The 57321-nt window shown below is 63.8% G+C and carries 52 protein-coding genes (1 of these 52 only partly in view); 35 read left to right on the top strand and 17 right to left on the bottom strand.

The window, feature by feature from the left end; genetic code table 11:
* The first annotated feature begins 373 nt into the window (after window positions 1-373).
* The 3 genes from AB4097_RS11060 to AB4097_RS11070 all read left to right on the top strand — a co-directional run bounded on the left by AB4097_RS11060 (window position 374) and on the right by AB4097_RS11070 (window position 2990).
* The gene (locus tag AB4097_RS11060) at window positions 374-1909 is read left to right on the top strand and encodes a PAS domain-containing sensor histidine kinase (protein ID WP_442039407.1); all 1536 of its coding nucleotides are present in this window, start codon (window positions 374-376) and stop codon (window positions 1907-1909) included.
* Window positions 1899-2510, top strand: coding sequence for a response regulator FixJ (gene fixJ / locus AB4097_RS11065; protein ID WP_442039409.1), 612 nt, complete (start codon window positions 1899-1901; stop codon window positions 2508-2510). Before AB4097_RS11060 ends, fixJ begins: the two co-directional genes overlap by 11 nt.
* A 123-nt stretch (window positions 2511-2633) precedes the next feature.
* Window positions 2634-2990, top strand: a complete 357-nt coding sequence (locus AB4097_RS11070) for a response regulator transcription factor (protein WP_442039411.1) — start codon at window positions 2634-2636, stop codon at window positions 2988-2990.
* 93 nt (window positions 2991-3083) lie between these two features.
* Here AB4097_RS11070 and AB4097_RS11075 read toward each other — a convergent pair whose 3' ends face one another.
* The 12 genes from AB4097_RS11075 to AB4097_RS11130 all read right to left on the bottom strand — a co-directional run bounded on the left by AB4097_RS11075 (window position 3084) and on the right by AB4097_RS11130 (window position 15335).
* Complete coding sequence (locus AB4097_RS11075; protein WP_442039413.1) at window positions 3084-3770, bottom strand: helix-turn-helix domain-containing protein; 687 nt, start codon at window positions 3768-3770, stop codon at window positions 3084-3086.
* A gap of 142 nt (window positions 3771-3912) precedes the next feature.
* Window positions 3913-5028 carry a hypothetical protein gene (locus AB4097_RS11080; RefSeq protein ID WP_442039415.1) on the bottom strand — a complete coding sequence of 372 codons (1116 nt, stop codon included), beginning with the start codon at window positions 5026-5028 and terminating at the stop codon, window positions 3913-3915.
* Window positions 5025-5174, bottom strand: a complete 150-nt coding sequence (gene ccoS, locus AB4097_RS11085) for a cbb3-type cytochrome oxidase assembly protein CcoS (RefSeq protein WP_442039417.1) — start codon at window positions 5172-5174, stop codon at window positions 5025-5027. The genes AB4097_RS11080 and ccoS overlap by 4 nt, the downstream gene beginning before the upstream one ends.
* Before the next feature lie 3 nt (window positions 5175-5177).
* On the bottom strand, window positions 5178-7415 hold the full coding sequence (locus AB4097_RS11090; RefSeq protein ID WP_442039419.1) for a heavy metal translocating P-type ATPase: 2238 nt from the start codon (window positions 7413-7415) through the stop codon (window positions 5178-5180).
* A 13-nt stretch (window positions 7416-7428) separates the two neighbouring features.
* Complete coding sequence (locus AB4097_RS11095; RefSeq protein ID WP_442039421.1) at window positions 7429-7926, bottom strand: FixH family protein; 498 nt, start codon at window positions 7924-7926, stop codon at window positions 7429-7431.
* A 10-nt stretch (window positions 7927-7936) separates the two neighbouring features.
* Window positions 7937-9406: a cytochrome c oxidase accessory protein CcoG gene (gene ccoG, locus AB4097_RS11100; RefSeq protein WP_442039423.1), complete on the bottom strand. Its 1470-nt coding sequence runs from the start codon at window positions 9404-9406 to the stop codon at window positions 7937-7939.
* 130 nt (window positions 9407-9536) lie between these two features.
* On the bottom strand, window positions 9537-10421 hold the full coding sequence (ccoP, locus tag AB4097_RS11105) for a cytochrome-c oxidase, cbb3-type subunit III (RefSeq protein ID WP_442039425.1): 885 nt from the start codon (window positions 10419-10421) through the stop codon (window positions 9537-9539).
* Window positions 10422-10425: 4 nt separating this feature from the next.
* A complete protein-coding gene (locus AB4097_RS11110) occupies window positions 10426-10581 on the bottom strand; it encodes a cbb3-type cytochrome c oxidase subunit 3 (protein ID WP_114947708.1) in 156 nt (51 codons plus the stop codon).
* Between the two features lie 12 nt (window positions 10582-10593).
* Window positions 10594-11328, bottom strand: coding sequence for a cytochrome-c oxidase, cbb3-type subunit II (gene ccoO / locus AB4097_RS11115; RefSeq protein WP_442039428.1), 735 nt, complete (start codon window positions 11326-11328; stop codon window positions 10594-10596).
* A gap of 11 nt (window positions 11329-11339) precedes the next feature.
* Window positions 11340-13004 (bottom strand): cytochrome-c oxidase, cbb3-type subunit I, encoded by a 1665-nt coding sequence (gene ccoN / locus AB4097_RS11120; RefSeq protein WP_442039430.1) that lies wholly within the window; start codon window positions 13002-13004, stop codon window positions 11340-11342.
* Window positions 13005-13123: 119 nt separating this feature from the next.
* A complete protein-coding gene (gene hemN / locus AB4097_RS11125; protein ID WP_442039432.1) occupies window positions 13124-14473 on the bottom strand; it encodes an oxygen-independent coproporphyrinogen III oxidase in 1350 nt (449 codons plus the stop codon).
* Window positions 14474-14555: 82 nt separating this feature from the next.
* Entirely contained in the window at window positions 14556-15335 is a 780-nt protein-coding gene (locus tag AB4097_RS11130) for an IclR family transcriptional regulator (RefSeq protein ID WP_442039434.1), read from the bottom strand.
* 177 nt (window positions 15336-15512) lie between these two features.
* Here AB4097_RS11130 and AB4097_RS11135 point away from each other — a divergent pair, with 177 nt between their 5' ends.
* The 16 genes from AB4097_RS11135 (at window position 15513) to AB4097_RS11210 (ending at window position 29368) form a co-directional block, all read left to right on the top strand.
* A complete protein-coding gene (locus AB4097_RS11135; RefSeq protein WP_442039436.1) occupies window positions 15513-16694 on the top strand; it encodes an ABC transporter substrate-binding protein in 1182 nt (393 codons plus the stop codon).
* Between the two features lie 86 nt (window positions 16695-16780).
* On the top strand, window positions 16781-17644 hold the full coding sequence (locus AB4097_RS11140) for a branched-chain amino acid ABC transporter permease (protein WP_442039438.1): 864 nt from the start codon (window positions 16781-16783) through the stop codon (window positions 17642-17644).
* A 10-nt stretch (window positions 17645-17654) separates the two neighbouring features.
* A complete protein-coding gene (locus tag AB4097_RS11145) occupies window positions 17655-18659 on the top strand; it encodes a branched-chain amino acid ABC transporter permease (RefSeq protein ID WP_442039540.1) in 1005 nt (334 codons plus the stop codon).
* Entirely contained in the window at window positions 18656-19420 is a 765-nt protein-coding gene (locus AB4097_RS11150) for an ABC transporter ATP-binding protein (RefSeq protein WP_442039440.1), read from the top strand. The genes AB4097_RS11145 and AB4097_RS11150 overlap by 4 nt, the downstream gene beginning before the upstream one ends.
* Window positions 19401-20117 carry an ABC transporter ATP-binding protein gene (locus AB4097_RS11155; RefSeq protein ID WP_442039442.1) on the top strand — a complete coding sequence of 239 codons (717 nt, stop codon included), beginning with the start codon at window positions 19401-19403 and terminating at the stop codon, window positions 20115-20117. Before AB4097_RS11150 ends, AB4097_RS11155 begins: the two co-directional genes overlap by 20 nt.
* 8 nt (window positions 20118-20125) lie before the next feature.
* A complete protein-coding gene (gene pcaD / locus AB4097_RS11160; RefSeq protein WP_442039444.1) occupies window positions 20126-20920 on the top strand; it encodes a 3-oxoadipate enol-lactonase in 795 nt (264 codons plus the stop codon).
* Window positions 20921-20951: 31 nt separating this feature from the next.
* Window positions 20952-21320, top strand: coding sequence for a 4-carboxymuconolactone decarboxylase (gene pcaC / locus AB4097_RS11165; protein WP_442039542.1), 369 nt, complete (start codon window positions 20952-20954; stop codon window positions 21318-21320).
* A gap of 27 nt (window positions 21321-21347) precedes the next feature.
* Window positions 21348-22073, top strand: coding sequence for a protocatechuate 3,4-dioxygenase subunit beta (gene pcaH, locus AB4097_RS11170; protein ID WP_442039446.1), 726 nt, complete (start codon window positions 21348-21350; stop codon window positions 22071-22073).
* Window positions 22073-22699 (top strand): protocatechuate 3,4-dioxygenase subunit alpha, encoded by a 627-nt coding sequence (gene pcaG, locus AB4097_RS11175; RefSeq protein ID WP_442039448.1) that lies wholly within the window; start codon window positions 22073-22075, stop codon window positions 22697-22699. Before pcaH ends, pcaG begins: the two co-directional genes overlap by 1 nt.
* Before the next feature lie 21 nt (window positions 22700-22720).
* Window positions 22721-23566: a CoA transferase subunit A gene (locus AB4097_RS11180; protein WP_442039450.1), complete on the top strand. Its 846-nt coding sequence runs from the start codon at window positions 22721-22723 to the stop codon at window positions 23564-23566.
* Window positions 23567-23568: 2 nt separating this feature from the next.
* Window positions 23569-24357, top strand: a complete 789-nt coding sequence (locus AB4097_RS11185) for a CoA-transferase subunit beta (protein ID WP_442039452.1) — start codon at window positions 23569-23571, stop codon at window positions 24355-24357.
* 2 nt (window positions 24358-24359) lie between these two features.
* Entirely contained in the window at window positions 24360-25565 is a 1206-nt protein-coding gene (gene pcaF / locus AB4097_RS11190; protein WP_442039454.1) for a 3-oxoadipyl-CoA thiolase, read from the top strand.
* Between the two features lie 13 nt (window positions 25566-25578).
* Window positions 25579-26646 (top strand): 3-carboxy-cis,cis-muconate cycloisomerase, encoded by a 1068-nt coding sequence (locus AB4097_RS11195; protein WP_442039456.1) that lies wholly within the window; start codon window positions 25579-25581, stop codon window positions 26644-26646.
* Window positions 26647-27379: 733 nt separating this feature from the next.
* Entirely contained in the window at window positions 27380-28339 is a 960-nt protein-coding gene (gene lipA / locus AB4097_RS11200) for a lipoyl synthase (protein WP_442039458.1), read from the top strand.
* 16 nt (window positions 28340-28355) lie between these two features.
* Window positions 28356-28880 (top strand): adenylate kinase, encoded by a 525-nt coding sequence (locus AB4097_RS11205; protein ID WP_442039460.1) that lies wholly within the window; start codon window positions 28356-28358, stop codon window positions 28878-28880.
* Between the two features lie 2 nt (window positions 28881-28882).
* Complete coding sequence (locus tag AB4097_RS11210) at window positions 28883-29368, top strand: type II toxin-antitoxin system RatA family toxin (protein ID WP_442039462.1); 486 nt, start codon at window positions 28883-28885, stop codon at window positions 29366-29368.
* On the opposite strand, the gene AB4097_RS11215 is transcribed toward AB4097_RS11210, so the two are convergent.
* A complete protein-coding gene (locus AB4097_RS11215; RefSeq protein ID WP_442039464.1) occupies window positions 29369-29857 on the bottom strand; it encodes a CinA family protein in 489 nt (162 codons plus the stop codon).
* A complete protein-coding gene (locus AB4097_RS11220) occupies window positions 29854-31047 on the bottom strand; it encodes a bifunctional 2-C-methyl-D-erythritol 4-phosphate cytidylyltransferase/2-C-methyl-D-erythritol 2,4-cyclodiphosphate synthase (RefSeq protein ID WP_442039466.1) in 1194 nt (397 codons plus the stop codon). Before AB4097_RS11220 ends, AB4097_RS11215 begins: the two co-directional genes overlap by 4 nt.
* Window positions 31048-31156: 109 nt before the next feature.
* On the opposite strand from AB4097_RS11220, the gene dusB reads away from it, so the two are divergent.
* The 7 genes from dusB (at window position 31157) to hflX (ending at window position 40354) form a co-directional block, all read left to right on the top strand.
* Window positions 31157-32176, top strand: a complete 1020-nt coding sequence (gene dusB / locus AB4097_RS11225) for a tRNA dihydrouridine synthase DusB (protein ID WP_442039468.1) — start codon at window positions 31157-31159, stop codon at window positions 32174-32176.
* Window positions 32177-32178: 2 nt separating this feature from the next.
* Window positions 32179-33276, top strand: coding sequence for a two-component system sensor histidine kinase NtrB (locus tag AB4097_RS11230; RefSeq protein ID WP_442039544.1), 1098 nt, complete (start codon window positions 32179-32181; stop codon window positions 33274-33276).
* A 9-nt stretch (window positions 33277-33285) separates the two neighbouring features.
* The gene (gene ntrC, locus AB4097_RS11235; protein ID WP_442039470.1) at window positions 33286-34752 is read left to right on the top strand and encodes a nitrogen regulation protein NR(I); all 1467 of its coding nucleotides are present in this window, start codon (window positions 33286-33288) and stop codon (window positions 34750-34752) included.
* 118 nt (window positions 34753-34870) lie between these two features.
* The gene (locus AB4097_RS11240) at window positions 34871-37102 is read left to right on the top strand and encodes an ATP-binding protein (RefSeq protein WP_442039472.1); all 2232 of its coding nucleotides are present in this window, start codon (window positions 34871-34873) and stop codon (window positions 37100-37102) included.
* Window positions 37099-38469 carry a nitrogen assimilation response regulator NtrX gene (gene ntrX / locus AB4097_RS11245; RefSeq protein WP_442039474.1) on the top strand — a complete coding sequence of 457 codons (1371 nt, stop codon included), beginning with the start codon at window positions 37099-37101 and terminating at the stop codon, window positions 38467-38469. Before AB4097_RS11240 ends, ntrX begins: the two co-directional genes overlap by 4 nt.
* A gap of 234 nt (window positions 38470-38703) precedes the next feature.
* The gene (hfq, locus tag AB4097_RS11250) at window positions 38704-38958 is read left to right on the top strand and encodes an RNA chaperone Hfq (protein ID WP_009491222.1); all 255 of its coding nucleotides are present in this window, start codon (window positions 38704-38706) and stop codon (window positions 38956-38958) included.
* A 1-nt stretch (window position 38959) separates the two neighbouring features.
* Complete coding sequence (hflX, locus tag AB4097_RS11255) at window positions 38960-40354, top strand: GTPase HflX (protein WP_442039476.1); 1395 nt, start codon at window positions 38960-38962, stop codon at window positions 40352-40354.
* On the opposite strand, the gene mazG is transcribed toward hflX, so the two are convergent.
* A complete protein-coding gene (gene mazG / locus AB4097_RS11260; protein WP_442039478.1) occupies window positions 40349-41194 on the bottom strand; it encodes a nucleoside triphosphate pyrophosphohydrolase in 846 nt (281 codons plus the stop codon). The genes hflX and mazG overlap by 6 nt on opposite strands.
* Before the next feature lie 134 nt (window positions 41195-41328).
* On the opposite strand from mazG, the gene AB4097_RS11265 reads away from it, so the two are divergent.
* The 4 genes from AB4097_RS11265 to AB4097_RS11280 all read left to right on the top strand — a co-directional run bounded on the left by AB4097_RS11265 (window position 41329) and on the right by AB4097_RS11280 (window position 44359).
* Window positions 41329-41772, top strand: coding sequence for an OsmC family protein (locus AB4097_RS11265; protein ID WP_442039480.1), 444 nt, complete (start codon window positions 41329-41331; stop codon window positions 41770-41772).
* Between the two features lie 26 nt (window positions 41773-41798).
* Window positions 41799-42854 carry a histone deacetylase family protein gene (locus AB4097_RS11270; protein ID WP_442039482.1) on the top strand — a complete coding sequence of 352 codons (1056 nt, stop codon included), beginning with the start codon at window positions 41799-41801 and terminating at the stop codon, window positions 42852-42854.
* Window positions 42855-43141: 287 nt separating this feature from the next.
* Window positions 43142-43627: a peptidoglycan-binding domain-containing protein gene (locus AB4097_RS11275; RefSeq protein ID WP_442039484.1), complete on the top strand. Its 486-nt coding sequence runs from the start codon at window positions 43142-43144 to the stop codon at window positions 43625-43627.
* Between the two features lie 234 nt (window positions 43628-43861).
* Window positions 43862-44359 carry an invasion associated locus B family protein gene (locus tag AB4097_RS11280; RefSeq protein WP_442039486.1) on the top strand — a complete coding sequence of 166 codons (498 nt, stop codon included), beginning with the start codon at window positions 43862-43864 and terminating at the stop codon, window positions 44357-44359.
* A gap of 94 nt (window positions 44360-44453) precedes the next feature.
* Here AB4097_RS11280 and AB4097_RS11285 read toward each other — a convergent pair whose 3' ends face one another.
* Together AB4097_RS11285 and AB4097_RS11290 are read right to left on the bottom strand one after the other, a co-directional pair.
* Entirely contained in the window at window positions 44454-44759 is a 306-nt protein-coding gene (locus AB4097_RS11285) for a hypothetical protein (protein ID WP_442039488.1), read from the bottom strand.
* 133 nt (window positions 44760-44892) lie between these two features.
* Window positions 44893-45783: a helix-turn-helix domain-containing protein gene (locus AB4097_RS11290; protein WP_442039490.1), complete on the bottom strand. Its 891-nt coding sequence runs from the start codon at window positions 45781-45783 to the stop codon at window positions 44893-44895.
* A gap of 144 nt (window positions 45784-45927) precedes the next feature.
* Here AB4097_RS11290 and pobA point away from each other — a divergent pair, with 144 nt between their 5' ends.
* From pobA to AB4097_RS11315, 5 genes are all read left to right on the top strand, one after another.
* The gene (gene pobA, locus AB4097_RS11295; protein WP_442039492.1) at window positions 45928-47097 is read left to right on the top strand and encodes a 4-hydroxybenzoate 3-monooxygenase; all 1170 of its coding nucleotides are present in this window, start codon (window positions 45928-45930) and stop codon (window positions 47095-47097) included.
* Between the two features lie 347 nt (window positions 47098-47444).
* Window positions 47445-49106 (top strand): peptidase domain-containing ABC transporter, encoded by a 1662-nt coding sequence (locus tag AB4097_RS11300; RefSeq protein ID WP_442039494.1) that lies wholly within the window; start codon window positions 47445-47447, stop codon window positions 49104-49106.
* Window positions 49103-51289, top strand: a complete 2187-nt coding sequence (locus AB4097_RS11305) for a peptidase domain-containing ABC transporter (protein WP_442039496.1) — start codon at window positions 49103-49105, stop codon at window positions 51287-51289. Before AB4097_RS11300 ends, AB4097_RS11305 begins: the two co-directional genes overlap by 4 nt.
* Entirely contained in the window at window positions 51286-52734 is a 1449-nt protein-coding gene (locus AB4097_RS11310; RefSeq protein ID WP_442039498.1) for an HlyD family type I secretion periplasmic adaptor subunit, read from the top strand. The genes AB4097_RS11305 and AB4097_RS11310 overlap by 4 nt, the downstream gene beginning before the upstream one ends.
* A 7-nt stretch (window positions 52735-52741) precedes the next feature.
* A protein-coding gene (locus AB4097_RS11315) for an Ig-like domain-containing protein (RefSeq protein ID WP_442039500.1) crosses the window boundary here: on the top strand, window positions 52742-57321 show its 5' portion. Its footprint extends 3925 nt past the window's final position; only the first 4580 of its 8505 coding nucleotides appear in the window; its start codon is at window positions 52742-52744; the stop codon falls past the right edge of the window.

Raw genomic sequence — 57321 nt, forward strand, 5'->3', positions numbered from 1 at the left:
ACCGACAGCAACCCCGTCTCCAAAGCCTGACAAGGCCCGGATCCCGGATCAACCGCCACGGTGCAGAAAACCCCCAAACAGGCCCGCTCACACGAACACGCCCCCAGGGGAGGCGCTCCTATAAACCCTCCAACACACTTTGCAAGAGAATTGTCACGGGAGCGCCGGCGGAATACGCGGCCTTGTATGTGTGACGAGATTTCTGAGGATATGACGCGATATAGTTCGATTCACAGCTGTTTCAAGTGCGCGACAACGCCGAGCTGGCACGGTGAGAACAACCCACTCTTCCGGCGTGGTATATTGTGGTGTTTAGTCACTGGTGGATCGGGGCTCACGATGGTTATGCTCTGCCCGTCACAGAGAGGTCTTCGTGTCGCAGTCAGGTTCCCCAAATGGTCAGACCGTCGTTCATGATGGCTATGCCGAGCGTCTCATCGACACTGTTACCGATACCGCATTCATTCTGCTCGATGCGGAAGGGAATGTAAGGAGTTGGAGCCGCGGCGCGGAGCTTATTCATGGCTGGAGCGCCGACGAGGTGATCGGTCGCTCCGCTTTCATTCTCTATCCGCCGGAACATGGGTCGGACGCCCTTCGTCATGATCTTCAAGCCACCCGTGAGAAGACTCACCTGCAAGCGCAGGACCTTCGTGTACGCAAGGCCGGCTCGACATTCATGGCCCAGGTCACGATGACTCTGATCGACAGCCAGAACGGCGGCCCTGCCGGTGTCGCCATGATCACGCGGGACATCACCGAATGGATCATGGCCGAGGAGGCGCTGAGAACGCGAGAGGCTCACCTGCGTTCGATCCTGGAGACCGTTCCGGATGCCATGGTGGTCATCAATGAGGAAGCGCGGATTCAGTCCTTCAGCGCGACAGCCGTGCGTCTCTTCGGCTACCAGCCGGACGAAGTGATCGGCGAGAACGTCAAGATCCTCATGCCGGCACCGTACCGCGAGCAGCATGACAATTACATGCTGCGTTACCGCACGACGGGGGAGAGGCGGATCATCGGCGTCGGGCGTGTGGTCGTCGGTCAGCGCAAGGATGGCTCGACCTTTCCCATGGAGCTGGCCGTGGGCGAGATGCATTCCGGCGGCATCCGCTACTTCACCGGATTCATTCGTGATCTGACCGAGCGTCAAAGGACGGAAACCCGCCTGCAGGAGCTTCAATCGGAGCTCGTTCACATGTCGCGTTTCACGGCCCTGGGAGAGATGGCCTCGACTCTCGCGCATGAGATCAACCAGCCGCTGACGGCCATCACCAATTATCTCAAAGGATGCCGGAGAATTCTGGAGCGCATGGAGGGCGACACGGTCCCCATGCTGCGGGACGCGGTCAATGAGGCGGGCGAGCAGGCCCTGAGGGCAGGGCAGGTGATCCGGCACTTACGCGAGTTCGTCGCCCGCGGCGAGAGCGAGCGCCATATCGAGAATCTGCCCAAACTCATCGAGGAGGCGAGCGCGCTCTCCCTCGTGGGTGCGAAGGAGCAGGGAGTCCGGGTCGTCTTCCACTTCGATCCCAACGCCCCCTTCGTGCTTGCCGACCGCATTCAGATCCAGCAGGTCCTGCTGAACCTGATCCGGAATGCCATTGAGGCCATGCAGGAGACGGAGCGTCGGGAGCTCAAGGTCGCGACCCGCTGTCTGAACGATGGCCACGTGGAATTGAGCGTGGAAGATACCGGGCCCGGCCTTGCCCCGGAGGTGGCAGCCCAGCTCTTCCAGCCCTTCGTGACCACCAAGAAGCACGGAATGGGCGTCGGCCTGTCGATCTGCCGCACGATCGTTGAAGCCCATGGCGGGAAAATCTGGGCGGATTCGAAGCGGGGTGAAGGAACCACATTTCGCTTCACATTGAGGACAATCGGACGGGAGGAGATGGCCCATGCAGAGTGACGTTGCCGTGCATGTGGTTGACGATGACGTGGCTGTGCGCAAATCGCTGGCGTTTCTGCTCGCCTCCGAAGGACTGCCGGTCCGCCTGCACGAATCCGCCTCCGCCTTTCTCGACGGCGTGCCGGGCATGGAGGCGGGCTGCATCGTGACGGATGTGCGCATGCCCGGCATCGACGGCATCGAACTGATCCGTCGTCTGAAGGCGCGCAGCATCACGCTTCCGGTCATCGTCATGACCGGACACGCGGATGTCCCGATGGCCGTCCAGGCCATGAAGGAGGGCGCGATCGATTTCCTGGAGAAGCCGTTCGGGGACGAGGTGTTTCTCGCTGCGGTCCGCTCCGCTCTCGCCCGCCAGGAAAAGAACAGCAATCAAGGATTGCAGGTCGCGGAGATCCAAGGCCGGTTCGAGGTCCTGTCGGAGCGGGAGAGGCAGGTTCTCGACGGTCTCGTGGCCGGCAAGGCCAACAAGGTGATCGCCTATGATCTCGGCATCAGCCCAAGGACAGTGGAAATCTACCGCGCGAACGTCATGGCCAAGATGCAGGCGAAGAGCCTGTCGGAACTCGTCCGTCTGGCCCTCCTGATCGAGGCGAAGTAGATCCTTAAGGAATATTCCTGAATAGGGAAGAAGCCGCGTCCGTGCATAATCCGCGAGACTGGCCGGCAGACTGACCTCCGGCCGCGCTCAAGGATCATGCAGGCTTTTCGGATGTCTCAGCCCATGGGGCCGGTTATCATCGTCGACGATGACGAAGCGGTCAGGAACTCGTTGAAGTTTGCCCTGGAGCTCGAGGGACTGACCGTGCGCCTGTTCAAGGACGGTCCCGAGCTTCTGTCCGAGCATGATCTCCCGCAGAACGGATGCTTCGTGATCGACTACAACATGCCGGGCATGACCGGGATCGAACTGGTCGACAGGTTGCGGCAGCGGCGGAGTGATTGCCGGGCGATCCTCATCGCGTCCCGGTTGAGCGACGATCTCCATCATCGCGCCGCCCAATCGGGCTTCCGGACCGTTCTCGAGAAGCCCCTGCACGACAGTGAGCTGCTCGACAGCATTCATGCGGCTCTGGCCTGAAAGACCTCGCGGCCTCCTTCGAAACACATTCAGCCCCGCTGTCGCTGTGACGGCAGGGCTGTTGATGCTCGTCCGGAGCTGGATAGGCCTCTATTATGCGTTCAGCCGCTCGAGAGCCGCCCGGTTCCTCAAGACGACATGACGGGCGGAAGGAAGCGCGATGATGCCCTGCCGCTCGAGCTGCGTGAATGAGCGGGAGACGGTTTCGATCGTCAGTCCGAGATGGTCGGCGATATCCGTGCGCGACATGGGAAGGTCCACGGCACTTTCGTCGGCGGTTCGCCCGGCCATGTCGAGCAGAAAAGTTGCAATCTTCTCCAAGGCCGATTTGCGGCCCAGGAGAAGCATGTGGTTCTGGGCCCGAACGAGAGAGCGCATCATGCCCATGGTCATGTCATGGGCGAGTTGGGCGTCATTACCGGCCAGAGAGGCGAGATGGGTGCGGCGATAGGCAACCACGACGCAATCGCCGATGGACTCGGCGCAGAACCGATGCTCGTCGCCGGCTTCAATGCCGAAGATGTCGCCGGCCAGATGGAAGGCGTCGATTTGGCGGCGCCCGTCGCTCATGAGCTTGGAGGTGCGCACCACGCCGGAGAGAACCTTGTAGACGAAAGCAGCCCTATCGCCCTCGGCGAAGATCTCCTCATCCTTGGCGAAAGACCGGACGGAGCCGACAGTCGGGGTCGCGGCATCGGCAAGCTTAGGGAGCAGACGGACATTCAGGTCCAACGGAAACAGGGCCGAAGAAGCGGCTTGGGTGAGGAGCGCAGTGTGCATCGGACCCCCGTGAACCTTTGGTATTGACGTTGCAGTTCATGGGTACAGCTGCAGAGGCTGGGCTAAAATTCAGGTCTGATACCTAAGGGGTTTTCCTTAGGTCGTCCCAATCGGGATTGGAGACGTCTCGAGGCAGCGAAATCTAGGCGAAAAGACCGGCCGCGAGCGTGCCCAGGATCGCCCCCGACAGCAGGGCTGCGTCATGGAGGCCGAGCAGCCATCGCGAAACCGGGCTGCCTTGGTGGGTCCAGAGCGTCGTTCCGAGCATGGTCAATGACCATCCGGAGCCGACCAGGGCTGCCGCCGCGGAGAAGCCGGCGACGCTCCCGGAGAGCTTGAAGGCCGCTGCTCCTGCCGCCAGCAGGAGACATCCTGACGCGGAAAGCGGGGCAGGGAGGGCCAGGCGCGGGAAGAACGCGAGGAGCAGCGACGGTGCATACATGGCCATCACATGCCACGCGACGGCACCTACGACGGCTTCCGATGGCGCGCAGCCGATAACCGCCATGGGGGTTGCGCCCATCAGGGCCGTCATGGTGAGCCATCCCATGGCGCCGAGCGCCGTCGGCAGGAGGATGGAGCGCCATCCCCGCAGGCCTTTTGCATCCGTGACCCGTTCCCGGATCCGCCGGTAGGGCAAGGATGCGGTCGCAAAGAGCGACGCCACGTGCGCGAGGGCGGCCGCGGCGGCCATGCCGGCGAAGGCCCATGGCGAGGCCAGTGACTCGGCCATGCTGGAGATCGTCGGCGCGGTCAGGCTCGCCAGGGTGGCGGCTCCGAAAACGATCAGAACGGCACCGGCTCCTTTGCCGCCGACCGGCACGGCAGCGTGGCGGTAGAACAGGCTGAAGCCGCCTGCGATCCCGAGCCAGAATGCGCCGAGCACAAGGGCGTTGAAGTGCATCGACACGAGTGCCCAGACGAGGACGAGGCCACCGGCGGCGCCGAGGCTGGCGCCCAGGGAGAAGGCCGCCCGGCGGCCGAACGAGTCGAGGAGGAGCGACGCGGGGAGGCTCGCAAGGGCCGCCCCGATGTAGAAGGCCGTATAGGGAAGGGTGGTCAGGCCCCGGCTCGGAGCGAGCGCCGATCCGGCCAGGGGCAGAATGCTGAGAGTCAGGACCTGGGCAAGCACCGAGAGGGCAAAGCCTGCCGCAAGCGGCACCGTCCCGCGATCATCCGCAGCGGTGTCGTCGAGCGCACCCGGCTCGCAGATGCATTCGAGCTGCCCGGCTCTCGGTATCGCCGTCGAGGAGGTCATTTCCGAACATCGTCATCCGACAGGACGCGCACGGCGGCGCCCTGAACATCGTCATACTGGCCGTTCTTCAACGACCACATGAAGGCTCCAAGACCGGTCAGACCGAGCAGGAGAGCCATGGGAACGAGATAGATCAGCACTTCCATCGGTCAGGCTCCTTGCGTGACGGGAACGACGTGGGATTGCGGCGCCTCGGACCGAGGCACGGATATGCGCCCGCGAGCCCGGAGGGCATTGAGCGTCACCAGGGTCGAGGAGCCCGACATGGCGAGCGCCGCGACAAGAGGCGTGACGAAGCCGAGGAACGCCAGGGGCACCGCGATCAGGTTGTAGACCAGGGCGATTCCCAGGTTCTGCCGCATGAGGCGGTGGGCCCGGCGCGCGATGTCGATCGTGTCCTGTACAGGCCTCAACCTGTCGCCGAGGAAGACGGCATCGGCATGGGCCTGGGTGAGGTCGGCCGCACTGATGGGCGACAGCGACACATGCGCGGCTGCCAGAGCAGGCGCGTCGTTCAGGCCGTCGCCCACCATCAGCACCTTGCGGCCTTCAACCTTGAGAGCATCGAGCGCTTCGATCTTGCCGGCCGGATTGCAGCCGCCGCGCCATCTATCGATGCCGAGCGTGGCCGCGATGGGAGCCACGGCTTCCGGCCGGTCGCCCGAAAGGATCCGGCAATCGAAACCTCGATCCTTGAGGCCCTGTACAACGGCGACGGCATCGGGACGCAAGGCCTGTCGCACCAGAAGGACGGTCCGCTTTTCACCCCAGGAGAAAGTAATCACGGAAGCCATCGGATCGGCCGCAGCCGCCTTGTCGGCGATGTCCTCGGCGCCGCAGAAGGCCGGACTGCCGAGGCGCATCTCGATGCCGTCCACGACGGCGTGCACACCCTGGCCGGGCTCCTCGGTCACGTCCTCGTAGGGGCGGCGATCATGCGCCATCTGCGCTACGGCGGCGGCCAGCGGATGATGGCTCGACAACGCGAGGCGGCTTGCCGCCTCCAGCAGGTCGGGCTCCATGTCGCCCCCATTGGTGACGCTCATGGTGGGCAGGGTCAGGGTCCCGGTCTTGTCGAACACGATGGTGTCCACCTTGGCCAGCCGCTCGAAGGCATCGCCCGTATTGAGGAACACGCCCGCACGGAACAGGGCTCCTGACGCGACCACCTGCACCACCGGCACCGCGAGGGCGAGGGCGCAGGGGCAGGTGATGATGAGCACCGCAATGGCGGTCAGAAGCGCATCGTGAACGGAAGCGCCGGTTGCGATCCAGGTCAGCGCCGTGACGGCAGCGGCCGTGTGCACGACCGGCGCGTAGATTTTCGCCACCCGATCGGCCAGCTGCACATAGCGGGATTTCGCCGCGGCTGCATTCTCCAGGAGGCGCTCGACCTCGTCGAGCAGAGCCCCCTTGCCCGCTGCGGTGACCCGCAGGGTGAGGGTGCCGTTGTCGTTCATGCTCCCCGCATAAACCTGAGAGGCGGCCCTGACGGAGCGATGGGCGGTCTCGCCGGTGACGAGGCTCTCGTCGACATCCGAGGCTCCCGAGAGAACGATACCGTCGACGGCGATGCGCTCGCCCGGGCGCACGAGAACCCGGTCGCCGGGCTTCACGGCGGCGGTCGGCACCAGGACGACCTCGCCCTTGTCGTCGATCCTGTGTGCGACCTCGGCCCTGAACGAGGCCAGGTTGCCTGCGACGGCCCGTGTCTTCCGGCGCATGGCCTGATCGAGGTAGCGGCCACAGAGCAGGAAGAACAGCAGCATGACCACAGAGTCGAAATAGGTATGCTCGGCGGAATTGACCGTCTCGAACACCGACACGCTCAAGGCCAGCAGGATGCCGATGACGATCGGCACGTCCATGTTGGTGCGACGGTTGCGGAGCGCGGTCATGGCGCTCTGAAAGAAGGGCTGGCCCGCATAGGCGACTGCCGGGAGGGCGATGAGGGCGGCGAGCCAATGGAAGAAGTCCCTGGTCTCGGGCGTAATGTCCGTGACGTTTCCCGACCAGACCGAGACCGCCAGCAGCATGATGTTCATGGACGCGAAGCCCGCGACCGCGAGGCATTTCAGAAGCCACTGGGCGCGGCGTGCTTCCTCCTCCTCCACCAGCATCGCGCGAAAGGGGTGAGCCCAGTATCCGAGCCGCTGAAGCTCCTCGACGACATGCGATGGGGACAGCGCCCCGTCCCGCCACTCGACGGCGAGACGATGGTTCGTGTAGTTGAGCCTGGCGTCGACGACACCGGGCAAGCGGCACAAGCCGCCTTCGATCTCGTCGATGCAGGCGGCACAGTCGATGCCCTCGACGGCAAGGTCGAGATGAGCCGTTCCGTCACCCTGGCGCGTGACATAGATGGAGAGATCAAGGGTTTCGGCCATGACGAAGAAATCCTCAGAGCACGATGCGGCTCTTGGAGCGGAAGACGGTTTCCTCATCGCGATTCAGACCGATGACGAGGTCCCATTGGCCTTCCGGCATGGGTGTGACGCTCCTGAAACGGCCCGGCGACAGCTCGACTACTTCCAAGGGCACGTCGCGCCGCTTATCGGTTGGATGGGCGAGACGGATCTCCGGCAAGAGGCCCATAAGAGCCTGCCCCTCGGCGTCGCGCGCCGTGATGACGATCCCTGGAGCGTCGCCGTGCTGCAGGGCCGCTTCGACCGTCCAATGGAGCGCATCCTGCGCATGGGCGGCCGCGACATCGTTCTTGAACGAAAGCCCCGCCTTGTAGGCGCTCTCCGTCTCGACACCGCTGAAGCTCGAGACGGCAACGCGCACCATGTAGAAATTCACGGCGAAGATGACGCCGAAGAACGACACGAAATAGAGGAGAACCGTGCGACCTGTGATGGGGCGGGGCGAGCGTCCCGCGTTTGCTTTCGTGGACATGGGTCGATCCTCAAGGAGCTCTGAAATGATCGCTGGTGCTGACGGTGTTGCCAGTGGCGGGATCGGTCAGAATGAACCGAAGTGCGGTCGAATCCTCGGTTGGGGAGGTGGTGTCGGTCACCAGTACGCGCGCTTCCAGGGTCTGATCCGGCCCCACGGTCACGATGGAGCGGCCTTGCTGGTCGACTTCGCCACCGACCACGTCGATCCTGGCCCGGCGCAGGCCTTCCACCGAGAGCGCGTAACGGCGTTCGTCCAGGTTCTTGTTGGCGACACGGATGGTAAAACCGTTGCGGATCGTGCCGTCCGAGAGACGTACGAAGAGCGGGTTCCGGTCATGCATGACGCTCAGGTACAGGCTCTGGCGCATGGCCAGCGAGGCGATCATAACGAAGCCGACAAGAACGATGATACCGGCATAGAAGAGGGTGCGTGACCGCACGATGCGACGTACCTCCGGCCGACCCTCGATCCGGGCCTGGACATTCATGTCGGTGTCGTAGGCGATCAGACCCTGGGGACGACCGATCTTGCTCATGACGGTGTCGCAGGCATCCATGCACAGGCCGCACTGAATGCAGTCGAGCTGCAGACCCTTACGGATATCGACGCCCGTCGGGCACACGGCGACGCATTGGTCACAATCGACACAGTCTCCCGCAGGTAGTCCCTGAAGCTTCAAGGCCTCGTTCTTCTTCATCGAACCGCGCGGTTCTCCCCGGTCATAACGGTAGGTGACGTTGAGCGCATACTCGTCCGTCAGCGCGGCCTGAATTCGCGGCCAGGGGCACATATAGGTGCAGACCTGCTCGCGCATGAAGCCGGCCAAGGTGTAGGTCGTGAAGGTAAGAATGCCGATCCAGAGATACGCCGCGAACGGAGCCTGGAATGTCGCCAGCTCGTAGACCAGCGTCGGAGCGTCGGCGAAATAGAGTACCCAGGCGCCGCCGGTCCACCAGGCGATCATGAGCCAGACGAAATGCTTCAGGGTCTTACGGCCAAGAACCTGGAAGGTGAGCTTTTCCCTGTCATGGCGCATCCGCTCGCGCCGGTCGCCTTCGATGAAGCGCTCCACCGCATAGAAGAGATCGGTCCAGACCGTCTGAGGGCAGAGATAGCCGCACCAGATCCGGCCCGCGACCGCATTCATGAGGAACAGCGCGAGGGCAGCCAGCACGAGCAGGCCCGTGATGTAATAGACCTCCTGCGGCCAGATTTCGATGAAGAAGAAATAGAAGCGGCTGTTGGCGAGATCGACCAGGATGGCCTGGTCGGGCGCATTCGGGCCTCGATCCCAGCGGATGAACGGCAAAAAGTAGTAGATGCCGAGCGTGACGGCGAGCACGACCCACTTGATCGTGCGATAGCGACCCTTCACCGCCTGCGGATAGATCTGCTTGCGGGGCGCATAGAGCGGCGCCTCCTCGGCTGCGGCCGAGGGAGAAGCGCTGAGAGATTGGGGGAGAGGGGCGTCGGCCATCGAATCCGTCGGTTCGTCTCAATCATGTATGACGAAGGGATATGATGGGGCCGTCCAACACGCCTTGATCCATATCAAGCGAAGGCCGGAGGTTTCCCCCCGGCCTTTCATTACGGAACTTTTGAAAACCTCAAGGCCGCTGGTCGCCACCCAGGGAGTGAACGTAGAGAGTGAGCGACTTGATGGTCGTGTCATCCAGGCGTCCATGCCATGTCGGCATGACGCCGCCGCGCCCGTTCATCAGGCCCTCCACGATGGTCGCCTTGTCCGAACCGAAGAGCCAGATCTTGTCCGTCAGGTTGGGAGCGCCGAGTTCCTGATTACCCAAGCCCTTCTCTCCATGACAGGCGGCACAATTATCGGCGAAGATCTTGGCGCCGGCGGCGAGATCGGCTCCTTTGTCCGTGGGAAGGCCCGAGAGCGAACGGACGTAATCCGCCGCCTGCAGGATCTCCTCCCGCTTGAGCATCCCGTCGCGGCCGAAAGCCGGCATGGAGCCTGAATGGCCCTGGTCGCTGGTGGAACGGGCGCCATGGCGGACGGTCTGCTCGATCCGGGCGAGCGAGCCGCCCCAGAGCCAATCGTCGTCGTTCAGGTTCGGATATCCCTTGGCACCCGCGCCGCCGGCTCCATGGCATGGGGCGCAGTTGTCGCCGAAGGCGGCCTTGCCCTGCGCCCGCGCGAAGGCGAACATTTCAGGGTTCTGCCTGATCTCTTCCAGCGAACTCTCGGCCAGTTTCGCCGTCATGCCGGAGCGCTGCTGCTTGAGAGCGTCGAGATCGGCCACCACCGCGTCCCGAGACTGCCAGCCGAGGACACCCTTGGTATAGGATGAGACCATCGGCCAAGCCGGATAGGCGATGCAGTAGGCGATGGCCCAGGCGATGCAGGCATAGAACGTCCACAGCCACCAGCGCGGGAGCGGGTTGTTGAGTTCCTGAATGTCGTCCCAGCTATGCCCGGTGGTGGTGACGCCGCTGATGGCGTCGACCTGTTCGTGCTTGTCATGGGCCATGGGATCAATCCTCCTGGAGAGGCATGCGGGCGGCCGCGTCGAAGCGGTCCTTCCGCGAGGGGGCGAGGGCATAGATCAGCATCGCCAGGAAGACGACGACGAAGTAGAGAAGCCCCCAGGTCTGGGCGAACTCGGCGAAGAATTTGTATGCGGCTGGCATGGTTTACGGTCCTCAGCGCACGTTGGCCTTGTTGTCGTAGAGCTTGAAGTCGACCTGCGTGCCCAGCAGCTGCAGATAAGCGATCAGGGCATCGGCTTCCGTGACCTTCTGCGGGTTGCCGTCGAAGGAACGCGACTGGGCGTTCGGATAGCGTTTGGCGAGGTCGAGCGCATTCGGATCGTCGGTCGCGGCCTGGATGCGGATGTCGCTCTCCGCATGCTTGACCATCTCCTCGGTATAAGGAACGCCGAGGGTCGCCTGCACTTGCAGATCCTGCGCGATGGTCGACGTGTCGAGCTCGGTCTTCTCCAGCCAGGAATAGCCCGGCATGATCGACCCGGGCACGACGGCGCGGGGGTCCTTCAGGTGATCCCGGTGCCAGTCGTCGGAATACTTGTTGCCGACCCGGGCGAGATCCGGCCCCGTGCGCTTCGAGCCCCATTGGAACGGCCGGTCGTACATGCTCTCGGCGGCCAGGGAGTAATGGCCGTAGCGCTCGACCTCGTCCCGCAGGGGACGGATCATCTGGCTATGGCAGTTGTAGCAGCCCTCGCGCACGTAGATGTTGCGGCCGGCGAGTTCGAGCGGGGTGTAGGGCCTGACGCCTTCCACCTTCTCGATGGTGCTCTTCAGGTAGAAGAGCGGCACGATCTCCACCAGGCCGCCGATGGATATGACGATCAGCACGCCGATGATGAGGATGATCGAGTTGGTCTCGAAGATCTTGTGACGGGACCAGAATGACATGATCGTTTCCTTTATTCCGCGGCGACGAGCGCGGGCTGCATGGCCGGAGTGGCTTCCTCGGCCGCCTCTCCGACCGTGATCGTCTTCCAGACGTTCCAGGCCATGATCAGGCTGCCGGCCACGAAGAACGCGCCGCCGAGCGCACGGATGACATAGAAGGGATTCATCGCCTCGACGGTCTCGATGAAGGAGTATTCGAGGAAGCCGAGGCTGGTATAGGCCCGCCACATGAGGCCCTGGAGGATGCCCGCGACCCACATCGACGAGATGTAGAGGACGATGCCGAGAGTCGAGATCCAGAAGTGCCAGGATACGGCCTTCATGGAATAGAGCGATCTCTTGTTCCAGAGCCACGGCACGAGGCAATAGATGGCCCCGAAGGAGATATAGGCGACCCAGCCGAGGGCTCCGGCATGGACATGGCCGATGGTCCAGTCGGTGTAGTGCGACAGGGAGTTCACGGCCTTCACGGACATGAGCGGGCCTTCGAAGGTCGCCATGCCGTAGAATGCGACCGACACGACCATGAGGCGCAGGACCGGATCGGTGCGGAGCTTGTCCCAGGCACCCGAGAGGGTCATGAGGCCGTTGATCATGCCGCCCCAGGAGGGCATCCACAGCATGACCGAGAACACCATGCCCAGCGTCTGCGCCCAGTCGGGCAGGGCGGTGTAGTGCAGGTGATGGGGACCTGCCCAGATATACATGAAGATCAGCGACCAGAAGTGGATGATGGAGAGGCGGTAGGAATAGACCGGACGCTCGGCCCGCTTCGGGATGAAGTAGTACATGATGGCGAGGAAGCCGGCGGTGAGGAAGAAGCCGACCGCGTTATGGCCGTACCACCACTGCACGAGGGCATCCTGCACGCCCGACCACACGATGTAGCTCTTGGGCGAGAATATCGAGACGGGGATCGATGCGTTGTTGCCGAGATGCAGGACCGCGATGGTCAGGATGAAGGCGAGGTAGAACCAGTTCGCCACATAAATATGTGGCTCCTTGCGACGCATGACCGTGCCGAGGAACACCAGGAAGTAGGTCACCCATACGATGGTCAGGAAGAGATCCGCATACCATTCGGGCTCGGCATATTCCTTGCCCTGGGTAATGCCGAGCAGGTAGCCCGTGCCGGCGATGACGATGAAGAAGTTGTAGCCCAGCACCACGAACCACGGGGCGATGTCACCGGCCAGCCGCGCGCGGCAGGTGCGCTGCACCACGTAGAACGAGCTGGCGATGAGCACGTTGCCGCCGAAGGCGAAGATCACCGCCGACGTGTGCAGCGGGCGCATCCGGCCGAAGGACAGCCATGCGGTGTCGAAGTTGAGCGCGGGAAAGGCGAGCTGGAGGGCGATCAGCAACCCGATGGTGAAGCCGGCGATGCCCCAGACGATGGAGGCGATGGTTCCGAACTTCACCGGATCCATGTTGTAGTTCGGCTTGCCGCCGATGGTCAGCGGGGGCAGTTGCGCGGGGCGCTCGTAGTACCGGTTCACGATGGCGAACACGCCAGCCACGCTGGCGGCTGCGAAGAGATAGGCATGGAAGGCGTATTCGGGCGTATAGGCCTTCGCCGCGATGATGACGCTGAGGAATGCCAGTCCGGCGAGGGCAAGGGCCGAGCCCATCTCGCCGAATGTCATGCCCTTTGAGGGTGCTGCCGCTTGAGCCATAGGCTTCGACCTTTTGAGAAATTCGGCGATGCGGTGAGCTTCGCCGTCAGCAGATTCGTTTACGTTTCGGGATGCGAAGGGGCATTGACCCAGATCAAACGCCCCGGTGGCGCGGCGCCCTAGAGAGCGCGGGAGTGCCTCTGGGCACCGCTTTCGAGATAGCGGTCGAAGACGGCGCAGACGTTTCGGACCAGGGCGCGGCCCTCATCAGGGATCGACAAGGTCAGTCCGTCGCGGATGACGAGCCCGTCCCGCGCCAGATCGTCGATCGCGTCGATTTCAGGCGCGAAACCATCGGTGCCGGAGCGAAATTCCGAAGCCACCTCATCAAGGTCGACCGAGAAGTCGCACATCAGGCGCTCGATGATCGCGCGGCGGAGGCGATCGTCATCCGAGAGGGCGACGCCGCGCACGATGGGGAGTTGGCCCTTCAGAACGGCTTCGCGATACGCGACCGTCGTCGGGGCGTTCTGGATGTAGCCCTGAGGCAGGGAGCCGATGGACGAGGTGCCGAACCCGATCAGCGCTGTCGCCTCGTCCGTCGTGTAGCCCTGGAAGTTGCGATGAAGCCGTCCGTCCCTTTGGCGAACGGCCATGGGATCGCCGGGCTTGGCGAAATGGTCGAGGCCGATCTGGACGTAGCCTGCGCGGATGAAGGCCTCGGCCGCAGCCTCGCGTTGCTCCACACGCGCGACGGAATCGGGGAGGGATGCCTCAGGCAGGAGCGCCTGATGGCGCTTCATCCATGGAACATGGGCATAGCCGAAAAGCGCGATCCGGTCCGGATCGAGCTTGAGGGCGAGGTCGACGGAGCGCTTCACGCTCTCGACGCTCTGGTACGGCAGGCCATACATCAGGTCGAGGTTCAGGCCGCTCACGCCCGCCTCCCTGAGCCAGGAAGCGACCCGTGCCGTCTGTTCGAACGACTGCACCCGCCTGATGGTCTCTTGGACCCTGGGGTCGAAATCCTGGACGCCCAGGCTAGCCCGGTTGAGGCCGGATGCGGCAAGGGCCTTCACATGCTCCGGCGTGATGGTCCTCGGGTCGATCTCGACCGCAATCTCGGCATCCTGTCGAATCTCGAAGGCTTCGTCGAGATGGCGCGAGATGCGCCGGAGGTCGTCCGGAGACAGAATGGTCGGCGTGCCGCCGCCCCAATGGACATGGGCGACGGCCATGCGGCCGGGCAGGTGGCGCGCCACGAGGTCGATTTCCCGCTCCAGGCAATCGACATAGGCGGCGACGGCCTTGTAGCTCCGGGTCACGGCGGTGTTGCAACCGCAATAGAGGCAGAGTTCCGCACAGAACGGCACATGCAGATAGAGCGACACGGGTCGGTCCGGCGCCAGTTCGCTAAGCCAGGACGCATAGGTTTCGGCCGAGACGTCCGGTTTGAAATAAGGCGCCGTCGGATAGCTCGTGTAGCGCGGGACACGCTGGTCGTAGCGGGCAATGAGTTCTGGTGTCATGCTCGGACCTTGCATGACGGCTCATTCAGGAGCCTTGATCTGAATCAAAGGCTCTGCCGGGACGCAGGCAGCACCCTCATCCCTAGAGCAAGTACCGCAGCGACTCGCTCGCCGCCATCAAGGACGGCAGGAAGCGTTCCCGCATTTCATCCGCCGAGACGCGCCCGGCCTGGGCACTGAGATTGAGGGCGATCGTCACCTGACCGTTCTTCTGGATCACCGGCACGGCGATGGAGCGCAGACCGAATTCCAGCTCCTCGTTGACGATGGCAAAGCCTTGGTCGTGCGTCGCTTTCAGGATGTTGCGGAGCTCCGTCTTGTCGGTGATGGTCTTCGGCGTCCTCGCCTCAAGGCGCACGCGTCGGAGATAGGCGTCGATGGTGTCCTCGGACTGATAGGCCAGGATGGCCCGTCCCAGGGATGTGCAATAGACCGGGAGTCGGCTTCCGACACCGAGGCCGATGGACATGATCCGGCGGGTGGCGGAGCGGGCAACGTAGACGATGTCGTCACCGTCCAGGATCGCCGCCGAACTCGATTCCCCCGTCGCTTCCGAGATCTGTTCGAGAAAGGGCTGAACCCGGGTCGAGAGCGAGGCGGACGAGAGATAGGCATAGCCGAGCCTGAGGATGCGGGGGCTCAAGGAGAAGTAGCGCCCGTCGAAATCCGCATAGCCCAGCTTGGTGAGCGTCAGGAGATAGCGGCGCGCGGCCGCGCGGGTGATGCCGGTCAGCTTCGCCACATCGGAGAGGATCAGGCGGGGCCTGCTGGCGTCGAAGGCCTCGATGACGAGGAGGCCCTTTTCGAGACTTGCCACGAAGTCCCGATCACTGCCCTGATCCTCGACGTCGTCACTCTGCATTACGGCCTCCGAAGGAGTATGGTGAACTTTGGTAGCCTTGACACTACCTCGGTAAATCGTACTACATGTGCGATATAGCTTTCAATGTACGCAGTGCGCACAAACAGCTAGACGATAGGATGAGAAAAACCGCGATCCAGCGCAATGAGATCGAGGCAGCTCAGAGGGAGGAAGGGAATGAAAATTTCAAAGAAGGTTCTCGGGGCTGCCGTCGGCGCTCTGCTGGCCGGTACGATCTCGGCCTATGCCGACACGATCAAAGTGGGGATCATCGGCCCGTTTTCGGGCCCCTTCGCGCTGCAGGGCAAGAATTTCCAGGCCGGCGTCGAGGCCTACATGGCCCTGAACGGCAAGTCGGTGAAGGGGCATGACATCGAGGTGATCTACCGCGACCTTCCGGCCGCCAATCCCGCGCAGTCGCGCGCCTTGGGGCAGGAACTGGTGGTGAAGGACAAGGTGCAGTATCTCGGCGGCGTCTATTTCACGCCGGACGCCATGGCCATCACGCCTCTGCTCAAGCAGGCGAACGTTCCGCTCGTGATCTTCAATGCCGCGACTTCCGCCATCATGACGCAGTCGCCGCTCGTGGTGCGCACGTCCTTCACCACGGCGCAAACGACGACGCCTCTCGGCAAGATCGCCGTGGATCGCGGCGTGAAGAAGGTCATCTCCGCCGTTAGCGACTATGGGCCGGGCGTCGATGCGGAAGGGGCTTTCAAGAAAGCTTTCGAGGGGGCCGGCGGCCAAGTGGTCGAGGCCATTCGCATGCCGCTGAACACAAACGATTTCAGCCCGATCATGCAGCGCATCCGGGATTCCGGCGCCGAGGCGGTCTTCGCCTTTCTCCCATCGGGTCCGACGACCCTCGGCTTCGTGAAGGCCTACAATGAGACCGGCTTGAAGCAGGCGGGGATCAAGTTCTTTGCGCCCGGCGATCTGACGCAGGAATCCGATCTGCCGGCGCTCGGCGACGGCGCCCTCGGTCTCCTGACCACCTTCCATTATGCCGTGTCGCACGACTCGCCGGAGAACAAGAAATTCGTGGAAGCGGCGAGCAAGGCCATCGGCAGCGCCGAACAGCTCTCGTTCCCATCGGTCGGCGCCTATGACGGCATGCACGTGATCTACAAGATGATCGAGGCGACGGACGGCAAGCAGGATGCGCAGAAGGCCGTGGATGCCGTGAAAGGCCTGTCCTGGACGAGCCCACGTGGCCCTGTCAGCATCGATGCCGAAACCCGCCACATCACGGAAAACATCTATCTGCGCGAGGTTGCAAAGGGCGCAGACGGCAAGACCTACAACAAGGAAATCCAGACCTTCCAGAACCAGAAGGATCCGGGCCTCGCGACCCAGTAAGTGTAAGGTATCAACAATCCTGAGGACGCGGCCATCCAACGCCGCGTCTTCTCATCGGCAGGCCAGACAAGCGTCCGGGATCCTTCATGCAGACCATCCTCAGCATTGCGATCGACGCCTTTGCTTACGGCATGGCTCTCTTCATCATCTGCATCGGCCTGTCGCTCACGATGGGCTTGATGCGGGTGGTGAACCTGGCGCATGGGGCCTTCGCGATGATCGCGGGATATATCGCGTCGTACGCGGCACGCGATCTTGGGTTGGGATACGCGGTCGCCATCTTCCTGGCGATCATCGGCACGGTCATCATCTCCATTCCGCTGGAGCGCCTTCTCTACCGCCGGATCTACGGCAGCCCCGAACTCACCCAGGTGCTGATGACCATCGGCATCACTTTCTGCATCATCGGCATCACCAACTACTTCTTCGGGCCCACTCTCAAGACCATTCCGCTTCCCGGGAGCCTGAGCCAGCCCGTGGATATGGGGATCCGGACCATCGCCGGGCATCGGCTCTTCGTCATGGCCTGCGGCATCATCGTGGCCGGCGGTCTCTGGTACCTGATCGAAAAAACCGATTTCGGCATCAAGCTGCGGGCGACCGTCGACAATGCTGCCATGGCCGATGCGCTCGGCGTGCGAACCCAGGCGATCTATGCCATCAGCTTCGCCATCGCCATCGGGCTTGCTGCCCTGGGCGGTGTGGTGGGCGCCGAATTCCTGCCCATCGAGCCCTATTACGCGCTACGCTACATGGTGACCTTCCTCGTCGTCGTGTCTGTCGGAGGCGCGGGATCGATCCCCGGTGCCGTGGTGGCCTGCCTCCTGCTCGGTGCCGTCGATACAACGGGCCGCTACCTGATGCCTGAATTCGGCAACTTCTTCTTCTATGCCGCAGTCATCGCCATCGTCTGCGTGTTCCCGCGCGGCTTCTTCGGAAGGGCTCAGTAACGTGCAGGTCATTGCTCAAGGCGAGAGAACTGCAGCGGCCCCTTCGGTGGGAGGCCGATGGCTGCGGGATGTGGCCGGCGTGCTCCTCATCATTGTCGCCGGTCTTGCGGGGTACTGGCTGTTCCCGGACAACCTGGCGCTTCTGACCCGTATCATTGCGGTGGCGCTCCTTGTCCTTTCGCTTGATCTCATCACCGGCTATTGCGGCGTGGCGTCCCTCGGGCAGGCTTCTCTCTTTGGAGCCGGCGCCTATGCGGCCGGAATCGCCTGCGTGAATGGTGTCACCGAACCTCTGACGCTCATCGCTATCGGGGCAGTCGCCGGGGCGATGGCGGGGCTTCTCATGGGCACGATCATGCTCCGCGCCCACGGGCTCGCCCAGCTTGTCCTGTCCATCGCCATCGTCCAGCTCTTCCATGAGGCTGCCAACAAGGCGTCCGCCTATACGGGCGGCAGCGACGGACTCGCTGGCCTGATGGTGAGCCCGCTCTTCGGAATGTTTGAGTTCGATCTGTGGGGGCAGACCGCCTATCTCTTCGGGCTTGCCTTGCTGGTCGTCGTGTTCATCGCCCTGAAATTTATCGTCTCGTCGCCGTTCGGCATGCTGTGCCGGGGCATCGAGCAGGATCCGGTCCGCATCCGCGCCATGGGATCCTACGTGTTTCCGGTGCTGTTGAAGATGTTCGTGATCTCGGGGGCAGTGGCCGGGACGGGCGGGGCCCTGGCTGCCATTTCCACCCAGGTGGTCGGCCTCGACAGCGTCAGCTTCGAGCTGTCCGCCAACGCCCTGGTCATGCTGGTGCTCGGCGGTCTCGGCACGCTCTACGGGGCGCTCGTCGGAACGGTCATCTTCATGGGATTCGAGCACGTCGTCTCGGCCATCAACCCGTTCCACTGGATGACGATGGTCGGGGCCTTGCTGGTCGCCGTCGTGCTCGTGGCACCCGGTGGTCTGAGCGGCCTTTCCGAAAGGTTCCTCGGAGCCGGAAAGCGCGCCAAGGGAGGCCGGGCATGAGCGACCTCTTCCACGTCGAAGGATTGACCAAAAATTTCGGCGGCCTCGCCGTCAGCCGGAACATCTCGCTGTCGATGACGGCGGGCGAGCGGCTGGCGCTCATCGGGCCGAATGGTGCCGGAAAGACCACCCTGGTCAATCTGGTGACTGGGCAGCTTCGCCCGAGTGCCGGGCGGGTCGTCCTCAACGGCGAGGACGTCACCGGTCGCGATGCCGTGCAGCGGGTTCGCAGAGGGCTGGTCCGTACCTTCCAGGTCACGCGATTGTTCTCGCAGATGACTCCGGAGGAACATGTGACGCTGACCGTGCTGCAGCGCGAGGGAAAGGCCGCACGGATTCTCGGCCGCTTCACTGGAAACTCGGAGGTGGCAGGAGAGGTGGAGAGCATCCTCTCGATCCTGGGATTGCTGGATGTGGCGAGGCGGAGAGTCGGCGAGATCGCCTATGGCCAGCAGCGCCTGTTGGAAATCGGCATCGCCTTGGCGCTTCGGCCGAAGGTCCTGCTTCTCGACGAGCCGGCCGCCGGCGTGCCGTCCAGCGATACGCCGAGGATCGAACAGGCGCTGGAGCGCCTGCCGCCGAGCCTCGCCGTGCTGATGATCGAACACGACATGGATCTCGTCTTCCGCTTCGCCAAGCGGGTCGTCGTGCTCGCGGCGGGCGAGATCATCTTCGAGGGACTGCCCTCGGAAGTCGCTGCCAACGAAAAGGTTCGTGAAGCCTATCTGGGGAACTATGCTCATGCCCGCAGCGTCGCTTGAGGTTCAGGGATTGAGCGCGGGCTACGGTCCGACGATCGTCCTGGAGGACGTGTCCTTCTCCGTACCGTCCGGAGCGCGCCTATCCATTCTCGGCCGGAACGGGATGGGCAAGACGACGCTGTTGTCCACCCTGATGGGCCTGAACCGGCGCTATGGGGGCGAGATCCTGATCGGCGGCACCGACATCACCTCCCTCAAGAGCTCCGAGCGGGCACGCAGGGGCATGGGGCTCGTTCCGCAGACGCGCGACATCTTCCGCTCGCTGACTGTCGAGGAGAACCTGATCGTCGGCGTCAAGGATCGTCCGCGCAACGTCATCCAGGAGGCCTATGAAATGTTCCCCCGTCTCCATGAGCGGCGCAACAATCTCGGCTGGCAATTGTCCGGCGGCGAGCAGCAGATGCTCTCGACCGCGCGAACTATCCTCGGCCGTCCCTCCGTGCTGCTCCTCGACGAGCCGCTCGAAGGATTGGCGCCCGTGATCTGCGAGGAACTCATGGCAGCCTTCACGCGGCTCGCCGCCAGCGGCGAGATGACGATCCTTCTCGTCGAACAGCGCCTCGAAAGCGCGCTCGATTTCGCGGAGACCGTCCTGATCCTGGAGCGCGGACGGATCGCCTGGCAGGGAACGAGCGAGGCTCTGCGCGAAGACCAGGGACTGGTCGAGCACTACATCGGCGTCGGCTCGCTGCATTGAGGCAAGGCATGGCATTTACACGCGTCAACGGGATCGTTCTGCACCATCAGGTGCTCGGTCGGGACGAGGGCCCTGTCCTCGTCTTTATCAATTCCCTCGGAAGCGATTTCCGCATCTGGCAGGAGGTCGTTCCTGCTTTCACGGAGCGGTTCGGGGTCGTCCTCTACGACAAGCGCGGACATGGCCTCTCGGACGCGCCGCCCGCGCCCTATACGATCGACGATCATACGGATGATCTCATCGCGCTCCTCGACCACCTGAAGATCGACAAGGCCGCCTTCGTCGGCTTGTCGGTCGGGGGAATGATCGCACAGCGTCTGGCGGTGCGGTCTGCCGAGCGCGTGCAGGCCCTCACCCTGTGCTGCACGGCGGCGAAGATCGGAACGCCGGAACTCTGGGCGGAGCGGATCGCAGCGGTCGAGCGGGGCGGGATCGAGCCGATCACCGACAATATCCTGCAGCGCTGGTTCACGCCCTTGTTCCGTGAAACTCGATCCGATGAGGTGGCGGGGTGGCGCAACATGCTGGTCCGCACGCCCGCCCATGGCTACACCGGAACCTGCGCGGCGATCCGCGACGCGGATCTGAGACCCGATGCCGGCCGGATCGCCGTTCCGACCCTATGCGTCGCGGGCGATCAGGACGGCTCGACACCCGCGGATGTGGTCAAGGGCACGGCCGATCTCATTCCCGGCGCAGGTTTCGCGCTCATCGACGGGGCAGGGCACATCCCCTGCGTCGAGAAGCCTGCCGTGCTGTCGAACCTCATCAACCGGCATCTCCAGGAGGCGGGACTTGTCTGAGAACGATAGATGCGAACGCTACAAGGCCGGGATGGCGGTGCGCCGTCAGGTGCTCGGCGATGCCCATGTGGATCGGGCGAGCGCCCAGATGACGGAGTTCGACGCCGACTTCCAGACCTTCATCACCGAAGGTGCCTGGGGTTCTGTGTGGTCACGCCCCGGTTTCACCAAGCGCGAGCGCTCCATCGTGACCATCGCGCTTCTGGCGGCGCTCGGGCAGGACGACGAGATCGCCATGCATGTCCGCGCGACCCGCAACACGGGCGCGACCAAGGAGGACATCAAGGAAGCGCTGCTGCACGTGGCCGTCTATGCAGGCGTGCCGGCGGCCAATCACGCCATCAAAATCGTCAAGAAAACTTTCGCCGAAATGGAAGCGGATCCCGAACCTCAAAAATAAGAGGGCGGGCTGCGAGGGAGAGCCGAGATGTCGGATCAGGGATCATATTATCAGCGGGACCGGAGCTGGCATCCGGCCGCGCTCACGCCGCAATACAAGACCTCGGTGCTGCGCTCGCCGCAATATCCGCTGCTGTCGCTTGACAACACCATATCGGAAATGACGGGGCCCAGGTTCGGGCATGACAAGATCGGTCCGCTCGACAACGACCTGATCCACAACTTCGCCAAGACGGGCGATCCCATCGGCCAGCGCATCATCGTCTATGGCCGCGTCCTTGACGAGAACGCCCGCCCCGTGCCGGGCACCCTGGTGGAGTTCTGGCAGGCCAATGCGGGCGGACGTTACCGGCACAAGAAAGAGACTTATCTTGCAGCCATCGACCCGAATTTCGGCGGCTGCGGACGCACGATCACGGACGAGGAGGGGCGTTACTGGTTCCGCACCATCAAGCCGGGCGCCTATCCCTGGCCCAACGGGGTCAACGACTGGCGGCCTGCCCACATCCACTTCTCGCTCTTCGGCCACGCCTTCGCGCAGCGGCTGATCACGCAGATGTATTTCGAGGGCGATCCGATGATCTGGCAGTGCCCGATCGTCTCGACCATCTCCGACAAGGCCGCCATCGACCAGCTGACGGCCGTGCTCGACCGGAACGCCACCCTGCCCATGGATGCGCTCGCCTACAAGTTCGACATCGTCCTGCGCGGGCGCCGCTCGACCATGTTCGAGAACCGCATGGAGGGAAACTGATGTTCCAGAAACTGACGACACTCAAGGAATCGCCGTCCCAGACGGCCGGCCCTTACGTCCATATCGGCGCGACCCCGAACTGGGTCGAGATCACCGGCGTATGGAAGGAGGATCTCGGACTCGTCATCGTCGGGCCCGAGACCAAAGGCGAGCGGATCATCGTCAAGGGGTGCATCTTCGATGGCAGCGGGAACGCGATCAAGGATGCGCTCGTCGAGATCTGGCAGGCCGACGCGGCCGGGCTCTACAACAGCCCTCAGGAGACGCGCGGGCAGGCTGACCCGAATTTCACCGGCTGGGGCCGCCAGCCGACGGACGCCGCCACGGGCGAGTATCGCTTCGAGACGATCAAGCCGGGCCGCGTGCCCTACAGGGACGGACGCCCGATGGCGCCCCACATCACGTTCTGGATCGTAGCGCGCGGCATCAATATCGGCCTGCATACGCGGATGTATTTCGGCGACGAGGAGGCGGCGAACGCGGAATGCCCCGTCTTGGCGCGCATCGAGCACAGGTACCGGCTTCCGACCCTCATCGCACAGCGCAGCGAGGAGAACGGAATGCCGACCTACACCTTCGACATTCACCTGCAGGGTGAGAAGGAAACCGTATTCTTCGACATCTGATCGCCGATCTGAAAGCATATCATGGCCAAGTTTCAGAGCCTCAAGGAGGCTGTTGCCGAGAACCTGCGCGAAGGCGACACAGTCGCCTTCGAGGGGTTCACCCATCTCATTCCCCATGCGGCCGCCCATGAGGTGATCCGGCAGGGGATCAAGGACCTCACCGTGATCCGCATGACCCCGGACATCATCTATGACCAGATGATCGGCATGGGCCTCGTGAAAAAGGTGATCTTCTCCTATGCGGGCAATCCCGGCGTCGGCCTCCTGCGCCGGATGCGCGATTCCATCGAGAACGGCTGGCCCCGGTCCATCGAGACCGTGGAGCACAGCCATGCGGCCATGGCCAATGCCTACGAGGCCGGCGCCGCCGGCCTGCCCTGCGCCGTGTTCCGGGGCTATCTCGGCGCGGGCCTCAAGGGCGTGAACCCGGCGATCAGGAGCGTCAACTGTCCGTTCACCGGAGAGGAACTCGCGGCCGTGCCTGCGCATCGTCCGGATGTGGCGGTCATCCATGCGCAGAAGGCGAGCAAGCGTGGCGACGTGCTGGTGGAGGGCATCGTCGGCGTGCAGAAGGAGGCGGTCCTGGCATCCAGGCGCTCCGTCGTAACGGTCGAGGAGATCGTGGAGGATTTCGACGACCTGCACCCGAATCTCTGCGTGCTGCCGCATTGGACCGTGACCTCCATCGTGCAGGTCCCGGGCGGCGCGCATCCATCCTATACTCACGGCTATTACGAGCGCGACAATGCCGCCTATCTGGAATGGGACAGGATCTCAGCCGATCGCGACCTCTTCACCTCCTGGATGAAGAAGAACGTGCTCGATCAGGGGCCCGAGGTGTTCGCCGATCGCGTGAAGGGATTGTAAGAATGACGAATCTTTCCGATTTCACGCCCAACGAGATGATGACCATCGCGGCGTCCCGCGCCCTGTCCAACGACGATGTCTGCTTCGTCGGCATCGGGGCGCCGTCGGCGGCCTGCAACGTGGCCCGGTTGACCCATGCGCCCGACATCACGCTGATCTACGAGAGCGGCACCATCGGCACGGCGCCGAACGTGCTCCCGCTCTCCATCGGCGACGGCGAATTGTGCGAGACGGCGCTCACCACGGTCTCCGTGCCGGAGATGTTCCGCTACTGGCTTCAGGGCGGCCGCATTTCCATCGGCTTTCTCGGGGCGGCCCAGCTCGACCGTTTCGGCAACATCAACACCACGGTGATCGGCGACTATCACAAGCCCAAGGTGCGCCTGCCGGGCGGTGGCGGTGCGCCCGAGATCGCCAGCTCCTGCAAGGAGGTTTTCATCACCATGAAGCAGGCGACCCGTGGCATGGTGGAGACGATCGACTTCTACACCTCCTTCGGCCACGGCGAGGGCGGCAACCACCGCGAGCGTCTCGGCATCAGGACCAAGGGGCCGACGCTCCTGATCACGGATCTCGCGATCTGGAAGCCGGATCCCGAGACAAAGGAATTCACCGTGGTGTCGATGCATCGCGGCGTCACCCGCGATAAGGTGCAGGAAACCTGCGGTTGGAAGGTGCGATTCTCAGATCATCTCGAGGAGACGCCTTCGCCGACCGAACTCGAACTCACCACCCTGCGCGAGCTTCAGGCCAGGACCGAGAAAGCTCACGGCGGCAACAAGGGGATTTGACCATGCGCGAAGCCTTTATCTGCGCCTATGTGCGCACGCCCATCGGCCGTTATGGTGGCTCACTGTCCGGCGTTCGCGCGGACGACCTCGCCGCTGTGCCGCTGACGGCGTTGCGGGAACGCCTCCCGAACCTCGACTTCGAGGCCATCGACGACGTGATCTACGGCTGCGCCAACCAGGCCGGCGAGGACAACCGCAACGTGGCCCGCATGGCGGTTCTGCTGGCGGGGCTGCCAGGCTCGATTCCCGGAACCACCATGAACCGCCTCTGCGGCTCCGGCATGGATGCGGTGATCGCCGCGGCCCGCGCCATCAAGGCCGGCGAGGCGGAGATCATGATTGCGGGCGGCGTCGAGTCCATGTCCCGCGCACCCTTCGTGATGCCGAAGGCCGATACAGCGTTCTCGCGCAATGCCGAGATCTACGACACCACCATTGGCTGGCGCTTCATCAACCCGCTGATCAAGAGCCAATACGGCGTCGATTCCATGCCGGAAACCGGCGAGAACGTGGCGGCGGATTTCAACGTCTCGCGCGAGGATCAGGACGCGTTTGCGCTGCGCTCGCAGAAGAAGGCGGCTGCGGCCCAGGCCAATGGGCGTCTGGCGCAGGAGATCGTGCCGGTGACGATCCCGAAGCGGAAAGGCGACCCGGTTGTGGTCGACAAGGACGAGCACCCGCGTGGCGATACGACCCTGGAGCAGCTCGCGAGGCTTCCGACACCATTCCGCAAGGATGGCACGGTGACGGCCGGCAACGCCTCCGGCGTCAACGATGGCTCGGCCGCGTTGATCGTCGCGTCCGAGGAGGCGGTCCGGAAGTTCGGCCTTGAACCTATCGCCCGCGTGGTCGGCGGAGCTGCTGCCGGCGTTGCGCCGCGCATCATGGGGATCGGGCCGGCGCCCGCGACGAAGAAGCTCTGTGCTCGCCTCGGTCTCAAGCCGACGGATTTCGACATCGTGGAGCTGAACGAGGCGTTCGCCAGCCAGGGCATCGCGGTGCTTCGGGAGCTCGGCATTCCGGAGGACGCGGAGCATGTCAATCCGAATGGAGGCGCCATCGCGCTCGGCCATCCGCTCGGCATGTCGGGCGCGCGCATCACCGGCACGGCGGCGCTGGAGCTGAAGCTCAGGGGCAAGAAGCGTGCGCTCGCCACCATGTGCATCGGCGTGGGGCAGGGCATCGCCGTCGCCCTCGAGGCTGTGTGACGCGGAACTCATCATGACTCGGACGCCCCCGCATCCCGTTCTCCAGGCCCTCGTCGGCGACGAGGAGGTGGGGGCGTTCTTTTCCGACGCGGCGGAACTTGCCGCCATGCTGCGTGTCGAGGCCGCCCTGGCCGAGGCGGAGGCGAAGGTCGGGCTGATCGACCAGGAGGCCGCACGGCGGATCGCGGAGGCTTGTCGTACTTTTCAGGCTGATTGGTCCAAGCTCGCTGAAGGCCTAGCCCGGGATGGCGTGATCGTCCCGGACTTCGTCAGGCAGCTGCGGGCCGCAGTCGGTGAGCCTCATGCCCAATCGGTTCATCTCGGCGCGACCAGCCAGGATGTCATCGATACGGCCCTGATCCTACGCCTCAAGGACGTCATCGAGATTCTCGGGCAGCGTCTCGATACCTTGATCCATGGTCTTGATGCGTTGAAGCGTCGGGATGGAGCGATCCGCCTCATGGCGCATACCCGGATGCAGCAGGCGCTGCCCTTCACGGCGGCGGACAAGATCGACACGTGGGTCCAACCGCTGGAGCGGCACAGGGAAAGCCTGCAGGGTCTCGCGCCACGCCTGCTGGTCGTCCAACTCGGTGGTCCCATCGGCACCCGTGGCGAGCTGAAGGGGCAGGGCGATGCCGTAGCCGATGCCATGGCCGCCGTCCTGGAGCTTGGTCTTGCCCCCTCGTGGCATTCCCAGCGCGACAGGATCGGCGAGTTCGGATCGTTCCTTTCACTGCTCACCGGGACGCTGGGCAAGATCGGCCAGGACATCGCTCTGATGGCGCAGAACGAAGTCGCCGAGGTTCGGCTTGCAACAGGCGGCGGCTCGTCCGCCATGCCGCATAAATCCAATCCCGTACCGGCCGAGGTGCTGGTGACGCTTGCGCGCTTCAATGCCGGAATGCTCGGGACCCTGCATCAGGCGCTGGTTCATGAGGGCGAACGCTCGGGAGCTGCCTGGACGTTGGAATGGATGGTGCTGCCTCAGATGATCGTGTCCGCAGCTGCCGCCTTGGGCAAGGCTCAGGCCCTCGCTGCGACCATGAGTTTCGTGCCATCGAGCGCGATGGGTACGTAGCCGCCCGGCAGAAGACGCGGGACACATCCTCCGATCGGTAGCGTCGGGAGTGAAAGGGCTGTGTTTGTTTCCGGGGCGCCCCCAAGTTCAACACTCTTCAGGTTCTGATACCCTCCCCCGTCATGGCCGGGCTTGTCCCGGCCATCCCGATGCTGTGAAGCGCCGCGCTTTTCCGATCGGGATCACCGGCACAAGGCCGGTGATGACGGGGAGGGCGATGTGGAGAGGTGGTGAGCGATTGCAATGTTCTCACTTTGTTCTTGACAACTCGTGCAACCTTGGCTATATCGTTGCACAGACTGATCCGACGAGGGGCGCGCTTCGCGAGGCGTCGCAAGTTGTGGGATCCGGCACGGTCACGCAGCCGGCGGCAGGAAGCCCTTGGCAGCCTTGTGCTGGTCCAAGTCTAAACGCCTAAAAGAACCGTGCGTGACGAGCAGTTCGGCTCTCACACTCATCACTAGACATCGAGCCGGGCTGCCCATCGTGCCACCCTCGACCACCGGAAAGGCTCGCAGCGTAAGCTGCGGGCCCCAAACCGCTGGCTCTTTGACATCGGACCCATCCCCGTCATCCTGTCCTTGCAAAGGAGAAGGGAAAGTGGCTCGCCACTTCGGGCTGCACCTGCCGGAAACACAGCCCTGCCATCTGAGCATTTGCGATTGTTCTCCGAAAGTCTTAAATCAGCGGCATGTCAGAAGGGCGGGGCCCTTCGCCTCAGGGGTTCAGCTTCATGGCCGTCGTTCTCGACCTCCTCAACAAGGATCAGCGTCCTCGTCATCCGGAAAAGGCGCACCGGCCGGACCAGCCCGTTCAGCAGCGCAAGCCGGAATGGATCCGCGTGAAGGCTCCGGGCTCGCCCAAATGGGCCGAGACCAACCGGATCGTGCGCGAGAACAACCTCGTGACCGTCTGCGAGGAGGCGGGCTGCCCCAATATCGGCGAGTGCTGGGAGAAGAAGCACGCCACCTTCATGATCATGGGCGACACCTGCACCCGCGCCTGCGCCTTCTGCAACGTGAAGACAGGCCTGCCGCAGGCGCTCGACCCGAACGAACCCGAGAGCGTGGCCAAAGCCGTCGAGAAGCTCGGCCTGGAGCATGTGGTTATCACCTCCGTGGACCGCGACGACCTCACCGACGGTGGCGCACAGCATTTCGCCGACGTGATCCATGCCATCCGGGCACGCTCCCCGAAGACCACCATCGAGATCCTGACGCCCGACTTCCTGCGCAAGCCCGGCGCGCTGGAGGTCGTGGTCGCGGCCAAGCCCGACGTGTTCAACCACAATCTCGAAACCGTGCCGTCGAAGTACCTGAAGGTTCGGCCCGGCGCGCGCTATTTCCACTCCATCCGCCTGTTGCAGCAGGTAAAGGAGCTGGATCCGACCATCTTCACCAAATCCGGCATCATGGTCGGCCTGGGCGAGGAGCGGAACGAGGTGCTCCAGCTCATGGACGACCTGCGCTCGGCGGATGTGGATTTCATGACCATCGGCCAGTACCTCCAGCCGACGAAGAAGCACCACCAGGTGATCCGCTTCGTGACGCCGGACGAGTTCAAGGCCTATGAAACCACGGCCTATGCCAAGGGTTTCCTCCTCGTCTCCTCGACCCCACTGACGCGCTCCTCGCATCATGCGGGTGAGGATTTTGCCAAGCTGAAGGCGGCTCGTCTGACGAAGCTCGGCTAGAGATTCGCAGGAGCCTATGCAGCGCATTCTGGTCATCGGCAGCCCGGGCGCGGGCAAGAGCACTCTGGCGAGCCGCCTCGCCGGGCGCCTCGAGTTGCCGCTGATCCATCTCGACCGGGAATATTTCGGGCCCGGCTGGTCCATGCCATCGAGGGCCGAGTGGCGGGAGCGGGTGAAAGCGCTTGCCTCACGGCCGGCCTGGGTCATGGACGGCAATTACGCCAGCACCTTCGACATCCGCGTGCCCCGCGCCACCACCATCGTCTGGCTCGACCTGCCGCGCTGGCAATGTTTCTTGAGCGTGCTCTGGCGGGTGGCGAGAAATTATGGCCGGTCGAGGCCGGATCTGGGAACCGCCGGCCCGGAGCGCTTCGACTGGTCCTTCCTGCGCTGGATCTGGTCCTATCCGGACAAGATGCGGCCGAAGACCCTGCGCATGCTGCAGCGCCTGCGCCCGGACCAACAGGTCCATGTGGTGCGTTCCCGTTCCGACATCCCGGCCCTGGAGGCCGAATTATCAAACCTCAAAGAGGCCGCCTGAGAATGCCGACCTTTCGCACCACGCGTTCCGTCCAGCACAGTCCGGCCCAGATGTTCGCCCTCGTGGCCGATGTGGAGCGCTACCCGGAATTCGTGCCGCTCTGCGAGGACTTGAGAGTCATGCGCCGGGTCCAGAGCGGCGAGGGCATCGAGAGCCTCGTGGCCACCATGTCGGTGGGCTACAAGGCCATCAATGAAACCTTCACGACCCGGGTGACCCTGGACGATCCACGCCGGAAGATCACGGTCGAATACGTGGACGGGCCGTTCAAGTATCTGGAAAACCGCTGGACCTTCCGGGAGATGGCCGGCGGCGGATGCGAGGTGGAGTTCTACATCAACTACGAATTCAAGAGCTTCGCCCTCGGCCTGCTCATGGGATCGGTCTTCGACAAGGCCTTCCGCAAGTTCACCGAAGCGTTCGAGGAGCGGGCGAACGAGATCTACGGGACGCCGTCCAGGGTCCAGGCCGGGGCGCGCACGGCCTGATCAGCGCAGGGCCTGTTCCAGCAGGGACAGGGCATCCTCCACCGCCCGGCGGCGGATCTCCGTCCGGCCGAGATCGCCGTAGCGCCGCTCCAGGTGAACCATCGGGGCTCCCTTGCGGGCGAGGCCGAAATGGACGAGCCCCACGGGCTTCGAGGCCGTGCCGCCGGTCGGACCGGCCACGCCCGTGATGCCGACGGCCACATCGGCCCGGGAATGGCCCAGGGCCCCCTCGGCCATGGCGCGGGCCACGGGCTCGCTGACGGCTCCATGGGCGGCGATCAGGTCCGCAGGCACGCCGATCAGCTCCGTCTTGGCCTCGTTGGAATAGGTCACGAACCCGCGTTCCACCACGGCCGAAGAGCCGGAAATCTCCGTCAGCAGGGCCGCCACGAGACCGCCGGTGCAGGATTCGGCGGTGGCGATCTTCAGGCGCTTTTCCTTGTAGGCGTCCAGCAGCGCCGAGGCGCGGGCCGTCATCTCGGGAGTCATGCGCTCACCTCCGGCAGTCGGATGGTCGCGGCCGCCTGGGCGGCGATACCCTCGGAGCGACCGGTAAATCCAAGCTTCTCGGTCGTCGTCGCCTTGAGCGAGACCTGGTCCAGGCGAAGCCCTGCAATCTCGGCGATCCGCTGCCGCATCGCCTCGCGATGGGGGCCGAGCCGTGGCTTTTCACAGAGAAGGGTAGTGTCGAGATGGTCAACGATGCCGCCGCGCCTGCGGACGAGCTCGACGGCATGGGCCAGGAACCGATCGGAGGAGGCACCGCGCCATTGCGGATCGCTCGGAGGGAAATGAGTGCCGATATCCCCATTCGCGAGAGCTCCGAGCATCGCGTCCGTAAGAGCGTGAAGGATCACGTCCCCGTCCGAATGAGCGAGAACCCCGCGCTCGTGGGGAACCTTGATTCCGCCGAGCCATACATGATCCCCGTCGGCGAAGGCATGGACGTCGAAGCCGGTGCCGAGGCGGGTTACGTAAGCCATTGTATCGCCTTTCAAACGTCGCTCTGCCTCATGAAAATCCGCCGGATGGGTCAGCTTGATGTTGCCGGTGTCGCCATCGAAGACATGCACCGGCAGACCGGCCCATTCCGCCAAGGCCCCGTCATCCGTAAAGGAGTGCAGGCCCGCAGCGGCCGCCTGGCGGTGGGAATCGAGAAGGAGCGGGAAACGGAAAGCCTGCGGCGTCTGCACGGCCCGGAGAGTAAAGCGATCCGGCGTCGAGAGCACTTCGGACTGGTCTCCGATTACCTTGATCGTGTCGGTAACGGGCGTTCCCGGAACCGCGGCGGCCCAGCGGCCGGCGGCAGCGATGGCCCGGTCGATCAGGTCGGGACGGGCGAACGGACGTGCCGCATCGTGGACGAGAACGACGTCCGGGTTCAGGTCGGCCAGGGCTTCAAGTCCATTCCTCACCGAATCCTGCCGTGTCTCGCCCCCATGGACGCATGGCAGAAGTGCGGACGAAGAGGCTGGCAGGACCGAGACGGATTCTTCATAGAGCGCGCGGTCGTCTGGGTGGATGACCACGAGCGTTCGGCGGATATTGCCGTGGGCAAGGAAGACCGACAGCGTTCTCGCCAGAACGGATTGCCCCTGAAGCCTCCGATACTGCTTCGGAATCCCTTCACCGGCTCTTGATCCACGTCCGGCAGCAACGATGAGGGCGGCGACTGACATAAAGGAAGGCCTCTGTGACAAACGCTCTCCTAAGCGTGACACCCATGGAAGGCAAATCCCTGTCGGAAGGGCTTGCGGCTTTCGTCGAATTGGCTATTGATTAGGCACAATGAGTTTTGAACAAAAAATAGGCGCGGGCAGTTTCGACATCGGTCCTATCGGGGTCGAAGCGGCAGCCATTCTTGCACCTTTGTCCGGCGTCACGGATGTCGCATTCCGGCGCATCGCCAAGCGCCTGGGGGCTGGTCTCGTCGTGTCCGAGATGGTGGCTTCGGACGAGCTGGTCCAAGGCTCGGAAGAAGCACAGGTAAGGGCCGAAGGGGGCGGGATCGAGCCTCACGTGGTCCAGCTGGCCGGTTGCGAGCCGCACTGGATGGCTGAGGCCGCCCGAATCGCCGAAGGGGCAGGGGCGCGCATCATCGACATCAACATGGGCTGCCCGGCAAAGCGCGTGATCGGCGGCTATGCCGGGTCGGCGCTCATGCGGGATCTCGACCATGCGGCTCGGCTCATCGAGGCGACGGTGCAGGCTGCGAGCGTGCCTGTAACGGTCAAGATGCGGCTCGGCTGGGATCACGCCACGATCAACGCGCCGGAGCTTGCCCGCCGCGCCGAAAGCTTGGGAGTGCGGGCCGTGACGGTTCACGGCCGGACACGCCAGCAGTTCTACAAAGGACAGGCCGACTGGAACGCTATCGCGGCCGTCGTCCGAGGCGTCCGTATCCCTGTGATTGCCAACGGCGATATCGGCTCGCTCGATGATGCGAGGCGGTGCCTGTCGGCTTCCGGTGCCGCGGCCGTCATGGTCGGACGTTCCGCCGTGGGACGGCCCTGGATCGTCGGCCAGATCGGTGCCACCCTGCAAGGAAAGGTGATCCCCGATCCATCGCCCGAAGAAATGACCGAGATCGCCGTCGAACATTACGAGGGTCTCCTGTCTCTCTACGGAGAAAAAAGCGGGGTCCGCCACGCGCGCAAGCACCTCGCTGCCTATGCCGACGTGGCCATGGCTTCCGGCTTCCACATTCCGCCGAGCATTCGGACCGCGCTCGTCACATCCGAGGAGCCCCGGGCCGTGATGGCCATGCTGCGCTCGCTCTACAGCCGTCAGGATCGGGAAGCGGCATGACGATGACGGGCATGAACGACCTCATCATGAACGCACTGCCGATCCCGATCCTGACCGTCGGGCCGGAGCTGCGCATCGTGCATGCCAATGCGGCGGCCGAATCCTTCTTCGAGATGAGCCTTCGCATGATGCTGCGCCAGAAGCTCAGCGATTTCCTGCCGTTCGGCTCGCCCGTAATGGCCCTGGTGGAGGATGTTCGCCAGCGTGGCTCCAGCGTCAGCGAGCACCGGGTCGACATCGGCAGCCCACGCCTCGGCGCTGAACGCATCGTCGACGTCTCCGCCAGCCCCCTGGGCGACGATAGCGATCATGTGATCGTCATGCTCCAGGAACGGACGATTGCCGACAAGATGAACCGCCAGCTGACCCATCGCGGTGCCGCCCGGTCGATTACGGCCTTGGGTGCCCTTCTGGCGCACGAAATCAAGAATCCCCTGTCCGGCATCCGGGGTGCGGCGCAGCTCCTCGAGCAATCGGCCAGCGAGGACGATCGGCTGCTCACGCGCCTGATCTGCGACGAAACCGACCGGATCGTGAAACTCGTGGAGCGGATGGAGCTGTTCGGCGAGGAAAGGCCGGTGGAACGCGGCCCCGTGAACATCCATGGCGTGCTCGATCACGTAAAGCGTCTCGCGCAGTCGGGCTTTGCCCGGCACATCCGCTTCGTCGAGAACTATGACCCCTCGCTCCCGCCCGTGCTCGGCAATCGCGACCAGTTGATCCAGGTCATCCTGAACCTGGTCAAGAACGCCGCCGAAGCCGTCGGCATCGACGCGCCCGACGGCGAGATCATTCTCTCCACGGCTTTTCGCACCGGCGTCCGGCTTCAGGTTCCCGGCTCCCAGGAGCGGGTCAGCCTTCCGATCGAGCTGAGCGTAATCGACAACGGGCCGGGCATTCCTCCCGAGCTGATGACCGATCTCTTCGATCCATTCGTGACGACCAAGGTCCAGGGCAGCGGCCTGGGGCTTGCCCTCGTGGCGAAGATCGTGGGCGATCACGGCGGCATCGTCGAATGCGAGCCGGCGCCCAGGCGAACCACTTTTCGAATTCTTCTGCCCATGCACCGCGCCGATGACGGGCGCGGGGCCGAATTGTGAGATTGAGCGATGCCTAGCGGACAGATTCTTCTCGCTGACGACGATGCGGCCATCCGGACCGTCCTGAACCAGGCATTGTCCCGGGCAGGATATGAGGTTCGCTCCACCAGCAATGCCGCAACCCTCTGGCGGTGGGTCGCTCAGGGGGAGGGCGATCTCGTCATTACAGACGTGATGATGCCGGACGAGAACGCCTTCGACCTCCTACCCCGCATCAAGAAGATACGTCCGGAGCTGCCGATCATCGTCATGAGCGCGCAGAACACGTTCATGACCGCCATCAAGGCCTCGGAGCGCGGTGCTTACGAATACCTGCCGAAGCCCTTCGACCTGAAGGAGCTTGTGGCGGTGGTCGGTCGGGCCCTGTCCCGTCCCCGGAACGTGCCGACCGGAGCGACGCCGTCACCGGAGAACGAGGACATTCCGCTCGTGGGCCGCTCGCACGCGATGCAGGAGATTTATCGGGCGCTCGCCCGCCTGATGCCGACGGACCTCACGGTGATGATCACGGGCGAGTCCGGTACCGGCAAGGAACTTGTCGCAAAGGCCCTGCACGATTACGGCAAGCGCCGGCAGGGGCCGTTCGTGGCCGTGAACATGGCGGCGATCCCGCGCGAACTGATCGAATCCGAACTCTTCGGCCATGAGAAGGGCGCCTTCACCGGCGCAACTGCCCGCAATACGGGCCGTTTCGAGCAGGCGGAGGGCGGCACGCTGTTTCTCGATGAGATCGGCGACATGCCCATGGAGGCGCAGACCCGCCTTCTGCGCGTCCTTCAGCAGGGCGAGTACACGACGGTAGGCGGAAGGGTGCCGATCAAGACCAACGTCCGCATCGTGGCGGCCACGAACAAGGACCTGCGTGTCCTGATTCAGCAGGGGCTCTTCCGCGAGGATCTCTATTTCCGGCTCAACGTGGTGCCCCTGCGCCTTCCGCCGCTGCGGGAACGGGTCGAGGACATCCCGGATCTGGCCCGACATTTCTTCATGCTTGTGGAAAAGGAGGGGCTGGCCCGCAAGCAGCTCGACGTGGAGGCCATGGATCGCCTGAAGCGGTACCGTTGGCCAGGCAATGTCCGTGAGCTGGAGAACCTCGTGCGACGTCTGGCGGCCCTGTATCCGCAGGACACGATCACGGGAGCGATTATCGATGCGGAACTCGATTCCCAGCCCCTCCTGCCGCCTCAGCCTGCCGGGAAGGCGTCTCAATCTTCCCAGCAGAACGCGGAAGGACTGTCCGATGCGGTCGAGCGGCATCTGAACGAGTATTTTTCGGGCTTCAGGGATACGCTGCCACCTCCCGGTCTCTATCACCGGGTCCTGCGCGAGATCGAAGGGCCTTTGATCGGCGCTGCCCTTGCGGCGACCAGGGGCAACCAGATCCGGGCGGCCGAGCTTCTGGGCGTCAACCGCAATACCCTCCGCAAGAAGGTGCGGGATCTGGAACTCATGGTGGTCCGCTCCAACCGGAGCTGAACCCTGCCTTCTGTAATAATTTGACCACAGTGTTGTGTTGGTGCATCACCCCTTCGGGTGGGGTGTCGAAACGACGGCACCCGATTGGGGGCTTCGGATTTTGACCGACCAGAGCACAATGGAACAACGCGGTTCGTCGGAGACGAGCCATAGCTGGCTCATTTGGGTCGGCTATGTTGCCGTGCCCATGGCCCTTGCCTCGGCTCTGCTCACCTTCCTCATCCTTGCCGGTGCAACGCCGATCCCGCCCACGAACAGCATCGTGCAATGGGTTTTCATCCTGAATGGAATCCTCATTGTCCTGCTCCTTGGGATTGTGGCCTGGCAGTCCCAGAAGCTTATTCGGGCGAGACGTGAGGGGGCGGCGGCCGCAGGACTTCATGTCCGGATCGTTGGACTGTTCACGCTCGTTGCCGGTGTGCCCGCCATACTCATCGCCGGCGCTGCATCGGTGTCGTTCGAACGGGGGCTCGATTCGAGATTGACGAGCACCATCAAGGACTTGATGACGAATACGGTCGCGATAGCCTATTCCTATCGCGAAATGCAATGCCGAACTTTGGCCCGTGAAACCCTCTTGATGGCCTCTGATCTGAGCCGGGCCCTCAACCTTTACGATGCCGACCAGAAGTTCTTTCGCGAATTCATGAGTTCAAGAGCCCGATCATTGGGGCTTCCCGTCGCGATGGTTATCGAGCCCAATGGCGCTATTCTGGAGCGGATTGTGGGCAAGCCACTTCCGGATCTCCCAGAGCCGACTCAGGCAGATCTCGAAGACGTGAACACGGAAGAGCCGATCTGTCTCCTTCCCGGAAACGGCAACATATTGCGGTCCGTTCTCAAGTTGAGCGACAGCAAGGGCCGCATTCTTTACGTGGCTCGCGAAGTCGATCGCCAAGCGATGGAATTCCCGGCCGTGGCCGAAAATGGCGTCGCCTTCTATGCGGCTCTCGACCAGAAAAAGGCCGGGCTCCAGTTCGCCTTCGCATCCATGTTCATATTGATCGCGTTGATCGTCCTGCTGTCGGCCGTCTGGTTCGGGTTGAACTTTGCCAACCGCCTTGTCGCTCCGATCCGGCGTCTCATCCATGCGACGGACCAGGTGGCGACCGGGAATTTCTATGTTCAGGTGCCCGTCCGTCGGGGCGAGGGCGATCTCGGGCATCTGGGCGAAACCTTCAACAAGATGACCTCTGAACTGCGCCGTCAGCACGATGGCCTGACGACGGCCAGCGATCTCATGGACCGGCGTCGGCGGTTCACCGAAGCTGTTCTGGCGGGCGTTTCAGCCGGGGTCATCGGCGTCAATGCGAGGGGGCAGATCACCATCGTGAATCCGTCGACCGAGGCATTGCTCGGCACCCCGCACAAGGAACTCCTCGGCCAGCCGATCACCATGATTCTGCCCGAGGTAGCCCCGCTCGTCGAGGAAATGAGCCAGGGTCGCCAGCGGCTGATGCAGCAGCAGATCCACATTTCACGTAAGGGCAAAGAGCGCACCATCAACGTTCGGGTGACAAGCGAGCAGGCGCGCGGCGGCCAGAGGGACCTCGTCATCACCCTCGACGACATCACGGACCTCGTGCTGGCGCAGCGCACCTCCGCCTGGGCGGATGTGGCGCGGCGCATCGCGCACGAGATCAAGAATCCTCTGACGCCGATCCAGCTTTCGGCCGAGCGCATCCGCCGGAAATACGGCAAGGTGATCACCACCGACCGGGAAGTGTTCGACCAGTGCACGGACACCATCGTGCGGCAGGTCGACGACATCAAGCGCATGGTCGACGAATTCTCGTCCTTCGCCCGCATGCCGAAGCCGACCATCGGCAACGAGGATCTGGCCGAGACGATCCGGCAGGTGGTTTTCATGATGAAGATCGCCAATCCCGAGATCGAGTTCGTCGATCGGGTTCCTCCAGGGGCCCTCATCGCGCCTTTCGACCGCCGCCTCGTCTCGCAGGCCGTGACGAACATCGTCAAGAACGCGACCGAAGCGATCGCGGCGGTGCCGGAGGAAGAGAGGGGGCAGGCGCAGATTTCGGTGCTGCTCGATGACACGCACCCGGATTATCTGATCCTGGCCGTGACGGACAACGGCAAGGGGTTCCCGGTGGAAGGCCGACAGCGCCTTTTGGAGCCCTACATGACGACGCGCGAGGGCGGAACCGGATTGGGGCTGCCGATCGTTGCAAAGATTCTGGAAGACCATGGAGGTGGCATGGAACTCGCCGACAATCCAAACGGCAGGGGTGGGCAGGTTCGCATGTGGATCCCAAAGACGAAACACGTTGTATCGGAGGAGACAGTGGCCGCTTCCAGCCGAACTGACTCCCGCAGGGCAAGCCTATGAGCGCTGATATTCTCGTCGTCGACGACGAAGTCGATATTCGTGAGCTGGTGGCCGGCATTCTCGAGGATGAAGGGAACCGTACCCGCACGGCCGGCACGTCCGATGAGGCGTTAACCGCCATCGAGACCCGGCGTCCCCACCTCGTCTTCCTCGACATCTGGCTGCAGGGAAGCCGCCTCGACGGGCTTCAGGTTCTGGAGATCATCAAGTCCCAGCACCCCGATCTGCCGGTCGTGATGATCTCGGGCCACGGCAACATCGAGACGGCCGTCTCGGCCATCAAGGCCGGCGCCTACGATTTCATCGAGAAACCGTTTAAGGCGGATCGCCTCGTTCTCGTCGCCGAGCGCGCTCTGGAAGCGTCCCGCCTGAAGCGCGAGGTCCGCGACCTGCGTTCGCGTTCGGTCCAGGCCAGCCGCATCGCCGGTCGGTCGATCATCATCAATCAGCTCAGACAGGCGGTCGAGCGGGCGGCGCCGACCAATGCCCGTATCCTGATCACGGGCGCCCCCGGCTCCGGTAAGGAGCTGACGGCCCGGACGATTCACGGCCTCTCGACGCGGGCGAACGGTCCCTTCGTCGTGCTCTCGGCCGCGACGATCACGCCCGACACCATGGAGGCTGAGCTTTTCGGCACCGAAGGTGGCGAGGGCGGCGGGCGGCGGGTCGGAGCCCTCGAAGAGGCCCATGGCGGCACCCTCTACATCGACGAAATCGCCGACATGCCGCGGGAGACCCAGAATCGGATCCTGCGGGTCCTGGTCGATCAGAACTTCCAGCGCATCGGCGGGACGACGCGCGTCCATGTGGATGTCCGAATCGTCTCGTCATCCAGCCGTGACCTTCCCGCGGCCATTGCGGCGGGCCAGTTCCGGGAGGATCTGTTCCATCGGCTCGGCGTCATCCCGATCCGGGTTCCGTCCCTTGCCGAGCGTCGCGAGGATGTGCCGGAGCTGATCGAGTTCTTCATGGAGCAGATCTCGTCCACGACGGGCCTGCCGAAGCGGCGCATCGCCGAAGATGCCATGGCGGTCCTGCAATCCCACGACTGGCCCGGTAACGTGCGTCAGCTTCGCAACAACGTGGAACGGCTGATGATTCTCACCTCGGGGGATCCTGACGCCGAGATCACCGCCGACATGCTGCCGACGGAGATCGGCGCGCTCGTTCCGAGCACCCCGGGTGGGGCGGGTGGCGAGAAACTCATGAGCCTGCCCCTGCGCGAAGCTCGAGAGATCTTCGAGCGGGAGTATCTCCTGGCGCAGATCGCCCGGTTCAGCGGCAATATCTCAAGGACGGCGGAGTTTATCGGCATGGAACGCTCGGCGCTGCACCGGAAGCTGAAATCCCTCGGAATCGGTGGCTAAGGTCACGGCGCCGATGCGGGACGGGCGCTCCTCCCGTCCTATGGGAAGGTCGTAAACGGACAATCCACGGGAAAATATAATCCCAGGGTGGTAGAAGTCTTGGCTGCCTCTTGCCGAATGATGCCGTTCGCCCTGTAATAGATCTGCCGGTCACCGACCGCACGAAAGCGGACAACCATATCCAGGCGGCCCCATAGCCAAGACCGGCGGCGATGGGCTGGCGAGGCAACTTCAATGGCGGGCGATCGCGCGCAGAATCTTCAGGACACCTTTCTGAACTACGTCCGGAAGCAAAAAATTCCCCTGACGATCTTTCTCGTGAACGGGGTGAAGCTTCAGGGCGTCGTTACCTGGTTCGACAACTTCTGCGTCCTCCTACGCAGGGATGGTCATTCCCAGCTGGTTTACAAACACGCCATTTCCACCATCATGCCAGGACAGCCCGTTCAGTTGTTCGATCAGATCGACGAGGCTGGCGAGAAGGCTTGAGGTGACGGAACCACGCAGTCCGGGGGAAGAACGTCTCGCACAGCTTGCGGAACCTGAAAAAGAGGTTGCGTCAGGCACGAGGACGCTCGTTGTTGGTCCGTATCTGACCCGCCGGCGGCGCGGCGCCGTTGAAGCAGACGGCGAGGGGAGCAATCCGCGCCCTCCTGAGGCTCGCCTCGACGAGATCACCGGGCTTGCGCTTGCGATCGACCTGACCATCACCCAATCGCTGATAGCGCCCCTGTCCTCGCCGCGCCCTGCCACTTTCATCGGCAGCGGCAAGGTCGAGGAACTGGCGGGACTGATCCGGGCCGAGGAGATCGGCCTCGTGGTCATGGATTGCGCTCTGAGCCCCGTACAGCAGCGCAACCTCGAAAAGGCCTGGGGAGCAAAGGTCATCGACCGGACCGGCCTCATCCTCGAAATCTTCGGGCGGCGGGCGCGGACCAAAGAAGGCACCCTTCAGGTCGAACTGGCCCATCTGTCCTACCAGAAGGGCCGGCTGGTCCGTTCCTGGACCCACCTTGAGCGCCAGCGCGGCGGCTTCGGCTTCCTCGGTGGCCCGGGCGAGACGCAGATCGAAGCGGACCGGCGCCTCATCCAGGAGCGGATGAGCCGGATCGAGCGGGATCTGGAAAGCGTCGTGAAGACGCGCTCCCTGCACCGTACGAGCCGCCGCCGGGTGCCTTACCCGATCATTGCGCTGGTCGGCTACACCAATGCCGGTAAATCGACCCTGTTCAATCGGATGACCCAGGCCGACGTTCTGGCCGAGAACATGCTGTTTGCGACCCTCGATCCGACCTCCCGCGCCATCGAACTCCCGCATGGCGAGAAGGCCATCCTGTCGGACACGGTCGGTTTCATCTCCGATCTCCCGACTATGCTCGTGGCGGCTTTCCGCGCCACCCTCGAGGATGTGGTCGAGGCCGATGTCCTGCTGCACGTCCGCGACGTCTCGCATGGGGAAACAGAAGCCCAGGCGGGCGACGTCGCCGTCGTGCTGCGGGAGCTCGGCATCGATCCGGACGATACGAGACGCATCGTCGAGGTCTGGAACAAGGCGGACTTGCTGTCGGCGGAGGACCGCGAGCGGCTTGCGACGGCGTCGCACCGGACAGGCGAGGAGAGGCGGCCGATCCTGATTTCGGCCCTGACCGGAGACGGTATTCCCGAGCTTCTCGCAACCATCGAGCAGCACCTGTCCTTGGGACGACCGACTTACGAGGTCGATGTGGCGCCGGAAGACGGGCAGGGCCTCGCTTGGCTGCACGAGAATACCGAAATCCTCGACCGCAAGTCAGAGGAAAACGGGCATACCATCCTCCAGATCCGTCTCGTGGCCGGCAAGGAGCCCCGGTTCCTCAACCGTTTTCCTGACGCCCGCGTTCTATGAGAACGAGCCGGGCTCGCGCTCGGCCAGCTTCGCCGCGACCCAGAGTTCTTCCATCTCTTCGAGCGAAGCCTCGCCAAGGCTCCGGTCGCGCTCCCCGAGCGCCGTCTCGATAGCCTTGAACCGGCGTTCGAACTTGGCATTCGTCCGCCGCAGGGCCTTTTCGGAATCGACCTCAAAATGCCGGGCCAGGTTGGTGACCGCGAACAGAAGATCGCCGATCTCGTCCTCGATCCTGTCCTGCTCTCCGGATGAGGAAGCTTCCTTAACCTCCTCCAATTCCTCGTGGATCTTGTCGATAACCTGCGCGGCCTCGGGCCAGTCGAAGCCGACCTTGGCAGCCTTGGCCGTCAGCTTCTGGGCTCGCGTCAAGGCGGGCAGGGCGGTCGGGATGCCGCCGAGAAAACCCGCTTCGTGAGCCTCCGGCATGTGCCCCATCGTCTCCCGGGCGGCACGCCGTTCCGCCTTCTCCTCGGCTTTGATCGTGTCCCAGAGATTCTTCACGTCCTCGGGCGCCAGATCCCTGATGTCACCGAAGACGTGGGGATGGCGCCGAATGAGCTTTCTCGTAATGGCCTCGACCACGTCGGGGAAGGCAAAAGCCCCCTGCTCCTCCGCCATGCGGGCGTGAAAGACGACCTGAAGCAGCAGATCTCCGAGTTCGTCCCGCAAATCCGCCAGATCGCCCCGCTCGATGGCATCGACGACTTCGTAGGCTTCCTCGAGCGTATAGGGAGCAATCGAGGCGAAGTCCTGCTCCAGATCCCAGGGACAACCGGTTCCGGGCGTCCGCAGGGCCGCCATGATCTCGATGAGTCTCGTGATGTCCTTGGAAGGCTTCATAATGGAATCCCTGGTCCCTTTGACGGTGTCATAGCCTGAGGACAAAACGCCGGGCTAGCTGGATTTGCGCCATTTCCCTGCGTTAGCGGTATAAGGGAGGATGAATGCTTCAGGCTCAAAGAGGATAAGATCATATGAAGGCCCGGGTGAAACTGGTCGATGGCATGATGTTTGTGGGCGAATCCGGCAGCGGCCATGCCGTGGTCATGGATGGGGCGCCTGAATATGGTGGCCGCAATGCCGGCATTCGCCCCATGGAGATGCTCCTGATCGGCCTCGGAGGCTGCACGGCGTTCGATGTGGTCCAGATCCTCAGGAAGGGCCGGGAGAAGGTGACGGATTGCGACGTCGAGGTCACCGCCGAACGGGCGGAGACGGACCCGAAAGTCTTCACGGCGATCCACATCGACTACAAGGTCAAGGGCAGGCATCTTGCACCGGCCAAGGTCGAAAGAGCCATCGAGCTTTCCAAGGATAAGTACTGCTCCGCCTCGATCATGCTCGGGGCCGTGGCCAAGATCACCCACTCCTGGACGGCCATCGACGAAGCCGAGGAGGCGGAAGCCGCCGCCTCCTGAACCATGAGTCTCCGGGATCCACGTTTATGAAACTGTTCTTCTCCGAAGCACAACTGGCCCACCGGCCTACGCAATACATGGTGCATGGGCGGATCGTGGATCCCTTCGAGAATCCCGATCGGGCCACGACACTCCTCGAGGTTCTGGAGGCACAAGGCTTGACGAAGACCGATCCCGGCGATTTCGGCCGGGATCCGATCCTGGCGGTCCACGCCGCCCATTACGTGGAGTTCCTCGAAGGTGCCCACGCCCGCTTCATGGAACTCCCCAATCACGGGCCGGAAGTCCTACCGAACGTCCACCCGTATCGTGGAGCAGGGATCGACCTGGAGGAGCGCGGCAAGCCGCGCACCACGGGGATTCTCGGTCAGGCCGGCTGGTATATCGGCGACATGTCCTGCGCGATCATGGCGGGCACTTTCCAGGCGGCCTACACCTCGGCACAGGCGGCGATTGCCGGCGCGGAGGCGCTGCTGGCGGGCGAACGCGCCTCCTATGCCCTCTGCAGGCCACCGGGCCATCATGCCTATGCCGACAGGGCCTCTGGTTTCTGTTTCTTCAACAATGCCGCCATCGCGGCCGCGCTGCTGCGGAGTCATTTTTCCAGAGTCGCCATCGTGGATTTCGACACGCACCACGGCGACGGCACCCAGGCGATATTTTACACCCGCCAGGATGTCTTCTACGGCTCCGTCCACACCGATCCGTCCTCCTACTACCCGCATTATGCGGGCTATGCCGATGAGACCGGGACAGGGCCCGGCGAAGGAGCAAACCACAACTTGCCCTTGGCGCCGGGCGCGGACGACGAAGCCTTCATCGACGCCAACCAGCGCCTGGCTCTGGCGGTGCAGGCCCATGGGGCCGAGGCGCTCGTGCTATCGGCCGGCTGGGACGCTCATCGTGACGATCCCTTGTCCAAGCTCCACGTGACGTCGGACGCGTTCTCACGGATCGGAGAAATCTGGGGCAAGATCGACCTGCCGACCCTGATCGTCCAGGAAGGCGGCTACTCGCTGGCAGCCGTCAGGGAAGCCGCACCGGCCTTCGTTGCGGCATTCCGCTCCAACGTCACCGAGTGAGGGTTCGAGCCCCTCGCTATCTGCACCGCATCGCTGAAGGCTCCATCACAGTCTGTTGTCCATGTTCGACCCGGTCATTCTTTGACCACGTTCTTGTTCACCTTGGCCCGATACTTCAACAGGCCATTGCGGCCGTGATCGTCGAAAGGATCCTCGTGACTCGGACGCCAGAACGCAGGGGCTTGTCGATCAGCCGCCTTACGATCTCCGGCATAGCCGTCGCGGCTATCACGGGATGGGGAGCCTTTGCCTACTCGACCCTCTCGTCCATGCAACGCGAACATCAGATGAGCGGCCAAACGGCTGCGCTCCAAGAATATCAGTCCGAGTTTCTGTCGCAGCGCATGAAGGCGGAGAACGGGGCGCGCGAGATCGTAAAGCTCCATGAGCAGCTCGCGTCGGCACGGAGCGACATTGAGCGTCTGACTGCGCAGCACACCGAGAGCGAGACGAACCTCGCCGCCACGAGGGAACAACTGGCATCACTCCAGGGGCTCCATGCTCCTCCGGCCCTCGACGGAGCCCCCGCGCTTCGTGACGTTACGCCGTTGCCCACGAAGCAGGATGTCATCTCCGCTCAGAAGGCGCTCACGGATCTCGGCTTTGGAAAACTCGAAGCCGACGGAGTCGTCGGCCCCACCACGCGACAAGCGATCGAAGAGTATCAGCGTCTGGTCGGGTTGACCGTCACCGGTAAACTTCATGCACAGACGCTACAATCCCTTATGCGTTCCGCAAAGGTCGTGGCCGCGCAGAGCGAGCGCACCGAGTAGCTTCTTCGATCAATACGAACAGCTGACTTATGACGTGGTCCAGGCGATTGTCGGGATCCGAACCATACGTCATGTGCTCACATTTTCTTGAACTTGGCGTAACTAACTGTGTCGTCTGCCGGAAACTTTCCGGGCCGCAGTCTTGGATCGCCCCTGTGCGATGCAGTTAACCCTCAGGTAACCTCGGCTTGGAAGGTTGCGGGCTCCGCAACCGCCAAAGCGAGTATCCCGTAGATGAAGGTCACAAGCGCAGCTATCGCAATCCTCGTCCTCTCGAGCACCTATGCCTCTGCACAGACACCGCGGGTGATCGGGACGAGCGAAAGTTGGAGTGCTTGGAAAGACTATGAGAACCGATCTGCGGCCTGCTATGTGTATGCCGATGCTTCATCCAAGAAGCCCGAGCACCTCGATCATGGAAGGGTAACCCTGTTCGTGCGCAGGCTGAACCGCGGCAAGGTTCGAACAGAAGCCAGCCTTCAGGCAGGCTACGATTTCGCTCCAACGGCGATCCGCATTGCGGTGGACGGTCGGCCCTTCACCATGATCCCGCGCGGGAACCATGCCTGGCTGCGTCGTACCGAACGCGAGACCGAGTTCGTGCGCGCGCTCGAGAAGGGGCGTGTGGCGGTTGTAGAGGCAACTTCAAGGCGCGGGAACAAGACGAGTTACAGCTTCCCTCTCAAAGGCTTCACCGCCATCATGAAGAAAGCTCGCCAGGGGTGCCGGTGAGACGATTCTGGATCTGAGAAGGCGGGCGGATGGCCTGCGATCAGGCAGTCGTGGTTGCGCTTGTGGCGGTTCCCCGAATGGACCTGAGCAATGCCTATTCAGGGCGCGAGCGACCTAGAAGACCGGTTGCAATTGCTTGACGTTCTTCGGCGAAGGAGCAGGTCGCCATCGGATGGCCTGCTCGCTGGTACCAATAAGCCGCATTGGAGAGGTCCCCTTCCTTACGGTGCAAATAGGCGTGAACCCAGGCGCATTCACGATCTGCTTCGTCCATTTGAACGAGGCTGTGCGCCCGATCCCAATCTCCACGGGCCTCCCACCAGAGCGCCTGCATTGCATGGCCCCAACCCTCCGGCGGCTTTGAATGGCGAAGCGATGCCTCAAACACGTCGACGCTCATGTTGCCGTCTCCTGGCGTTCGTTCTCCAGATCTTCGTGCCGGCGCAGCTTAATCGATCGCGTCAGCGCGATCATTCCCTTTCCGCTTTTCGTGCATGATCGGGAGGGGATTGTCTCATCGCGAGTTGGCATTTTCAAGCGAGTGCGTTCTGCTGCATGGCCCGGAAGGCGAGGGGCGGAAGCCCGGTTTTCTGCTTGAAGAAGCGGGCGAAATAGGCTGGGTCGTCGAAGGCGAGCGCCAATGCGATCTCCTTGGCGCTCAGGCTCGTGAAGGTCAGGTAGCGCTTGGCCTCGAGGATGATCCTCTGATGAACGACCCCGAGAGCCGTATCGCCGAGATGCTCGCGGCAGATCCGGTTGAGATGGGGCGATGTTAGGCCAAGCCTGTGGGCATAGACCTCGATCGGCTGATGGTTGCGGAAATCCCGCTCGACCAGTTCGCGAAAGCGCAAGGCGTGTTGAAGCGCCCTGCGTCCGGGGCTGCGACTGCCGGCGGTCCGTGCCGAGCCACGAAGCCTGTGGAGTGAGATCAGAACAAGCAACAGCCGCGCCTGGATGGCTTCCGAGCGCCCAGAGCCATGCCCGGTGAGTTCCGCGGCAAGGGAGGCGATGTCCTCGGTCAAGCCGCGCGCGGCCTCCGGATGATCCTGAAGGCCGATCAATCGAACGGAGCGGAACGTCTCTCGGATGCCATCCATGTCCGCAAGGATATGGGTCAGCCGGCTGTCGAACAGGGTCAGCACCGTTCCCTGCACGTCGGGCGAGAACGTGTATCCGTGCACCGTCATGGGGGGCAGGGAGACGATCGCGGGACCGGTCAACCGCGTGCTCTGGCCGTCGACCGAAATGTCGGCCGTGCCGCCCGCGAGATGAAGGACCTGGAACAGCTTCTCGTGCCGGTGTGGCTGAATCCTGTAATTGTGCAAGCGGCTGCGGCTCTGGATGGTCTCGCAATGGACCCAATCCGTCACCGGATCGTCGAATTCTCCATAGAGTGCGTAAGAAGGGATATCTCTCAGGGCCAAGTTTGCTCGATCCGTCATGAGCCGTCGAATGTTCGTTTTGTCCAATCCGATGCTCGCTTTGTCTATTGGCCGTTCGACGGGTGGCGTTCATTCTGTGCCGACGTGAAGAAGGCGGCTCAGACCGTCATTGCGGAGGAAACGAGCATGCGGACCAAGGTCGCCATCATCGGCGCCGGCCCGGCCGGGCTTCTGCTCGGGCGACTTTTGGACAAGGCCGGGGTCGAGACAGTCATTCTTGAACGGCGCAGTCGCGAGTACGTACTCGGGCGCATCCGTGCCGGAGTTCTCGAGCAGGGCACGGCGGAACTTCTGGACAAAGCTGGAGTCGGGGAAAGGCTGCATGCGGACGGCCTCGTTCATGACGGAGTCGAGTTCTGCTTCGATGGCGACAGGCACCGCTTCGATTTCCACGCGCTGATCGGCAAAACGGTCACCGTCTATGGCCAGACCGAGGTCACGCGCGATCTCATGCAGGCCCGCGACACCTCAGGAGCGACGACGATCTACGAGGCCGAGCACGTGTCGCTTCATGATTTCGACGGCGACAGGCCAAGGGTGCACTACGTCAAGGATGGCGTCGAACACGAATTGGCTTGCGATTTCATTGCCGGGTGCGACGGCTACCACGGCGTGTCGCGCGCCAGCGTGCCCGAGGCGGCAATTCGCACGTTCGAACGGGTCTATCCCTTCGGCTGGCTCGGCATTCTGGTCGACAGGCCACCTGTCGCAGAGGAGTTGATCTATGCTCATCACGAGCGAGGCTTCGCGCTCTGCTCCATGCGCTCGCACACCCGCAGCCGCTACTACGTTCAGGTCCCGGCGAACGAAAGAGTCGAAGAATGGACGGATGACCGATTCTGGGACGAGTTGCGTCGCAGGCTCGACGCGGACACCGCCGACAATCTTGTAACCGGCCCTTCCATCGAAAAATCCATTGCGCCTTTGAGGAGCTTCGTGGCGGAGCCTCTGCGGTTCGGACGGCTCTTTCTCGCGGGCGATGCCGCTCACATCGTCCCGCCGACCGGCGCCAAGGGATTGAACCTTGCCGCGAGCGATGTCTGTGCATTGGCCGAGGCGCTCATCGAGTTCTACGCCGAACATTCCCCAGCCGGGATCGACGGCTATTCAACCCGTGTGCTTTCGCGGATCTGGAAGGCCGAGCGCTTTTCCTGGTGGATGACCTCCATCCTTCATACGTTCCCGGATACGGATTCCTTCAGCCGTCGGATCCAGAGGGCGGAGTTCGAATACCTCAGGGGATCGGAAGCCGCCGCCCGTTCGCTGGCGGAGAACTATACCGGGCTTCCGATTTGAAAGTTATGAAGTATTCGCTGCCCATCATGTGCCGCACATTCATATGGAAACTGTATGACGTACACCGTCAGCATTATTAACTTTATCATATTGTAAATGCCAAATCTGATATGACGTTACGTTGACTAATAAGAAAATATTTCCGAATTCTATATAACACTATGCTGATACTCATGACGGATTGAGCGCTCACAGAGGTGAGGCCGTTTCAAAGGCATGATGCCGCCCCGTCATACCGGTGAGAGCCCGGTATATTTCACCATCTTGATCATCTGTCTTTTATCGGCCGGAAGGCCATTGGTAGCGTTATGGATCGGTCCGCCGTTTCATCCGCGGCACCATCGCTGGTGTCCGCCGGCCCTTGGCTGACACGCCCGTTCAGAGGCCTGATCGGCCGTTTCGGGATCGGGTTCCTGATCCCGGTGATCGAAGCGACCCTGCTCATCACCCTCCTGGCGCTGGCTCTCCCGGTGGCGCTGCTGCAGGTTTATGACCGGATTCTTCCGAACAAGGCCGTCGGGACCTTGGTGGTGCTCGCCACGACCGTGACGCTTGCCATCTTGCTGGAGGCGCTGCTGCGCCATGTGCGCGGCCGGGTGCTCGCCCGCGTTGCCGCGACGTCGGAGGCCCAGGCGCATCGTCAGGCCATGGAATGCCTGCTGAACGCGCCGCTCTCGGCACTCGAAGCTCACGGCAACGGCTATTATGCAGAGCGCCTCTCCGCCATCGGGACGCTGCGCGAGGCATGGTCCGGCCCGGCCCTGCAGGCGATGCTCGATCTCCCCTTCGCGCTGCTTTACCTCATCGGCATCTGGTATTTGGCCGGTCCGCTCGTGCTCGTGCCACTGACGCTTCTGGCAGGTGTCGGACTTCTGGCCGGATTGACCGGCCGCCGGGTTCGCCATGCAGCCCAGAACCTTGCCCTGGCCGAGGAGCGTCGTTTCAACTTTCTTTTCGACACACTGAATTGCATCCATTCTATGAAGGTTCTGGGTGCCGAGCCCTTGCTCGAGCGGCGTTACGAGCGCCTCCAGAACGGCTCCGCGCAACTGCGGCGCAAGCTCTCGCATACGATCTCGACCGGGCAGGAGGGCGGCATGCTGCTGTCACAGGTCGCCACGGTCGGAGTCGCAACTTTCGGCTGCCTGATGGTTCTGAAAGGACAGCTCAGCGTCGGCGGTCTCAGCGCGTGCACCATGCTTGTCGGCCGGACGATGCAGCCTCTTCTCGGCGGCGTCGCGCTCTGGTCACGCCTGCAATCGCTTCGGGAGAGCAAGAGGCGCGTTGCCGAAATCGGCGCGCTTCCGCAGGAACGAAGCCCCGGGCGGCCGTTGCTGCAGATCTCGGACGGACACATCCTCATGCAGGATGTCCGGTTCCGCACGCCTCGCCATTCCGATTTTCTGTTCGAAGGGATCGACCTGAAGGTGCAACCAGGCGAGATCGTCGGCATTACAGGCTCCAACGGATCCGGCCGCTCGGCCCTGCTGCGCCTGATCGCCGGCGACCTGAAGGCCAGCGGAGGGCAGGTCCTGATCGACGGACAGGATCTCAGCCAGGTCGATGTCGGACCAGCGCGCAGGCTCGTCGCGCTGGTCCCGCCGGATCCGGCGCTGGTCCGAGGCACGCTCCTGCAGAACCTGACCATGCACCAGCCGCAGCGCGAAACCCTGGCGCTTCGCCTCGCAACGGAACTCGGCCTCGATCACGTCGCGAGCGCTCTTCCGGGCGGCTGGCACACCCAGGTCGGCGTTGCCGCAACGCCGCTGCCGCGCGGCGCCGCCCAACGCATCGGCGTCGTCCGGGCCCTGGTGGAAGAGCCGCGCATTCTGCTCCTCGACGACATCACTTCGCAGATCGACGGGGACAGCGACGCGCGGCTTGCCCGGCTTCTGGCCGATCTGCGCGGCAGGATAACGGTGGTCAACGTCACTCACCGGCCGTCCACCTTGAATATTGCCGACCGGGTTTATGCGATCCGCGAGGGCCGATTGGAGCGCGTGGCATGACACCGGCAAGGGAAGATCGCTCGAGTGCACCGCTGGAACTGCCGGAAGACCTCATATCTCCATCGGATCTCGCCCGCTGCCTGCCGGCGATGCTCTGGCTCCTGGAATGGCCGGGAAGCGTGGACGATCTCCTGTCGGCCCTGCCTCACGTCAAGTCGGATATCGATCTCACCGATGTGCGGAACACGCTCGCCATCCTCGGTTATCCGACCCGTATGGAGCGAGTATCCCAGGGAGCCCTGGATCCGAGGCGCCTTCCGGCAATCCTGCTCCCGGCGGGCGAGCCCGCCGCCATCGTTTATCGTGACGAACAGGGGCGTGTCCTGCTCCTCGATGGTGCTACCGGTGAGGTCGAGCCATGCGACCCGAAGGTGCTGCGCGGCACCGTGATGCTGATCGTCGACATGGATGCCGGGGCTCCGCGCAAGAGCTGGTTCAGCGGCATCGCCCGACGCTTCCGGGGCGATCTGCCTGCGCTTCTCGGGGTCAGTGGATTGATGGCGGTGCTCGGACTTGCCGTGCCGGTCTTCACCATGTCGGTATTCGACACCGTGATCGCGGGATACAGCCCCGAGACCCTGCCGATGCTCGTGGCCGGCGCGATCGCGGCCATCCTGATCGAAGTCGCGTTTCGAGCCGTCCGGCAGCGCGCTCTGCTCAGCATTGCAGAGCGGCTCGACCGACTGGTCCCAAGTGCCGTCTTCACCCAGCTCATGTCGTTGCCGACCGCGCTGGTGGAGCGCGCCGGAACGGCCTCGCAGGTATCGCGCCTGCGCGATTTTGCGGCCATCCGCGAGTTTCTCACCGGCAGTTTCGCCATCGCACTCCTCGACATGCCGTTCACGCTGATCGTTATCGTACTGATGATGGTGCTGGGCGGGTGGATCGCAATCGTACCCATGGGCACGGCCGTCGGGTTCATTGTCTTGTTCCTGATCTCCCGTGGGCCGATGCGGCTCGCCATCGAGCAGGCGGCCCGCGCCAACCAGATGCGGGAGGCGCTGGCCGTGGAAGCCCTCGAAACCGTGCGGACCCTGAAGCTCGTGGGAGCCGAGGAGCGCTGGATCGATCGCTACTCTTCCGCCGCCGCGGCCGCGGCCGTTTCATCGGCTCGCGTCAGCACGCTCGCCGGTCTGGTTCTCGCGGCTAGCCAGGCACTCGTGACCTTGTCGGGGCTGGCTGCCGTGGTCATGGGTGTGCTGTCGGTCCTGGGCGGTGCCATGACGGCCGGCGCGCTCATCGCCGGCATGATGCTGATCTGGCGCATTCTCGGCCCCATGCAGACCTGCTTCGTCATGCTCTCCCGGTGGGAACAGACGCAAGCCTCCATCCGGCAGGTCGACGGCTTGATGGCGTTGGAGACGGAGCGGCCTCCGCCGCTCGAGGCGCGCATGGCGCCGCCGGAGGAGGGCGCCATCGTGTTCCAGCGGGTGACTCTACGCTATCTCCCACAGGCCGAGCCGGTTCTCGCCGGTGCCAGCTTCTCCATCCAGCCGGGGCAAGTCGTGGCCGTCACCGGTGCGGAGGGGAGCGGCAAGTCGACCCTGTTGCTGCTGATCGCAGGTCTCTACCGCCCACAAGGCGGCCTGGTGCGGATCGACAGCCATGACGTCCGCTCCTTCAACCCGGCGGTTCTCCGGCGCAGCATCGGCTGGGTCCCGCAGTCGCCGGGTCTCCTGTACGGCACCGTGGCCCAGAACCTGCGTCTCGCCCGTCCCAGCGCGTCCGACGCGGATCTGCGCGCGGCTGCCGAAGAGGCAGGCGTGCTGGAAGCCATCGAGACATTGCCGCAAGGCTTCGACACTCGCGTCGGCGACAACAAGAGCGGGCGCCTTCCGCGCAGCATCCTGCAGCGGATCGCCCTTGCAGCCGCCCTGCTGCGCGACGCGCCCATCCTATTGCTCGACGAACCGGTTGCAGGCCTCGACGATGCCTGCGCCAAGGCCTTCACCGATGTCATAGCCTCGCGTCGCGGTCGCTGCACCATCCTCATGGCAACGCATCGACCGAGCCACATCCGGCTGGCCGACCGCGTCCTGCGGCTTCGCGACGGTCAGGTCGAAGAACTTGAACAGCAGACGGCTCCCGTCGGCCCGCGTCCCACGAGAGCCCCGATCGGCCCATCGCTGGCGAACGCCGCCTTCGCGAACGCGTCGGCCGCCAAAAATCCGAAAGTTGCATGATGAGCAAGACCGCGACACCTGCCGTCAACGGCGAGATCCTGCCCGCAAGCCTCGACAGCCGCACTCTGCCTCGTGCCAGCCGCCAACCGCGGCCGGATGGTCACGTGCTGGCGCTCGAAGAGCTGCGCGTGAAGGGACTGGAGCGGGCAGTCGTGCTGGGGACCGGGATCCTGGTGGCGGCCGGCTTGTCCTGGGCCGCCCTGACCCGTGTTCCCGAAGTCGCCGTCGGCACCGGTGAAATTTCTCCGTCGGTTGCGGCCGCGCCGGTCCAGCACCTCGAGGGCGGCATCGTCGCGGAAGTGCTGGTGAACGAAGGTGAGGCGGTCGAGGCAGGGCAGCCGCTGCTGCGCATGAACGACGCGGTGGCGCAATCGGAACTGTCGCAGGCCAGGCACCGGTTGGAATCCCTTCAGCTTCAGGCGCAGCGTCTTGCTGCCGCCGCAGACGGTCATATCGTGGCCCTCGATCTCCGGGGACGCCAGACACCCTCGTCTGGCCTTGTTGCCAGTGCCGGCGGAGACGCGCAGGCCGTGCCGCCGCTGACCTCCGGCATGTTTGTCGAGCCGCAGCGCGCGGCTCTGAATTCGCGCCTGCGGGCGTTGGCTGACCGCGTCGCGGTTTTGCAGGAACAGGTGGCGCAGCGGCGGAGCGATCTCCTGACACTCGGAGGGCAGATCTCCGCCGTGCAGGAGCAGATGGCGCTCCATTCCAAAGAGCTCGGAATCCGGGAAGACCTCGCCAGCAACGGTTTGACGACCCGCCTTTCTGTGCTGGAGGCCCAGCGGCTCTTCATGAGTGCGAAGGCCGAGCACGAGCGACTGACCGGGCAGCGCGTGACGGCGCAGCGCAGTCTGGCCGAGGCGGAAGCCCGGATCGCCGAGGCGCAATCGGCAGCCGTGGACGAGGCTCGTCAGGAGGCGGCGCGGGTCGCCCTGGACGTCGCCGAGACGACCGAACTCGTCCGCAAGCTGGAAGACCGTGCAGAGCGCGTCATGCTGCGCGCGCCCATCGACGGTATCGTGCGTGGGCTTGCGGTGCATCGGCCCGGGACGGTTCTCCCGCCCGGCGGCCTTGTCGCCGAAATCATGCCCCAGGACGCGCAACTCGTGGCCGATGTCAGGCTCATGCCCCGCGACATCGGCTTCATCGAGGTCGGTCAGCAGGTGCATGTCAAAGTACAAGCCTTCGACTATGCCCGTTTCGGGGCGGTCGATGGCAGGGTCGAGCGCGTGTCGGCAGGCACCTTTCTCGACGAGCAGAAGCAGCCGCATTATCGCGCACGCATCGCGCTCAATCAGCAATATGTCGGCCACGACCCGCGTCATGCACAGCTCGTGGCGGGCATGACCGTCCAGGCGGATATCACGACCGGCACGAAGACGGTGCTGCAATACCTGCTGAAGCCGATCTATTCGGCCATGGCCGCATCTTTCCACGAGCGCTGAGCACAACATGACCCAGCAACCCGACCTGACCATTCCGTTCGACGCCAGCGTCGTGGATGAGGAAGCCCTGCGTGCCCTCCGAGCCGTCCAGAGAACGGTGCCCGTAGGCGACGGCGGAGCGGCCGGCAACCTGGCAGGCGGAACCGACGCGGTCGCGGCATTCGGCATGATACCGGGCTCGCCCTCCGGGGGCGCTGGAAGCGGGGCGGGAGACGTCCTGCCGGTTGCCGAGGACTTGGCTCATCGTTCGGACGCCGCGCCGCTCGAAAGGCTCGATGCATCTGCTCCCATAATCAGGACGGTGTCGCTGGCTGCCGCATCGCCGGAGGCGCCCATTGTGGTCGAAGCGCCGCCCCCCCGTTCCGTCGCACCGACGAGCATCGGCGGTTCCCATGAGGCGCCGGCGACAACGAGTCCCTCACGTGGCATAGGGATCCCGGTAGAGGCCGCAACGGCGCAGGACAGTCCACAGGGTGAGGATGTGACGATCCTGACACCCGAATATCACCAGCCTCAGCCGCAGGAACCGCGGGACAACGCGGCCTCGACCCCGGTCGCGCGCGTCACCGATGCCGAAGGGCAGGAGGATCAGCCGGTCGCGCTCGATCTGTCGGCGGTGCTGACCGACAACGACGGGTCAGAGCTGCTGTCGATCAAGATCTATGGCGTCCCCGAAGGCGCCTCTCTCTCGCATGGCAAGCGCGAGCCAGACGGAAGCTGGAGAGTGTCTCCCTCGGATCTGTCGCATCTCGCCTTCATCCCTCCCGTCAACTTCTCCGGGACCATCAATCTCAGGCTGGAGGCTACCTCGCAGGAGCTGAACGGATCGACGGCCATCGTCGATGCTCCCTTCCAGGTACAGCTCCACGCCGTCGCCGATGCCCCGGACGTGACGGTTGCCGACGCCCGTGGCTACGAGGACATGCCGGTCAGCCTCTCGGGCCTGGGCGGAGCCCTTCGCGACACTGACGGCTCCGAGGGCCTCAGCTTCGTGCTCAGTGGCGTGCCGAGCGATGCAACCCTTAGCGCCGGTACGCCGCTCGGCGGCGGCCGCTGGGCCCTGACGCCGGCGCAGCTGACGGGCCTGACGCTCTCCCCGCCGCCGCAGATGTCGGGCCGGTTCACCCTGACGCTCACGGCGATTGCGACCGAGAGCGAGCCGGGCGTGCCCAGCGCCCGGACCTCGGCCACATTCACGGTGAGCATGGATCCGGTCGTGGATGCGGGCAGCATCGGCGGATCGAGCGCAGGATCGGAAGACAACCTGATCCGGCTCCAGCCCAACTTCTCGACTCCAGACCAGGACGGCTCGGAGACGTGGTCGGAGTTCACCCAGCTGGCGGGCCTGCCACCGGGCTCTTCGCTCAATCTCGGCTCCGAAATCGCCCCCGGTGTGTGGCAGGTCGCAACCGCCGACCTGCGCGCCGGCCTCGTGATGATCCGCCCCGCGGAGCACAGCGACGAGGACTTCACGCTCACCCTGACGGCCACCCTGACGGATACCGGAAACGGCAAGAGCGTCAGCCGCGTGGTGACGGGCACACATACAGTGACGGTCACGGCCGTCGCCGACGAACCTCTGGTGGCAGCGCACGACGTTTCGGGACATGAAGATCAGCCGATTCCGCTCGACGTCTCGGCCGTTCTCGTGGATGCCGACGGCTCCGAGACCCTGACGGTCCGGATCCTCGGTGTTCCGAACGAGGCTTCGCTCTCGCACGGCACACGCCAGCCCGACGGCAGCTGGAACGTGCCGCCGGCCGATCTGGCTCACCTTTCGATTACGCCGCCCCGCGACTTCTCCGGCACGATCAAGCTGACGCTCGAGGCGACCGTTCGCGAAAGCTCGAACGGTTCGACGGCAACGCAGAGCGTCGGTTTCCGGGTGGACGTGGAGGACGTGTCCGACACCCCGCTGGTAAGCGTCCACGATGCTGCAGGACGCGAGGACGAGTGGACTGCCCTGGATCTCCGAGCTGCCCTCACCGACACCGACGGATCGGAGACGCTATCGGTCAGCATCATCGGCGTGCCAGCGGGAGCGCGTCTGTCCCACGGCAGTCGCGCTGCGGATGGCAGCTGGCAGGTCGCACCAGAGCAGTTGGCAGATCTTGCCATCCTTCCACCAGAGAACTTTTCCGGCACGATCAACCTCAACCTGCACGCCACCTCTATGAGTCCGAACGGCTCGACGGCTATCGTCGACTCGCCGTTCCGGGTCCATGTCGACGCCGTCGCTGATGCTCCCGTTGTCGGCGTGCACGACGCCGCAACGCGGGAGGACCAGCCGGTTGCGCTCGACCTCTCGGCCGCGCTCACCGATATCGACGGCTCGGAGGTTCTCTCGGTCGTGATCGAGGGTCTGCCGGCCGGCTCCCGCCTGTCGGCGGGCATCGACAATGGCGACGGCAGCTGGACGCTCACGCCCGCCCAGCTCACTGGCCTGACCCTGACGCCGCCGGTCGATTGGAGCGGCCAGATGGACCTGACCCTGGTGGCACAGGCGCGGGAGACCTCGAACGGCTCGACCGCGACGGTGCGGGCGCCGTTCAGCGTTGCGGTGGAGGCGGTGGCGGATGCCCCCTTGGTGGCAGCCCATGACGTCATCGGCTTCGAGGACACGCCGGTCGCGCTCGATCTCTCGGCGGTGCTGAAGGACCGGGACGGCTCGGAGGTGCTCTCCGTTGTCGTCTGGAACGTGCCGGCCGATGCCTCGCTGTCGCACGGCTCCCGCCAGCCCGACGGCAGTTGGAGCGTCGCGCCGGCTGACCTGGCCGACCTGAAATTCATTCCCAAGCCGGATTTCTCCGGCCCGGTGGACCTCCGCATCGAAGCGACCGCCAGGGAAGGGAACGGCGATACGGCGACGAGCACGGTCGATTTCCGCGTCCAGGTCCACGCGGTCGCCGATACGCCCGATGTCACGGTGGCCAATTACACGGGCCGCGAGGATGAGCCGGTCGCCCTGACCGGCCTGGGCGGCGCCCTGCATGACCTCGATGGCTCGGAAACCCTGAGCTTCATCCTCACGGTGCCGCCCGGTGCAACGCTCAATGCCGGAACCAGACAGGCCGACGGCAGCTGGCTCCTGACGCCCGCGCAGCTCAACAGCTTGGTTCTCACGCCTCCGCCGAACGGATCGGGACGATTTGAGCTGACGCTGACGGCAGTCGCGACGGAGAGCGAGCCCGGTGTACCGAGCGCGCACAACTCCGCCAAATTCACGGTCGACCTCGATCCCGTGCTGGATCAGGGCACCATCGCCGGCTCCGCCTCCGGCGACGAGGATACATGGATCACGCTCCGCCCGAAATTCGATACGCCCGACAAGGATGGTTCGGAAACCTGGTCCGCATTCACCACGATCTCCGGGGTGCCGATCGGCGCTACGCTCGACCATGGCACGATGGTGGAGCCGGGCTTGTGGAAGGTCTCCACGAGTTCCCTCCAGGCCGGGCTCGTCAGGATCAAGCCGCCGCTGAACAGCGACGACGATTTCACCCTGACGTTCACCGCGACGCTGACGGATACGGGCAACGGAAAGTCGGTCAGTCAGATGATCACGGGGACGAACCCGTTCATCATCAACGCAGTGGCTGACATGCCGAACGTGGCCGCTTCCGACGCATCGGGCAAGGAAGACCAGGAGATACCGCTCCATCTGTCGGCGAGTCTCGTCGATACCGATGGATCGGAGACGCTGACGGTCAGGATCTACGGCGTTCCGGCCACGGCTTCCCTGACGAAAGGAGTGCTTCAAGCCGACGGCTCCTGGCTCGTCTCGGCTGCGGACCTGCCGAACGTCGCCCTGAAGCCGCCGGCCGATTTTTCAGGCACGCTGGACCTCAAAATTCAGGCAACTGCGACGGAAAGCTCAAACGGAAAAACGGCATCGAGTGAAGCGTCGTTTCAGGTGAAAGTCGACGCGGTGGCGGACGAGCCCGGCCTACGCGTCGCTCCGGCCGTAGGCGATGAGGACACAGCTATTCGGCTCACCATGACGGCCTGGGCCACCGACCGGGACGGTTCGGAGACGATTACCGGGTTTCGGATCACGGGCATTCCGGAGGGAGCGGTCGTACAGGCCGGCGGGGTGGCGCTGGTCGTCGTCAACGGAAGCGTGCTGGTCGATCCGGCCGTGGTGAACAGCCTGACCATCACGCCTCCTGCTCAGTCGGACGAGGATTTCACCCTGAAGGTATCCGCGATATCGGCGGAACCCAATGGCAGCACGGCCGAAAGCGCGCCTCTCGATCTGCGCGTGACGGTGCGCGCGGTGGCCGACGCTCCCGTCATGAACGTGACCGAAGCCAACGGATTCGAAGACACTCCGATTGCGCTCAATCTCTCGGCGACGCTCCCGGACAACGATGGATCCGAGACTCTGAGCTTCGTGATCAGGGGAGTGCCGGAAGGCGCCGTAATGTCCCACGGCACCTATCGTGGCCCCGGAATCTGGTCCCTGACGGCTGAGGAAGCCAAGCTCGCGACCTTGCTGCCGCCAACCAACTTTTCGGGCACCATCAACCTGACCGTGACGGCGATCACGCAGGAGGAGCGGGGAGGCGATCAGGCATCGACCACCGT

Source organism: Microvirga sp. 2MCAF35, assembly GCF_052115545.1.
Classification (GTDB): Bacteria; Pseudomonadota; Alphaproteobacteria; order Rhizobiales; family Beijerinckiaceae; genus Microvirga.

Bases quoted from the DNA above. Each gene is read 5' to 3' on its own strand.
- AB4097_RS11305 (WP_442039496.1), top strand. From the start codon at position 49,103: ATGACACCGGCAAGGGAAGATCGCTCGAGTGCACCGCTGGAACTGCCG.
- AB4097_RS11185 (WP_442039452.1), top strand. From the start codon at position 23,569: ATGACGAATCTTTCCGATTTCACGCCCAACGAGATGATGACCATCGCG.
- mazG (WP_442039478.1), bottom strand. From the start codon at position 41,194: ATGAAGCCTTCCAAGGACATCACGAGACTCATCGAGATCATGGCGGCC.
- pcaF (WP_442039454.1), top strand. From the start codon at position 24,360: ATGCGCGAAGCCTTTATCTGCGCCTATGTGCGCACGCCCATCGGCCGT.
- AB4097_RS11210 (WP_442039462.1), top strand. From the start codon at position 28,883: ATGCCGACCTTTCGCACCACGCGTTCCGTCCAGCACAGTCCGGCCCAG.
- ntrC (WP_442039470.1), top strand. From the start codon at position 33,286: ATGCCTAGCGGACAGATTCTTCTCGCTGACGACGATGCGGCCATCCGG.
- AB4097_RS11130 (WP_442039434.1), bottom strand. From the start codon at position 15,335: ATGCAGAGTGACGACGTCGAGGATCAGGGCAGTGATCGGGACTTCGTG.
- AB4097_RS11075 (WP_442039413.1), bottom strand. From the start codon at position 3,770: ATGCACACTGCGCTCCTCACCCAAGCCGCTTCTTCGGCCCTGTTTCCG.
- dusB (WP_442039468.1), top strand. From the start codon at position 31,157: ATGAGTTTTGAACAAAAAATAGGCGCGGGCAGTTTCGACATCGGTCCT.
- AB4097_RS11215 (WP_442039464.1), bottom strand. From the start codon at position 29,857: ATGACTCCCGAGATGACGGCCCGCGCCTCGGCGCTGCTGGACGCCTAC.
- AB4097_RS11230 (WP_442039544.1), top strand. From the start codon at position 32,179: ATGACGGGCATGAACGACCTCATCATGAACGCACTGCCGATCCCGATC.
- ccoO (WP_442039428.1), bottom strand. From the start codon at position 11,328: ATGTCATTCTGGTCCCGTCACAAGATCTTCGAGACCAACTCGATCATC.
- AB4097_RS11310 (WP_442039498.1), top strand. From the start codon at position 51,286: ATGATGAGCAAGACCGCGACACCTGCCGTCAACGGCGAGATCCTGCCC.
- hfq (WP_009491222.1), top strand. From the start codon at position 38,704: ATGGCGGGCGATCGCGCGCAGAATCTTCAGGACACCTTTCTGAACTAC.
- AB4097_RS11180 (WP_442039450.1), top strand. From the start codon at position 22,721: ATGGCCAAGTTTCAGAGCCTCAAGGAGGCTGTTGCCGAGAACCTGCGC.
- AB4097_RS11265 (WP_442039480.1), top strand. From the start codon at position 41,329: ATGAAGGCCCGGGTGAAACTGGTCGATGGCATGATGTTTGTGGGCGAA.
- AB4097_RS11275 (WP_442039484.1), top strand. From the start codon at position 43,142: ATGAGCGGCCAAACGGCTGCGCTCCAAGAATATCAGTCCGAGTTTCTG.
- AB4097_RS11205 (WP_442039460.1), top strand. From the start codon at position 28,356: ATGCAGCGCATTCTGGTCATCGGCAGCCCGGGCGCGGGCAAGAGCACT.
- ccoS (WP_442039417.1), bottom strand. From the start codon at position 5,174: ATGGAAGTGCTGATCTATCTCGTTCCCATGGCTCTCCTGCTCGGTCTG.
- AB4097_RS11140 (WP_442039438.1), top strand. From the start codon at position 16,781: ATGCAGACCATCCTCAGCATTGCGATCGACGCCTTTGCTTACGGCATG.
- AB4097_RS11285 (WP_442039488.1), bottom strand. From the start codon at position 44,759: ATGAGCGTCGACGTGTTTGAGGCATCGCTTCGCCATTCAAAGCCGCCG.
- AB4097_RS11070 (WP_442039411.1), top strand. From the start codon at position 2,634: ATGGGGCCGGTTATCATCGTCGACGATGACGAAGCGGTCAGGAACTCG.
- pcaH (WP_442039446.1), top strand. From the start codon at position 21,348: ATGTCGGATCAGGGATCATATTATCAGCGGGACCGGAGCTGGCATCCG.
- pobA (WP_442039492.1), top strand. From the start codon at position 45,928: ATGCGGACCAAGGTCGCCATCATCGGCGCCGGCCCGGCCGGGCTTCTG.
- fixJ (WP_442039409.1), top strand. From the start codon at position 1,899: ATGCAGAGTGACGTTGCCGTGCATGTGGTTGACGATGACGTGGCTGTG.
- ccoN (WP_442039430.1), bottom strand. From the start codon at position 13,004: ATGGCTCAAGCGGCAGCACCCTCAAAGGGCATGACATTCGGCGAGATG.
- AB4097_RS11080 (WP_442039415.1), bottom strand. From the start codon at position 5,028: ATGACCTCCTCGACGGCGATACCGAGAGCCGGGCAGCTCGAATGCATC.
- pcaG (WP_442039448.1), top strand. From the start codon at position 22,073: ATGTTCCAGAAACTGACGACACTCAAGGAATCGCCGTCCCAGACGGCC.
- AB4097_RS11195 (WP_442039456.1), top strand. From the start codon at position 25,579: ATGACTCGGACGCCCCCGCATCCCGTTCTCCAGGCCCTCGTCGGCGAC.
- AB4097_RS11090 (WP_442039419.1), bottom strand. From the start codon at position 7,415: ATGGCCGAAACCCTTGATCTCTCCATCTATGTCACGCGCCAGGGTGAC.
- AB4097_RS11135 (WP_442039436.1), top strand. From the start codon at position 15,513: ATGAAAATTTCAAAGAAGGTTCTCGGGGCTGCCGTCGGCGCTCTGCTG.
- pcaC (WP_442039542.1), top strand. From the start codon at position 20,952: ATGGCGGTGCGCCGTCAGGTGCTCGGCGATGCCCATGTGGATCGGGCG.
- ntrX (WP_442039474.1), top strand. From the start codon at position 37,099: ATGAGCGCTGATATTCTCGTCGTCGACGACGAAGTCGATATTCGTGAG.
- lipA (WP_442039458.1), top strand. From the start codon at position 27,380: ATGGCCGTCGTTCTCGACCTCCTCAACAAGGATCAGCGTCCTCGTCAT.
- ccoG (WP_442039423.1), bottom strand. From the start codon at position 9,406: ATGGCCGACGCCCCTCTCCCCCAATCTCTCAGCGCTTCTCCCTCGGCC.
- AB4097_RS11280 (WP_442039486.1), top strand. From the start codon at position 43,862: ATGAAGGTCACAAGCGCAGCTATCGCAATCCTCGTCCTCTCGAGCACC.
- ccoP (WP_442039425.1), bottom strand. From the start codon at position 10,421: ATGGCCCATGACAAGCACGAACAGGTCGACGCCATCAGCGGCGTCACC.
- hemN (WP_442039432.1), bottom strand. From the start codon at position 14,473: ATGACACCAGAACTCATTGCCCGCTACGACCAGCGTGTCCCGCGCTAC.
- AB4097_RS11240 (WP_442039472.1), top strand. From the start codon at position 34,871: ATGGAACAACGCGGTTCGTCGGAGACGAGCCATAGCTGGCTCATTTGG.
- AB4097_RS11155 (WP_442039442.1), top strand. From the start codon at position 19,401: ATGCCCGCAGCGTCGCTTGAGGTTCAGGGATTGAGCGCGGGCTACGGT.
- pcaD (WP_442039444.1), top strand. From the start codon at position 20,126: ATGGCATTTACACGCGTCAACGGGATCGTTCTGCACCATCAGGTGCTC.
- AB4097_RS11150 (WP_442039440.1), top strand. From the start codon at position 18,656: ATGAGCGACCTCTTCCACGTCGAAGGATTGACCAAAAATTTCGGCGGC.
- AB4097_RS11095 (WP_442039421.1), bottom strand. From the start codon at position 7,926: ATGTCCACGAAAGCAAACGCGGGACGCTCGCCCCGCCCCATCACAGGT.
- AB4097_RS11110 (WP_114947708.1), bottom strand. From the start codon at position 10,581: ATGCCAGCCGCATACAAATTCTTCGCCGAGTTCGCCCAGACCTGGGGG.
- AB4097_RS11220 (WP_442039466.1), bottom strand. From the start codon at position 31,047: ATGTCAGTCGCCGCCCTCATCGTTGCTGCCGGACGTGGATCAAGAGCC.
- AB4097_RS11270 (WP_442039482.1), top strand. From the start codon at position 41,799: ATGAAACTGTTCTTCTCCGAAGCACAACTGGCCCACCGGCCTACGCAA.